At 65.0% G+C, this 57,671-nt stretch carries 45 protein-coding genes and 1 pseudogene (1 of these 46 running past the window's edge); 26 read left to right on the top strand and 20 right to left on the bottom strand.

Translation table 11 applies throughout. From position 1 onward, the window contains the following. Together CIC12_RS25265 and CIC12_RS25260 are read right to left on the bottom strand one after the other, a co-directional pair. On the bottom strand, positions 1–2,071 hold the 5' portion of the coding sequence (locus CIC12_RS25265) for a mechanosensitive ion channel family protein (RefSeq protein ID WP_168668095.1). 611 nt of this gene lie to the left of the window's left edge; only the first 2,071 of its 2,682 coding nucleotides appear in the window; the start codon lies at positions 2,069–2,071; its stop codon lies beyond the left edge, outside the window. A 496-nt stretch (positions 2,072–2,567) separates the two neighbouring features. Then, positions 2,568–4,004: a sigma 54-interacting transcriptional regulator gene (locus CIC12_RS25260; RefSeq protein ID WP_168668093.1), complete on the bottom strand. Its 1,437-nt coding sequence runs from the start codon at positions 4,002–4,004 to the stop codon at positions 2,568–2,570. A gap of 1,306 nt (positions 4,005–5,310) precedes the next feature. Between CIC12_RS25260 and CIC12_RS25255 the strand changes: the two genes are divergently transcribed. The 3 genes from CIC12_RS25255 (at position 5,311) to CIC12_RS25245 (ending at position 8,425) form a co-directional block, all read left to right on the top strand. Further along, positions 5,311–5,607 (top strand): hypothetical protein, encoded by a 297-nt coding sequence (locus CIC12_RS25255; RefSeq protein WP_168668091.1) that lies wholly within the window; start codon positions 5,311–5,313, stop codon positions 5,605–5,607. 99 nt (positions 5,608–5,706) lie between these two features. Next, entirely contained in the window at positions 5,707–6,909 is a 1,203-nt protein-coding gene (locus CIC12_RS25250) for an AAA family ATPase (protein WP_168668089.1), read from the top strand. Between the two features lie 88 nt (positions 6,910–6,997). Further along, entirely contained in the window at positions 6,998–8,425 is a 1,428-nt protein-coding gene (locus CIC12_RS25245) for a nicotinate phosphoribosyltransferase (protein WP_168668087.1), read from the top strand. On the opposite strand, the gene CIC12_RS25240 is transcribed toward CIC12_RS25245, so the two are convergent. Together CIC12_RS25240 and CIC12_RS25235 are read right to left on the bottom strand one after the other, a co-directional pair. Further along, the gene (locus CIC12_RS25240) at positions 8,407–10,272 is read right to left on the bottom strand and encodes an ATP-binding cassette domain-containing protein (protein WP_168668085.1); all 1,866 of its coding nucleotides are present in this window, start codon (positions 10,270–10,272) and stop codon (positions 8,407–8,409) included. The two genes, CIC12_RS25245 and CIC12_RS25240, sit on opposite strands and share 19 nt — an antisense overlap. A gap of 4 nt (positions 10,273–10,276) precedes the next feature. Further along, positions 10,277–11,164 carry an extracellular solute-binding protein gene (locus CIC12_RS25235; RefSeq protein WP_168668083.1) on the bottom strand — a complete coding sequence of 296 codons (888 nt, stop codon included), beginning with the start codon at positions 11,162–11,164 and terminating at the stop codon, positions 10,277–10,279. Positions 11,165–11,460: 296 nt separating this feature from the next. Here CIC12_RS25235 and CIC12_RS25230 point away from each other — a divergent pair, with 296 nt between their 5' ends. The 3 genes from CIC12_RS25230 to CIC12_RS25220 all read left to right on the top strand — a co-directional run bounded on the left by CIC12_RS25230 (position 11,461) and on the right by CIC12_RS25220 (position 13,131). Next, positions 11,461–11,940 carry a molybdopterin-dependent oxidoreductase gene (locus CIC12_RS25230; protein ID WP_168668081.1) on the top strand — a complete coding sequence of 160 codons (480 nt, stop codon included), beginning with the start codon at positions 11,461–11,463 and terminating at the stop codon, positions 11,938–11,940. 182 nt (positions 11,941–12,122) lie between these two features. Next, positions 12,123–12,668, top strand: coding sequence for a nitrogen fixation protein NifQ (locus CIC12_RS25225; protein ID WP_168668103.1), 546 nt, complete (start codon positions 12,123–12,125; stop codon positions 12,666–12,668). Positions 12,669–12,720: 52 nt separating this feature from the next. Beyond that, positions 12,721–13,131: a winged helix-turn-helix domain-containing protein gene (locus CIC12_RS25220; protein WP_238812885.1), complete on the top strand. Its 411-nt coding sequence runs from the start codon at positions 12,721–12,723 to the stop codon at positions 13,129–13,131. 47 nt (positions 13,132–13,178) lie between these two features. Here the strand turns inward: CIC12_RS25220 and CIC12_RS25215 are convergent, their stop codons facing one another. Together CIC12_RS25215 and CIC12_RS25210 are read right to left on the bottom strand one after the other, a co-directional pair. After that, positions 13,179–14,528 (bottom strand): DUF2325 domain-containing protein, encoded by a 1,350-nt coding sequence (locus CIC12_RS25215; protein ID WP_168668079.1) that lies wholly within the window; start codon positions 14,526–14,528, stop codon positions 13,179–13,181. Between the two features lie 153 nt (positions 14,529–14,681). Then, positions 14,682–15,257, bottom strand: coding sequence for a hypothetical protein (locus CIC12_RS25210; protein WP_174772187.1), 576 nt, complete (start codon positions 15,255–15,257; stop codon positions 14,682–14,684). A 158-nt stretch (positions 15,258–15,415) separates the two neighbouring features. Here CIC12_RS25210 and CIC12_RS25205 point away from each other — a divergent pair. From CIC12_RS25205 to CIC12_RS25195, 3 genes and pseudogenes are all read left to right on the top strand, one after another. After that, a pseudogene (locus CIC12_RS25205) lies at positions 15,416–15,853 on the top strand (MFS transporter); the annotation flags it as partial. A 104-nt stretch (positions 15,854–15,957) separates the two neighbouring features. After that, positions 15,958–16,437 carry a nuclear transport factor 2 family protein gene (locus tag CIC12_RS25200; protein WP_168668075.1) on the top strand — a complete coding sequence of 160 codons (480 nt, stop codon included), beginning with the start codon at positions 15,958–15,960 and terminating at the stop codon, positions 16,435–16,437. A 98-nt stretch (positions 16,438–16,535) separates the two neighbouring features. Further along, entirely contained in the window at positions 16,536–17,414 is an 879-nt protein-coding gene (locus CIC12_RS25195) for a 2OG-Fe(II) oxygenase (RefSeq protein ID WP_168668073.1), read from the top strand. A gap of 39 nt (positions 17,415–17,453) precedes the next feature. Here CIC12_RS25195 and CIC12_RS25190 read toward each other — a convergent pair whose 3' ends face one another. From CIC12_RS25190 to CIC12_RS25170, 5 genes are all read right to left on the bottom strand, one after another. Further along, the gene (locus CIC12_RS25190; protein ID WP_168668071.1) at positions 17,454–18,122 is read right to left on the bottom strand and encodes a cation diffusion facilitator family transporter; all 669 of its coding nucleotides are present in this window, start codon (positions 18,120–18,122) and stop codon (positions 17,454–17,456) included. 259 nt (positions 18,123–18,381) lie between these two features. After that, positions 18,382–18,819, bottom strand: coding sequence for a GNAT family N-acetyltransferase (locus tag CIC12_RS25185; RefSeq protein ID WP_168668069.1), 438 nt, complete (start codon positions 18,817–18,819; stop codon positions 18,382–18,384). Between the two features lie 69 nt (positions 18,820–18,888). Further along, positions 18,889–20,328 carry an MFS transporter gene (locus CIC12_RS25180; protein WP_168668067.1) on the bottom strand — a complete coding sequence of 480 codons (1,440 nt, stop codon included), beginning with the start codon at positions 20,326–20,328 and terminating at the stop codon, positions 18,889–18,891. 435 nt (positions 20,329–20,763) lie between these two features. Further along, positions 20,764–21,645 (bottom strand): isocitrate lyase/PEP mutase family protein, encoded by an 882-nt coding sequence (locus CIC12_RS25175; RefSeq protein ID WP_168668065.1) that lies wholly within the window; start codon positions 21,643–21,645, stop codon positions 20,764–20,766. A gap of 44 nt (positions 21,646–21,689) precedes the next feature. Next, positions 21,690–21,878 (bottom strand): hypothetical protein, encoded by a 189-nt coding sequence (locus CIC12_RS25170; protein WP_168668063.1) that lies wholly within the window; start codon positions 21,876–21,878, stop codon positions 21,690–21,692. On the opposite strand from CIC12_RS25170, the gene prpR reads away from it, so the two are divergent. The 3 genes from prpR to ahpF all read left to right on the top strand — a co-directional run bounded on the left by prpR (position 21,865) and on the right by ahpF (position 26,394). Further along, positions 21,865–23,934, top strand: coding sequence for a propionate catabolism operon regulatory protein PrpR (prpR, locus tag CIC12_RS25165; RefSeq protein ID WP_168668061.1), 2,070 nt, complete (start codon positions 21,865–21,867; stop codon positions 23,932–23,934). The two genes, CIC12_RS25170 and prpR, sit on opposite strands and share 14 nt — an antisense overlap. 131 nt (positions 23,935–24,065) lie before the next feature. After that, a complete protein-coding gene (gene ahpC, locus CIC12_RS25160) occupies positions 24,066–24,629 on the top strand; it encodes an alkyl hydroperoxide reductase subunit C (protein ID WP_168668059.1) in 564 nt (187 codons plus the stop codon). 172 nt (positions 24,630–24,801) lie between these two features. Then, positions 24,802–26,394, top strand: coding sequence for an alkyl hydroperoxide reductase subunit F (ahpF, locus tag CIC12_RS25155; RefSeq protein ID WP_168668057.1), 1,593 nt, complete (start codon positions 24,802–24,804; stop codon positions 26,392–26,394). Positions 26,395–26,559: 165 nt separating this feature from the next. Here ahpF and CIC12_RS25150 read toward each other — a convergent pair whose 3' ends face one another. Beyond that, complete coding sequence (locus CIC12_RS25150; protein ID WP_168668055.1) at positions 26,560–26,973, bottom strand: DoxX family protein; 414 nt, start codon at positions 26,971–26,973, stop codon at positions 26,560–26,562. 85 nt (positions 26,974–27,058) lie between these two features. Continuing rightward, positions 27,059–27,784 (bottom strand): pirin family protein, encoded by a 726-nt coding sequence (locus CIC12_RS25145; RefSeq protein ID WP_168668053.1) that lies wholly within the window; start codon positions 27,782–27,784, stop codon positions 27,059–27,061. 130 nt (positions 27,785–27,914) lie between these two features. Between CIC12_RS25145 and CIC12_RS25140 the strand changes: the two genes are divergently transcribed. Next, positions 27,915–28,805, top strand: a complete 891-nt coding sequence (locus CIC12_RS25140; protein WP_168668051.1) for a LysR family transcriptional regulator — start codon at positions 27,915–27,917, stop codon at positions 28,803–28,805. A 77-nt stretch (positions 28,806–28,882) separates the two neighbouring features. On the opposite strand, the gene CIC12_RS25135 is transcribed toward CIC12_RS25140, so the two are convergent. Next, positions 28,883–29,899: a 1-aminocyclopropane-1-carboxylate deaminase gene (locus tag CIC12_RS25135; protein WP_168668049.1), complete on the bottom strand. Its 1,017-nt coding sequence runs from the start codon at positions 29,897–29,899 to the stop codon at positions 28,883–28,885. Positions 29,900–30,062: 163 nt separating this feature from the next. Between CIC12_RS25135 and CIC12_RS25130 the strand changes: the two genes are divergently transcribed. The 3 genes from CIC12_RS25130 to katE all read left to right on the top strand — a co-directional run bounded on the left by CIC12_RS25130 (position 30,063) and on the right by katE (position 34,168). Beyond that, positions 30,063–30,590 carry an Lrp/AsnC family transcriptional regulator gene (locus tag CIC12_RS25130; RefSeq protein WP_446728037.1) on the top strand — a complete coding sequence of 176 codons (528 nt, stop codon included), beginning with the start codon at positions 30,063–30,065 and terminating at the stop codon, positions 30,588–30,590. A gap of 394 nt (positions 30,591–30,984) precedes the next feature. Further along, positions 30,985–31,881 (top strand): MipA/OmpV family protein, encoded by an 897-nt coding sequence (locus CIC12_RS25125; RefSeq protein WP_168668047.1) that lies wholly within the window; start codon positions 30,985–30,987, stop codon positions 31,879–31,881. A gap of 175 nt (positions 31,882–32,056) precedes the next feature. Beyond that, the gene (gene katE, locus CIC12_RS25120; RefSeq protein WP_168668045.1) at positions 32,057–34,168 is read left to right on the top strand and encodes a catalase HPII; all 2,112 of its coding nucleotides are present in this window, start codon (positions 32,057–32,059) and stop codon (positions 34,166–34,168) included. Positions 34,169–34,316: 148 nt separating this feature from the next. Here katE and treF read toward each other — a convergent pair whose 3' ends face one another. Beyond that, positions 34,317–36,128, bottom strand: a complete 1,812-nt coding sequence (gene treF, locus CIC12_RS25115) for an alpha,alpha-trehalase TreF (protein WP_168668043.1) — start codon at positions 36,126–36,128, stop codon at positions 34,317–34,319. Positions 36,129–36,387: 259 nt separating this feature from the next. Between treF and CIC12_RS25110 the strand changes: the two genes are divergently transcribed. From CIC12_RS25110 to CIC12_RS25090, 5 genes are all read left to right on the top strand, one after another. Continuing rightward, complete coding sequence (locus CIC12_RS25110; RefSeq protein ID WP_168668040.1) at positions 36,388–39,966, top strand: response regulator; 3,579 nt, start codon at positions 36,388–36,390, stop codon at positions 39,964–39,966. Positions 39,967–39,997: 31 nt separating this feature from the next. Beyond that, positions 39,998–40,846 (top strand): CheR family methyltransferase, encoded by an 849-nt coding sequence (locus CIC12_RS25105; RefSeq protein ID WP_168668097.1) that lies wholly within the window; start codon positions 39,998–40,000, stop codon positions 40,844–40,846. Positions 40,847–40,856: 10 nt separating this feature from the next. Continuing rightward, complete coding sequence (locus tag CIC12_RS25100; RefSeq protein ID WP_168668038.1) at positions 40,857–41,483, top strand: chemotaxis protein CheB; 627 nt, start codon at positions 40,857–40,859, stop codon at positions 41,481–41,483. 9 nt (positions 41,484–41,492) lie between these two features. Then, the gene (locus tag CIC12_RS25095; RefSeq protein WP_168668036.1) at positions 41,493–42,617 is read left to right on the top strand and encodes a hybrid sensor histidine kinase/response regulator; all 1,125 of its coding nucleotides are present in this window, start codon (positions 41,493–41,495) and stop codon (positions 42,615–42,617) included. Between the two features lie 107 nt (positions 42,618–42,724). After that, positions 42,725–43,543, top strand: coding sequence for a helix-turn-helix transcriptional regulator (locus tag CIC12_RS25090; RefSeq protein WP_168668034.1), 819 nt, complete (start codon positions 42,725–42,727; stop codon positions 43,541–43,543). A gap of 57 nt (positions 43,544–43,600) precedes the next feature. On the opposite strand, the gene CIC12_RS25085 is transcribed toward CIC12_RS25090, so the two are convergent. After that, the gene (locus tag CIC12_RS25085) at positions 43,601–44,548 is read right to left on the bottom strand and encodes a LysR family transcriptional regulator (RefSeq protein ID WP_168668032.1); all 948 of its coding nucleotides are present in this window, start codon (positions 44,546–44,548) and stop codon (positions 43,601–43,603) included. Between the two features lie 215 nt (positions 44,549–44,763). Here CIC12_RS25085 and CIC12_RS25080 point away from each other — a divergent pair, with 215 nt between their 5' ends. The 3 genes from CIC12_RS25080 (at position 44,764) to CIC12_RS25070 (ending at position 47,862) form a co-directional block, all read left to right on the top strand. Then, on the top strand, positions 44,764–45,963 hold the full coding sequence (locus CIC12_RS25080; protein WP_168668030.1) for an amino acid aminotransferase: 1,200 nt from the start codon (positions 44,764–44,766) through the stop codon (positions 45,961–45,963). Between the two features lie 74 nt (positions 45,964–46,037). Beyond that, positions 46,038–46,829: a class II aldolase/adducin family protein gene (locus CIC12_RS25075; protein WP_168668028.1), complete on the top strand. Its 792-nt coding sequence runs from the start codon at positions 46,038–46,040 to the stop codon at positions 46,827–46,829. Positions 46,830–46,878: 49 nt separating this feature from the next. Further along, the gene (locus CIC12_RS25070; RefSeq protein WP_168668026.1) at positions 46,879–47,862 is read left to right on the top strand and encodes a 2-dehydropantoate 2-reductase; all 984 of its coding nucleotides are present in this window, start codon (positions 46,879–46,881) and stop codon (positions 47,860–47,862) included. 70 nt (positions 47,863–47,932) lie between these two features. Here the strand turns inward: CIC12_RS25070 and CIC12_RS25065 are convergent, their stop codons facing one another. The 4 genes from CIC12_RS25065 to CIC12_RS25050 form a co-directional block, all read right to left on the bottom strand. Next, the gene (locus tag CIC12_RS25065) at positions 47,933–48,124 is read right to left on the bottom strand and encodes a hypothetical protein (protein ID WP_168668024.1); all 192 of its coding nucleotides are present in this window, start codon (positions 48,122–48,124) and stop codon (positions 47,933–47,935) included. A gap of 21 nt (positions 48,125–48,145) precedes the next feature. Further along, positions 48,146–49,894 (bottom strand): FAD-dependent oxidoreductase, encoded by a 1,749-nt coding sequence (locus CIC12_RS25060; RefSeq protein WP_168668022.1) that lies wholly within the window; start codon positions 49,892–49,894, stop codon positions 48,146–48,148. Positions 49,895–50,193: 299 nt separating this feature from the next. Continuing rightward, positions 50,194–52,146 carry an AI-2E family transporter gene (locus CIC12_RS25055; protein WP_168668021.1) on the bottom strand — a complete coding sequence of 651 codons (1,953 nt, stop codon included), beginning with the start codon at positions 52,144–52,146 and terminating at the stop codon, positions 50,194–50,196. A gap of 157 nt (positions 52,147–52,303) precedes the next feature. Further along, a complete protein-coding gene (locus CIC12_RS25050; RefSeq protein WP_168668019.1) occupies positions 52,304–53,584 on the bottom strand; it encodes a DUF445 domain-containing protein in 1,281 nt (426 codons plus the stop codon). Between the two features lie 243 nt (positions 53,585–53,827). Between CIC12_RS25050 and CIC12_RS25045 the strand changes: the two genes are divergently transcribed. Both CIC12_RS25045 and CIC12_RS25040 read left to right on the top strand, forming a co-directional pair. Continuing rightward, complete coding sequence (locus tag CIC12_RS25045; RefSeq protein ID WP_168668017.1) at positions 53,828–54,970, top strand: metallophosphoesterase family protein; 1,143 nt, start codon at positions 53,828–53,830, stop codon at positions 54,968–54,970. Beyond that, positions 54,967–57,591 (top strand): AAA family ATPase, encoded by a 2,625-nt coding sequence (locus tag CIC12_RS25040; RefSeq protein ID WP_168668015.1) that lies wholly within the window; start codon positions 54,967–54,969, stop codon positions 57,589–57,591. Before CIC12_RS25045 ends, CIC12_RS25040 begins: the two co-directional genes overlap by 4 nt. The last annotated feature ends 80 nt before the right edge of the window (positions 57,592–57,671 follow it).

Here is a 57,671-nt window from a genome sequence, read left to right as displayed (position 1 = left end):
CGACCGTGCCGGACACGCCCGCGAGCGTGACCCAGTCGCCGACCTGCATGGCGTTTTCCATCAACAGGAAAATGCCGGTGATGAAATCCTGCACCAGCTTTTGCGAGCCGAAGCCGAGCGCGACGCCGAAAATGCTTGCGCCCGCGAGCAGCGGCCCGATGTTCACGCCGAGTTCGCTCAGGCCGGTCAGCACCACCACAAGCGCGATCACGCAGAAGAGCGCGCTGCGCAACATCGGCAGCAGCGTGCGCAAGCGCGCGGCGCGCACGAGGTCGCCGCTGGTGGTCCAGCGGTCCAGCCGCCGTTCGACCGAGACGTTGACGATTTCCCACACGATCAGCGCAATGATCGCGGCCACGCCGATGGTGGCGAGCGCCGACGCGAACCGATGGCCGATCGTGCCGGCGCGGAACAGATCGACGACGTCGGCGCCCCATACCTGCAACAGTCCCAGCGCGGTGACGACGCCGATGACCCAGCCGATTACCCGCCGCAGCAGCGGGTAATAGCGGTAAGCATGCTGGTGCACGAGCGATTTCGCCGACTCGTCCTGCGCCTGGAAGAGCCGCGCCAGCGCCCCGAAGATCACGATCGACGCGAGCCGCGCGCCGACCAGAATCGCCACGGTCCAGCCGCCGACGTGAAGCAGCGCGTGATAGCCGTTCTGCACGTCGAATGCCCACACGAACCACAGCGCCATCACGACGGCGGCCGTGAACCACGCCCAGGCGTCCGCGAGCGCATTGGTGAACATTTCCAGCGAGTCGTGCTTCGCGAAGCGCTGGCGGATCAGATCGCCGACCGGTCTTGCGCATCGCAGGATCAGGATCGAGATCATCACGTGGCCGGCGAGCGCCACCACTTTCAAGAGCGCGAGATGCGCGGCGTCGTTCAGGCCGAGCGACTGCCCGATCTCGGCGAGGGCGACGCCCGCGCCCACCACACCGACAATCCGCGCGATCCAGCGTTGCACGAAGACGGCCCAGGCGTCGCCCATGCGCAGCAGCCGCAGACGCGGCGCGGTGGGTTGCAGAAAGAAGTCGCCGATGATCACGATGACGCGGCACAGCGCGTAGATGTCGATCAGCGAATCGAGCGCGCGGTCCTGCGGGGTGCCATTGGTGGTGAACACCGAGATCAGCGCGCTCGCCGCGCCGACGAACACCGCGAGCGGCAGCAGGCGCAGCGCGGTGATCAACAGCGCGCGCGGCAGACGCTGCAGTAGCGTCCAGTGATGAGTGGCTTTGCGCTTGCCCTGGGCTTCGATCACGCGGTCTTCGGCGGACGCCGGATCGGCCACCGCAGCAGTACTGACGGCTTGCACTTCGGCTTCGAGCACCGGCGGCACCGGTCCCGTGGGCAGCGGCAAAGGCAAGGTTGGCGCGGCGCCGGGCGTGTGTGCCGCAGGCGGCGCCGTGTCGACGGGCGTCGTGGCTTGCGTGGCTTGTGCGTCGTCGCCGTTGAATTCGTCCTGCTCGTTGTTGCGTTCGCGGCGCGCGGCGATCGCCAGGTATGCGCGGCGCAGCAAACGTCGCGCGAGCCATTCGACCACAAGTGCGGGCACGAGCGCGGCCAGCAGGGTCCACAGGACGTTGACCAGCAAGGCGCGCGCGTGCGGGCTCGTCAACTGCCAGTTCCACCACGCGCGTACCGACGTGACGTCGAGCAGCGCGGCGAGCGAGCCGCGCAGGGACTTGGTGAGGTGCATCGCCCAATGGGCGCCCTGACGGGCCATTTGCGACGCGAGTCCGTTGGATTTGAACGCGTCGGGCACCAGCGCGGCGGGACCGCTCGCCGCTGCCGGGGCGGACGCGGCAGCCGGCGCGGAGGCGGCCACGGGCGGGGCGTTCAGCGCGCCGGCGGCGGCGATCGCTTGCAGCGTATCGGCGACTTGCGCGCGGCGTTTCGGGTCGTTGAGCACGGCGAGGGCGTCGCGTGCCTGCTGGGGCGTCAGGCTTACCGCGCTGCCGGAGACCGGCGTCGCGGGTGCGGCTTGCGCGGCGGCCGCGACGGCCGGCGCCGCGCCGATGACGAAGAAAAGAAGAAGCCAGACGTGGAATAGTTTGCGCATAGGGTGTAAGGCGGGATACCGGGTGCGGACATTGTGCCGAAACATGGGACGGGTCGGCGGCGTGACCATGAACCGACACCGGCCGGGGCGTACAAGTTCCGCAGGTGAATTGCCGTTGGGTGAAGGCTTTCAGCTGGGCCGGGGACGCGACGCGTGCCTGGGTGGGCTGCATGCCAGGCGTAACCATAGCCGATGACGACATCCATGCCAGGCGGACGGGGGCGAACGGCCCGTCCAGCACGGATAGCACAAAGCTTGCCCGCTGGATCGGTCCGGTGTCTTCAAATCGGGCTTGCGTCGCGATGCGGCGGGCCGAAAGCGGCGCGCTGGAAAGGGTCGATCCGATAGCGGATGAAGCAGGTGATCGCCATAGCGAAGCTCCCGGGGGCGGCGGGATGAAACCGCTTGGAGATCAATATGGGGTGCGCCGGCCCGAGATGTTTCACGGCCAGATGAGGTGCGAGCGGGAAAGGTCCAGCGCCGCAACCGCCCCGGCTCAAGCCACCGAGGACGTTTGCCGCTGCGCCTCGTCGTCGGCGTCCGGGCCGCCGGTCGCGTTCGACGCGCGGGTCCCCGCGGGTTCCTGATGCAACCGGTTTGCATGCATCAGCCGATACAGTGTCGCGCGCGAAATGCCCAGCTCGGCCGCCGCTTCGGACAGCTTGTAGCCATGCCGCTGCAGCGCGTGTTCGACCGCGTCCTTTTCCGCCTTGCTGCGGATTTCCGCAAGCGTCACCGCCGGGCCGTTGTCCGCTTCCGGCAGACCAAGGTCGCTCGCGGTGATGAAGCGGCCCTCGCTCATCACCACCGCGCGCCGCACGCAATTGATCAGCTCGCGCACATTGCCCGGCCACGGATAGTTCGACATCGCGACGATCGCGTCGCTCGACAGCCCGCGCACTTTGCGCGCCCCGTCCCGCCGGTACATGCTGAGCGCGTAGTTGGCGAGCAGCTTGATGTCGCCGCCGCGCTCGCGCAACGGCGGCTCGACGAGGCGCAGCACGCACAGCCGGTGATACAGGTCGGAGCGGAAGCGTCCGTCTTCGACCGCCTTGTCCAGATCGACGTGGGTCGCCGAAATGACCCGCGCGTCGACCTTGATCGGCCCATTGCCGCCGAGCCGCTCGATCGTGCCTTCCTGCAGAAAGCGCAGCAGGACTGCCTGGCATTCGTGCGGCATGTCGCCGATTTCGTCGAGAAAGAGCGTGCCCTCGTGCGCGCTTTCGATCCGGCCGATCTTGCGTTGCAGCGCGCCGGTGAACGCGCCGCGCTCGTGGCCGAACAGTTCGGCTTGCAGCAGGCTCGGCGGAATCGCGGCGCAGTTGATTGCGACGAACGCGCGGCCGGCGCGCGGCGAGCGCTCGTGAATCGCACGAGCGGTCAGTTCCTTGCCAGTGCCCGATTCGCCGGCGACGAACACCGGCGCGTCGGTCACGCCGCATTTGTCGATGCGCCGGTACAGCTGCTGCATGGCCTCGCATTGTCCGACCATGCCGTGCCGCCCGAGCGAAGGCTCGGGCGCATCGGGCGCGTGACGCAGGCTCGACAGCCCGTGCGCATGGCCGAGCGCGAACACGAGCCGGTCGTTCAGCCACGGCCGCGTGACGAAGTCGAAGCAGTAATCGAGGATGAAGCGGCTGACCAGTTCGTCTTCCGCCTGGCCGGGGACGATCTGCGCGACCCAGTTGGTCTCGACGCGCCGCATGCAGGACGCGAGCGCGGACAGATGCTGCGACGTGCACTCGTCGGGCAGTTGTACGAGGCCGACTTTGATATTGCCGCGCTCGATCATGCGTTCGGCGATTGCCGTGCTTTTGGCGTGCACGGCTTGCCAGCCAGACGTCGCCAGAAAATCGACGAGTTTCTGATCGGGCGAGTTCGACACGTACAGAACGGTGCGTTCCGCGTCGACAGGCGTGCAAGTCGTAGTCATGTTACCCCCGGTTCGATGCTGCTCTCAGGACCGCTGTTCGACACATTGGATACGCCGGCGGGCGGCACCGGCCTTCAGTCAACTGAACCAGCCCGGTCCGCTCGCGCGGATCGGGCTGGTTGGCGTGCAACGTTCAGGGCCGGCTGCAGCAGTCCGGCGACGACGCATACGGCGGTTGCACTGATGGGGCATGGAACGGGCGGCATAAAACCGCGAAAATGCCACAAGGTGAACCGATAGCGTGAGCGTTCATTGCTGAAACCGCCGCACGCCTTCACCGCGAATCACCAAACCGTTTTTTGCCTCGATGACCTGAAAACGGCGCTCTAATTGGCGCATGGCTTAAAGATAAGCGAAAGCGCCTGATAGCGCCATACAAACAAATCGGGATTAAGAAATGATTTTCGTGCAATTGGCGCGCTGTGGACGATTAAAAAGAACCGGTCAAGCCGGGTTATGCGAGGCTTCCCACATAACCATGCAATCGCGCCGCGCTAAATCGCAATGCGAATGGCGCGTCGGCAATGTGGTTCGTCTCATGCCTGCTACATATCGGGCAGGCCCGCGCCAGCGTGACGTGATGCTGGGACGATCAGTATCGCTAACTGGGCGAGTTGCGCAAACCTTGGCCAGTCATGGCCCGCGCAGGATTGGCACGTGGCCGGCGAGCGCCGGGTTGCTTCGCGGCGCCGCCGACCGTGGCGCATCGGCGTTTCACGAACGAATCAACCTGCGGCACGGACGATTTCGGTCACGGCTGCCACGCCGCATGATTCACGGCGGCATAAGGCTTCCGGTCCGCATGGCATAACCATTGCAATAAGCACTGCATGTGAAATCTGAATGCGTTGGCGACCGGTCCGCAGCACGGGGAAAGCTGAGATTGGAAAAAAGCCGGCGGCAACACGGACTTCACAGGCACGGCCGGGGAAGCCGGGCTTGCGTGGCGGCGGGGCCAACTGAACGGACGTCGATTAAAACGGCTGAATGACCGATACACAGATTATCGGCATTCCGAACCGGATGACGTGAAATTGACTCGCGATCAGGTTCCTTTTACCGATGGACTGAAGGGATGTAAATAACGATGAGTGCCGCATTCGCGCAGTTCGGCGAGTAACGCACCCCGAACAAGGGCAGGGGCAGCGCCGGCCAGGACCAGCCGGTGCGAAGAAGCGAGGAGAGGCCACAGTCTCCAGAGAGAGACACATGTTACGAGGTGGACTGGGTGCCGTGTCCGTGCTGTCGCACGGACACGGACATCTGGACAAAAAACGTGGGCAAGGCTCATCTTTCGGGGGCTGTCATGAAAAAACGGATTCGCGAGCCGGACGCTGTCGTGCGCACGGACCCATTCCCTGGCGCGGGCGCAAGCGGGCTTTCCTATCGCAGGCGTGTCGCGGCGCGACGGCGCGCGCTGTTCGCCGAGTCACCCGTCGATGTGATGACGCTGGTGGTTGCCGAGGCGCTCAGGCGCAAGGCCCAGGCCGAGATCCGGCGCGACGCGTTGCGCGACGCGCTCTATGAAATGCCGGTGTCGCCCGAACGGCATACCGATCACGAGCGCGACACGCAGATCCGGCCAACACCGTTCGACGAATAGCGACGCATAACGACGAACAACGACGAATGAGTCCGCACGCCGACGGGGAGCTCGGCGTGGCCTCCCCAACCGGCGGCCTCAGACCGATGGAGACCTGACATGATCGACATCTTCCTGATTGCCGCCAGCATCGACCACGCGCAGCAGATCGTCGCGCGGCTCGAGGGAAGCGGCGTGCGTTACCGGTTGCGCACGGCATACGGCTCGGCCCGGCAACTGCGTGTGCACGCGCGCCTGATCCGCAGTGCCGATCTGCTGATCGTCGACGACGCCAGTCTGAACGCGCGTGAAATGGACGGTATCGAGGAGGCGCTCGCCTGCTGGCCGGCGCTCGATTGCATGCTGGTGGTGCGCTCGCCGGCCACCGCGTTGCCCGGCGCGGCGATGCGCGTCGGCGTGCAGCACGTGCTGTCATGGCCGCTCGATCCGCGGGCCGTCGCCGCCGCGCTCACCCAGATCGACGCGAGGAAAACCGCGGCCGGGCGGCGCGCGGGCCGCGTGGTGTCGCTGGCATCGAGCAAGGGGGGCAGCGGCACGACGCTGATCGCGGTCAATCTCGCCTGTTCGCTAGCCGCGCAGCGCGAGCGGCGCGTGCTGCTGATCGACCTCAGCCAGCAATTCGCCGATGCCAGCCTGCTGATGGCCGACAGGCCCCCGCCGACCACGCTGGCCGATCTATGCTCGCAGATTGATCAGCTCGACGCCGCGCTATTCGACTCGTGCGTGATGCACGTGCAGGCGAACCTCGACGTGCTGGCCGGCGCGGGCGACCCACTCAAGGCCGCCGAGTTGCGGCCCGCGCAGCTGCAGCGGATTCTCACGCTGGTGCGCGAGCGCTACGATGCCGTGCTGATCGACATCGGCCAGAGCCTGAACCCGTTGACGATCCACGCGCTCGATCATAGCGACGCGATCTGCATGGTCGTGCGGCAGACGCCGCTGTACCTGCACGGCGGGCGCCGCATGCTCGACATCTTCCGGGAACTCGGTTATCCGGCCGCGAAGGTGCGAGTGGTGGTCAATCAATACGACAAGAACGCGCAGATCAATCTGTCGACGCTCGAAAAGACCCTCGGCGCGAAAGTCGCGCATCAGCTTCCGCGCGACGACCGCCAGGTCAACGAGGCGCTGTGCCGCGGCGTGCCGCTCGTGACGCTCGCGCGCGACAGCGCGCTCGCCCACGGCATCGGCCTGCTTGCCAACATGCTGCTGCCGGCTATCGCCGAACGCCGGAAGAGCATGATCGGCCGGCTGCTGGCCACGTGGCCGAATCTGCCGCCGCAATTGAAGCCGGGGCTCTGAGCCGGTCCGCTGAGCGGCGCGTTGCACGGGTATTTTGACGGTGTATGGTAAAAGAACCGCATCCGTTCGATTACCTTGGGGAACTCACGTGAGCGCTGGCGACATCGCGTCGATCCTGTCCAATCCGATCCTCAACACGGATTCGTACAAGGCCTCGCACTATCTGCAATATCCGCCCCAGGCGTCGGCGATGTTCTCGTACATCGAGTCGCGTGGCGGGCGCTATGAGCGCACGCTGTTCTTCGGTCTGCAAATGCTGCTGAAGGAATACCTGTGCCGGCCGGTCACCCGGGCCATGATCGAGCAGGCCAAAGCGTTTTTCAGTACGCATGGCGAGCCGTTCAACGAAGCGGGTTGGCGCTATGTGGTCGAGCAGTGCGGCGGCTATCTGCCGGTGCGGATTCGCGCGGTGCCGGAAGGCTCGGTGGTGCCGACGCACAACGTGCTGGTGACGGTCGAATGCGACGACCCGCGGGTGTTCTGGCTCGCTTCGTATCTGGAAACGATGCTGCTGCGCGTGTGGTATCCGATCACGGTGGCGACGCAAAGCTGGCATCTGCGCAAAACGATCCGCGCCTACCTGCAAAGGAGCAGCGACGACCTCGCGCAATTGCCGTTCAAGCTGCACGATTTCGGCGCGCGCGGGGTGTCGAGCGCGGAATCGGCGGCGATCGGCGGCGCGGCGCATCTGGTCAGTTTCATGGGTTCGGACACGGTGCTCGGCGTGGCGGCGGCGAACCACTACTACCACGAAACGATGGCGGCGTTTTCCGTGCCGGCCGCCGAACACAGCACCATCACGTCATGGGGCCGCGAGCGCGAGACCGACGCGTTCCGCAACATGATCGCGCGCTTCGGCAAGCCGGGCGCGATCGTTTCGGTGGTGTCCGATTCCTACGATCTGTTTGCCGCGCTCGACGTATGGGGCACGCAACTGAAACAGGCCGTGCTCGATTCACGCGCCACCCTCGTGATCCGGCCCGACTCCGGCGATCCGCGCACGATCGTATTGCAGACGCTGCGCGCGCTCGACGCGTCGTTCGGCTCGGTGGTGAATGGCAAGGGCCGGCGCGTGCTCAATAACGTGCGCGTGATTCAAGGCGACGGCGTGAACCCCGATTCGATCGCGACGATCCTCGCCGCGATGGACGAGGCCGGCTTCGCGGCCGATAACATCGTATTCGGCATGGGCGGCGCGCTGTTGCAGCAGATCAACCGCGACACGCAGCGCTTCGCGATGAAGTGTTCCGCGATCCGCCTTGGCGACGAGTGGCACGACGTGCGCAAGGACCCGGTCACGGATGCCGCGAAGCGTTCGATGAAAGGGCGTCTGACGTTGCTGAAGCATCGCCGCACCGGTGAGTACCGGACCGTCACGCTGCCCGTCACGTGGGACGAACACACCGTCGCGGGCGACTGGGACGAAGCGCTCGTGACGGTGTTCGAGTCCGGCGAGCTACGGGTCGATGCATCGCTCGCCGAAATCAGGAGGCGGGCTCACGCGGACGAAGCCTGACGCGAGCCGCACGCCGCGGCCCAGATGTTGACGCCCGCCGCGCGGAGGTCGAGCCGGCACGGCGCACCCTCGCGCAAACCGGCGTCTTCGCTGGCAAGGTCGAAGCCCACCCCGGCGATATTCACGCGAACATAGCGCTCGCCGCGCCGCAATTCGACCGACTCGACGACCCCGGCATGCGCGCCCTGTGGCGTCACGGCCAACGCATGCGAGGACACGCGCCACATGACGCGTTGACCCGCGGCTGGAAGGGAGACACCGTTGGCCGTTGACACCGTCAAGCCCGGAGCGATCTGCAGCTGACCCGCCGCGCTCATCGAACCTTCGCCGACGTTGTGCAAGCCGAGCAAGGCGGCCACCCGTATCGAAGCGGGCCGCTCGAACACGTCGGCGACCGCGCCGGCCTGCAACACGCGCCCCTGTTCAACCACCAGCACCTCGTCTGCGAGCAGCGCGGCTTCATCCGGATCGTGTGTGACGATGATCGTCACCGCGGCGATCTCCCGCTGCAATGCCCGCAGCGATTGCTGCAAGCGGCGCCGCCGCGGCGTATCGAGCGCAGCGAACGGCTCGTCGAACAGCAGTAGCCCGGTATGGCGCGTGAGCGCGCGCGCGAGCGCCACCCGTTGCCGCTGACCGAACGACAACTGATGCGGCAAGCGTCCGACTAGCGGCGCGAGGCCCAGATGATCGAGCCAGTAACGTGCGCTGGCGGCGTCGGCGTCAAGGGGAAAGCTGAGCTGGCGCGCCACGCTCATGTGCGGAAACAGGCCGTAATCCTGCGGCATGTAGCCGATCTGGCGGTGCTCGGGCGGCAGCATGTGCAACTCGGTCGCGCCTAGCCGCACCGTGCTCGACGCGTTCGATTCGAGCCCCGCGATCAGACGCAGCGCTAGCGATTTGCCCGAACCCGACGGCCCGATTATCGCGAGACGCCGCGTGGCCGGCGCCCACGCGATGTCGAGATCGAAGGCGCCCACCTGACGTTGCAGATGGAACGTGAGGCGGCGATTGTCGGCGTCGCCGCGGCTCGCGGTGAGATCTGTGCCGGGTTCGAGCGTGTCATCGCCGTTTTCGGTTGGGTCGGGCGTGGTTTTTTGCCGAAGACTGTAGATGGACAGCGCGGCGCAGAGTATCGCGATCGCGAGCGTGGGCAGCAGCAACGGCATCATCGCCGGCAGCCCCTGGCCGCCGAATACGACGTACGTGTAGACCGGCAACGAATACGGGTGATAGGCGAGCATCACGGTCGCGCCGAATTCGCCGAATGCACGCAGCCACGCGAGCGCGAGTCCTGCGCGAATTGCCGGCCACGCCACCGGCAGCATCACGCGGAAAAAGCGGCTGCTGGCATGATGGCCGAGCGTGGCGGCGACGTCGTCGAGCATTGGATCGACCGCGGCGAATGCGGACTTCGCGGCGATGATCAGAAACGGCGCGGCCACGAAGATTTCCGCGAGGACGATGCCGGCGAACGAATCCGTCAGGCCGCCGCCGGTGAGGCGGCCGATTCCGCTATAGGGCCCAAGCAGAAACAGCAGCAGCACGCCGCTCGTCAGCGGCGGCAGCGCGAGCGGCAACTGCACGACGAAGCCCAGCAGCGCCATCTTGCGCGTATTCGACCGCGCGAGGAAATAGCCGAGCGGCACGCCGCCCAGCAGGATCATGAACGAGGCCACCGTGGCGCTCGCCGCCGATACGCCGACCGCCGACCACGTCGCGCGCCAGTCCACGTTTGCCCAATCCGCGGCGCCGAGTTGCGGCACGCTCGCGACGAACGGAGCGCACAGATAGACAGCCAGCAGCGCCGCCAATAACAGCAGCGGTCGCGCAGCGGCGCGCTTCACCGCGTCAGTGCGTGGCGGCGTCGATGACGGCTTGCACCGAAGGCGGCATCGACTGCACGGCGCCGCTCACGACGGGTTTGACAACGTCCACGCCATGCTGCTTGAGCAGGGCGCGGCCTTGCTCGCTCAGCAGGAAGTCGACGAAGCTGACCGCTCCGGGGCGATTCGCCGCGTCGTTGAGGATCGTCAGTGTGTAGCTGGCCTTGGCTTGCAATTCAGGCGCCGGGTGGATCGCCGGAATCTTCAGGTCGGACGTCTCGGTCGAGTAGAAGAAGCCTGCATCGAGCTGGCCTGATTGCAGGCGGCCCACCAGCGTTTCCTCGGGCAGCACCTGCGCGGGATTTTCCGGCGCGCCGAGCGTCTTCTCGACCAGGTCCGGCTGATGGTAGAGCCCGGCCGCTTTCGTCATCATTTCGACGGTGAATGCGCCTTTCGGATCGAGCTTCGGATCGGTGCGGCCGATGCGAATACCCGGCTGCTGCAACACCTCGTCCCAGCGCTTGCTCTTGAATTGCGACGCGAATTTGCTCTGCGGGTTATAGCCGATCATCAACGGCGACTCGGCGAAATTCACATACCACGTGACGTGATCGCCGTTCGCCTCGCCCATCAGGCTGGCGTTCACCTTCGGGCTCGCGCTGATGAACACGTCGCCGCGCCGAAGCTTGCCCTTGATCTCGTTGGCGATCTTGTTGGAACCCGCCGCATAGCCGCGGAACTGCTGGCCGGTGGCCTTTTCGAACGCGGGGCCGATGCTGCGCTCCATCAGGTTGACGAGCGACCCGGCGTACAGCACGTTGACCGTGTTGTTCCCCGAGTCCTGCGCGAAGGTGGGCGCGGCCGTTACGATGCCGGTGACGACCACGAGAGAAGCGAGCAGCTTGCGGATCATGCGATAACCCCGATGCGTTATGTGTGAGCGTCGCATTACGACGCCATTACGTTGGCTTGCGTTGCCCTGCGTTGCCTTTGCGTTGTGCGGCGACATGGCCGGTTTAGCGAACCGCGCGCCGTCGTTGCCACGAATGCGAGGCGTCACTCCGACGGCGGCGTAATGGCCGATATGCGTGGCGGTATACCGCGTATTGACACGTTGATGCACACGCCTGCCACCATCGCAGCGTAATATACACACGGACATAGCGAATGAACAGATCACCAGGGCGTCGATGCTGGAGATAACCGCGTATGGATAGTGTGAATACGATTGCCGCGCCCGCCGTCGACGGTGCGCTCGTGCTGGGCGGACGGTTTCAGCGTCCGCTGTCGCTCAGCCTCGAAGCGCTTCGGCGTTACGACAGCGTGACGGCCGCGCCTTTCGATCTGTGTTGCTATACGACGAATCGCTTCATTCGCAGCGTCGATGCGTACCGTGGCGTGCGCCTGACGACCTTGATCGCGGAAGCTGGGTTGCCGAACGAGGTGCCGGGCGAATTCAAGCGTACGGTGTTCGTCGCGCGCGGGCTGGACGGGTATAGCGTGACGTTCTCGTGGCACGAGCTGTTCAATACGCCGATCGGAGAGAACGTGCTGATCGCTTACGAATGCGGCGGTCGCATGCTCGATGCCGAAGACGGCGCGCCGATTCTGTTCTCCGGCTCGGACATCCTGCCCGCACCGCGTCACGTTAAACGGCTCGCGCGAATCGAAGCGTGGGTTTTGAGTTGATACGTTGGACCTGATGCGTGGGTTGGGAGGGCTGACATAATAGGTTGGCTCTTCATCATCGCTTTGCCGCCATGTCTGACGATCCGCTTGCACGCGCTGTTCCTGCCGTATCTGCTGCCGGGGTTGGCGCATGCGACGTCGAGCCGCTGTCGTTGCCGCCCGACCCGCAAGTCGCCGCATGCATGAGTCAATGGCTGCATGCAACGACGAACGCGGCCAGCGCCGACACGCGGCTTTTCGCCAAGCTGATCGCCGCGCGCGACGTGCATGACGAACTCGCCTTACTCGGACTCCGGCCGCGCGAGTGGCATGCGCTGCTGGCGCGGCATTTCACGCATGCGGCCGAAGTGGCATTGGCGCGCAACGTCGACATGAACGCCAACATCGACGAACACACCTCCTTCGTCCGCTCGCTCCACGCGCTCCTGCTCACCCACACAAGCCCCGTCGTCCACGCCGACGATGCGCACTGCCTCGCCACGATCATTGCCCACGCATGCCTGCGGCCCGACCACCTGTGGCGCGACCTTGGCCTCGCCGGCCGCACCGAAGTCACGTGGATGCTGACGCGCTATTTCCCCACACTTGTCGCGCTGAATGTCGCCAACCTGCGCTGGAAAAAATTCCTCGCCGCACAGCGCGCGCTTTCGTTGGGCTTGCCGCCTAGCCCCGCGCCGGGTTGCCCTGGCTGCGAAGACTACGGATATTGTTTCCCGCCACAACGTTGAAAGCCGTTCGGCCAGGATGGCAGCGCGAAGCGGTTCGTGTATGCTTTTGCGCATGGCTGACACCGCAAAAACCAAACCCGCAGCGGCGAAGAAATCCGCGCAGAAATCCGTAAAGCCGCGCCCCGAAGTGCGCTTCCGGATGCGCATTCGTAGTGCGGATGCCGTCGCGCTCGGGCCGGGCAAAGTCGATCTGCTCGAAGCGGTGCGCGAGTACGGTTCGATCTCGGCGGCGGCGCGCAGCCTCGACATGTCGTACCGGCGCGCCTGGCTGCTGATCGACGAATTGAACCGGTCGCTCAAGTCGCCGGCCACGCATTCGGAGCAGGGCGGTCAAAGCGGCGGCGGCTGCACGCTCACCCCGGTTGGCGAATCCATCATTCGCCTGTATCGCGACGTCGAAGAAGAGGCGCAGCGCAGTTGTGCGAAGCAGATCGCCGAGCTGACGCGGCTGATCCGTTCCTGAGCGGTCCCCGGCGGCCCTCGCGATCCCTGGCTCAGCGAGCCTCGCGCTCAGCCGTGCCGCAGGCAAAACGCCGACGGCGACAGGTTGCCGAGTTGGGCGAGATGGTCGGGATGCAGCCGAGCCATCAATTCGACGAAGCTCGCCACGCTCGCGGTACGCACCGGGTGATAGTCGATCCGATGGCGCTCGCAGACCCGTTTGAGCGTATTCATCGAATCGTGGTCGATGCAGTCGACCGGGAACACGACGATATCCGCACCGGGCAGCGCGGCGGCAAGCAGTCCCTTGCGATCCTCCACGCCGCCGTCGTGCACCACCAGATCGCCGCCGGCCGCTTCCACCAGCCGCTTGAGTGCGGCATTCGAGCCGGGCCGGCCGCCCACATAGATGATCCGCTTGCCGTGCACGCTGTCGAGGCTCGCGCGGCGCGTCACGGCCCCGCTCGCGGCGTCGGCGGCGTCGACCGTGGCGCGCTCGAGCGCATCACATTCGCTTTGCGCCAGCTTGAGCTGCGCCAGCGCCTTGTCGCGGCTTTTGCGCAGTGCGAGCGCGGCATCCTGTTCCAGAAGCGCGCGCTGTTCCGCGGCTTCGCGGCGGCTGGTGTGCAACGCGACGCGTCGATCGGCGTCGGCCAGCCTGTCGCGCAGTTGCTGGACTTCGGCTTCCAGCCCGGCGGCATCGGCGGGCATCGGGCGGCAGGCCTGCGCGGTGAGTTGCGCGATCCGCGCGTTCAGTGCGGCAATCGATGCATCGCGCTCCATGCCGAGTTCGTGCAGACGGCTCTGTTGCCGCTCGATTCTTTCCTTCAGTGCGGCGTTTTCCTCCTCCAGCGCAACCAGCCGGCGAATATCCGCGCGGTTGGCCGCGCCTACCAGGTGCGACAGCATGTGCAAGTCGCCGAACGCTTTCTGGCGCACCGGCATGGTCGTCAGGGGATGCGTCATTAGCGCCCAGTAAGCAGGCGGGATGTCGCCGCATTTCAGCGCTTCGTTCCAGAGTTCGAGCAGATCGGCATCGTCGGTGGCTTTGTCGAAGCGGCGGATCGCACCCGCATAGCGCTCGTCGAGCAACTTGTGCAGCGCCTTCGCAGCGGGGCCGCCTTCGATCGCGAGTTCCACTGCCGAGTGATGAATCTCGAGATCGCTCGCGTCGCGCCGGTCGAGAGCGGTGAATTTAGGCACCAGCTTGCGCAACTCGTGCGTGCTCAAACAGGTGCCGATGATCGAACAATGCAGATGACCGTCGAGTTCGGCGAGGCGCGCGCGCCGTTTCGTGTTCGAAGGCGAGACGTTGGCAGGCTTGCAGCAAGGATCGACGGCGCGGATGCCGGTGCCGGCAAGCTCGTCGGACAGTTTCAGACGCGAGGGCTGGGCGAGGCGAAACGGCGGTGTGTGCATGGGCAGTTCGAATCCGGTTCGGTGTCAGGCAGGCTCGACGCGCACAGACGGCGCGTGGCGCACGGCTGCGTTGCCTGCGCGAGCGCCCGTCGCGATATATCCAGGCAGATATAACGGTCGGCAAAAAAAGCACTCATGGGCGGCACCGGCGAATCAGCCGTTCGCACGCGTGACGCGAGGCTCCGCGTTCACTTTGCGTGGCGTGGAGGCAGTCGTCGTGTTTCGCGCTGTACGGCGCTTGCCGGCGATGGCCGGGCCCGCACCGCTGTCCGCACGTGCGTGCTGTTCCAGCACATGGCCCACGCATAGACCGATGAAGGCTGCGTCGAGCCGTTCGAGTTCCGCCACTACCTTGCGCAACGCGGCCACGTCGTTGCTGAACGCGTCGGAGAAAATCGCGTCGCGCAACTGTTCCGCCGGGCGGGCGTCCTCGATGGTCGCCTTCAGTTCGCGCAGACGGGCGAAGCCTGCGGCGAGTGCCTGCTCGGCGAGGATCGACAGCAACTGGTTCAGCGAGTGCGAACCTGACGTGCCGACCGACGCGAAATTCAGGCGGTCGTCGGTAAGCATCAGAACGAAGCGCTGCACGCTGCCATACAGACGCCGATAGGCATCGACCACGTCACGGATCGATTCGGCTCGGCCCCGCTCGGACGCCGAGCGCACGGCAACGAGGGTCGACGAAATCTCGTTCGCAAAGGGTTGAGCACGCTCCGCGAGCTCTGACAAAGGGAATCGGCTGCGCACCGCTACTGGCTCCTGCTGGTTCGTTGTGCTTCGTCGCGTGCGGATGGAAGACCCGAAAGATGCTTCTCACGCATGCACAAAGCCTACCGTGATATTCGACAGGATATAACGAAAAAAGGCCAGCGTGTTGGAACCATAACGGCATGCTGAACGGCGACACGCAGAAGGCCATCATGGCGTGCGTGCCGCCGGAGCGCACCGGCATGGCGTCGGGTATCAGCACGACCACGCGTTTTACGGCGATCGCCATCTCGGTCGGCGTGCTCGGCGCGCTGCTCGCGGCGCGCACGCACGCGGCTTTCGTCGCGGCCGCGCCGCTGACGCCGGGCGTGAAAGCCGCGCTCGGCGCGGGTTTCATGGCGCGTGTGCTGACCGGCGACACCGCACCAGCCACCGCGGATCTGCGACCCGGCCTGCGGGTCGCGCTGATTTCGGCCGCGCACGCGAGCTTCGCCGACGGTTTCGCGGCCGCGCTGTGTGTGGCGGGTCGGTTTGCCGCGGCGGTCGCGTCGGGCGTCTGGCTGCTGGCGGCCAGGGCGGAATCGGTGCGGCCAAGCGAGGTGGCGTCGAACGGCTAGGGAAATGCCGTCGCCCCATTCGCGCTGTTTTCCGCTATCGTGTGCGGCACGCTCGCCGAGGCATTCCTCGCGGGCGCTTCTTCGAACGCACGACACGTCAAACAATGAGCCATCCGAACACCGAACTGATCGAACGTTTCTACACCGCGTTTCAGCGACGCGACGCCGAAACGATGATCGCCTGCTATGCCGATGACGTCGTCTTCAGCGATCCCGCCTTCGGCGAGCTGTATGGCGACGAGGTCCGCGACATGTGGCGCATGCTGGTGGCGGGCGCGCAGGAGTTCTCGCTGACGTTCGGCAGCATCGAGGCGGACGATCATCAGGGCAGCGCGCATTGGGAAGCCGGCTATCTGTTCAGTCAGACTGGCCGCCCGGTAGTCAACCGGATCGAAGCGCGCTTCGTGTTCCGCGACGGGCTCATCACCGAACACCGCGACAGTTTCGATCTGTGGCTATGGATGCGTCAGGCGATGGGCGTGCGGGGCACGCTGCTCGGCTGGTCGCCGCTCGTGCGGCGCATGCTCAGGGCACAGGCGCGCCGTGGCCTCACCGCCTATCGAAACCATCATAGCCGCTCCTGAAGCCCGCTCGGGTGCAATGCGCCGCAAGGCGCGCTTGCTATGATCTGGCCGGTTGAATCCCTATTTAGTCAGGCCGAAGAACAGTGAGAGGGCGTGTTATGCCAGTAGTGGATGCCGCATGGGAAGAGTGGCTGAGCAGCAATGTGGCGCGCGGTTGCAGTCTCGATGCGATGATCGACGCGATGGTACGGGCCGGGTTCGCCGGCGAAGCGGCGCACGTTGCCGTGCATCAGGCGTTTGGGCGGAAGCTGACGGATTTCACTTCCATCGCCGCAGCCGCGACCGAAGCCGCGCCCGCCAAATCCGAACCGCACACGTACCTGTATGACGCGTCGCCGGTCGCGCGCGGCAACGTGATCCGCGCGTACGATCGCGACGTTCGCGTGCTGATGCGCTGTGAACGGCCGCAGGTGATCGTGTTCGCCGATGTGCTCTCGCCCGATGAGTGCGGCGAGATGATCGAACGCTCGCGTCATCGGTTGAAACGCTCCACGACCGTCAATCCCGACACCGGCAAGGAAGACGTGATCCGCAACCGCACCAGCGAAGGCTTCTGGTATCAGCGGGCCGAAGATCCGTTCATCGAAAGGCTCGACCGGCGCATCGCAAGCCTGATGAACTGGCCGGTCGAAAACGGCGAGGGTCTGCAGATCCTGCACTACGGCATGACCGGCGAATATCGCGCCCATTTCGACTACTTCCCGCCCGACCAACCGGGCAGCGCGGTGCATACCGCACAGGGCGGCCAACGCGTCGCGACGCTGGTGGTCTATCTGAATGACGTCCCCGATGGCGGCGAGACGACGTTCCCCGAAGCGGGCCTGTCGGTCGCGGCAAGGCAAGGTGGTGCGGTGTATTTCCGTTATATGAACGCTCAGCGGCAACTCGATCCGCTCACGCTGCACGCCGGTGCGCCAGTGCTCGATGGCGACAAATGGATCATGACGAAATGGATGCGCGAGCGGGCTTACGGCTGACGCCGCATCAGCATCAGCAGGCGAGTCCGGTCGATCAATTCAGTCGGGCGCCTGACGGGCGGGCGCATTGCCGGTCGAGCCGGCGAACAGTTGCCGGAACGCGTCGCGGCCGGATGCGTAACCCATGCGCAGGATCATCAGGCCGATCGCCGCGCCGGCGATGTGATCCAGCATCGGCAGACCGGCCAGGCTGCCTGCAAGACCCAGCGTCGCGACGAGCGCCGACACCGCGTCGACGCGAGCATGCCATGCGCTCGCCTGCAGAAGCGCCGAGCCGGTGCGCCGGCTTTGCGCGCGCAGGTACCGGAACAGCGTTTCCTTGGCGACCATCACGAAGCCGCTGACGGCGAGCGCGCCGACATTCATCGCATCGTTGCTGCTCAGTGTCGAGGTCTGTGCAACGCTGCACCAGAGCATTTGCGCCGCGGTGAAAACCAGAATGACGGCGATGAAAAGCGAGGCCAGCGCCTGCTCGGGCCTGCTGTCGGCGTTGTGGGCGTGCGCGTGACCTGCGCGGCGCGCCCGGGCGCCGAGGTGTTTCGCACCGAGATACAGCACCAGCAGCACGACGGCGTCGGCGGCCAGGTCACTCAGTGTGTGGATGCCGTCGGCGAACAGACCGTCCGAATGCGCGGTGATGCCGAGGGTGATCTGCATCGTCGAGAGGAACGCATTGAGCAGCGCGCTGACGGAGGCGGCCTTAAACAAGACGACCGCCGTTCAGGATGGAATCGCGATCGTGGCTGTTGCGCTCGAGGGGGTGCATGGGCTGTGACGGTTTCTGTTTGTCGCAGCAAGGTAACCGGCGAGCGTGGCACCCACATGACAGTGTGCGTCATCGTGGGATGAAGACGCGAGGTGAGCGAGTGTGGGGTGGGGTTACGTTGCGCATCGCCAATGCGATGGGGCGCCGAGGCGTGCTTGCCTGCACCGTGCTCGAGCGGCCTTCAGCCCCGCTCATCTTGTCTCAAGCGCTCGTCTTGTAGACATCCGGGTTATGCAACTCCATGTAGCGCTCCGGATTCGCCAGTGGCGTGAAGCCGTGGGGCTCGTAGACACGATGCGCGTCAGACGTCACCAGCACGATTCTTCGCAGACCCTTCAGCGACGGACTCGCGAACACGTGTTCCATCAACGCGCACGCGTAGCCGTTGCCGCGATACGCGGGCAGGACGAACACATCGCACAGGTACGCGAACGTCGCTTCGTCGGTGATCAGGCGCGCGAACGCGACCTGCTTGCCGTCGATATAGCCGCCGAAACATAGCGAGCCCGCGACGGCCCGCTCGAACGTCTCGCGCGGCATCCCCTGGGCCCACGCTGTTTGCTGCGAGAGGAACGCATAGACCATCTCGATGTCGAGCTCGGCCTTGTTGCTGGAAATCGTCAGTTCGTCTGCTTGCACAGGATGTCTCCTTGCAGGAATGCGCGAGAGGTCAAACAAAGTGGCCTGAACCCGCCATTAGCCAGGCCGTCAGCCTTTCGCCGGCCCCTCGCTGCCGCGCGAGCCGCCGCCGATGCTCTGCCCGGCGTCACGTGCCAAGCCCATATAACCGAGCACGGACACCAGCGTCAGCACACCCGCAAACAGAAACGCGAGCCTGAAATCGTCGAGCGTGAAGACGTGACCGCTCGTCTCGCCGCTCAAGTGCGCCGCCACCCGCAGCGAGACCGCGCCGAACGCGATGCCAAGACCGATGGTCATCTGCGCCGCCGCGCTCCAGAGTGTGCTTGCCGCGCTCATCTGCGGCTGCGCAACGTCGGCGTAGGCCAGCGTGGCGAGCGTCGAGAATTGCATCGAGCGCGCGACGCCGTACACGAACACGACGAACAGCACCAGCGCGAGCGGCACGTCCGGCGTCAACAGTCCGCACGCAATGATGAACACGCCGGCCACGGTGACGTCGACGATCGACACCATGCGGAAACCGTAACGCCGCAAGATCCGCGTGGTGAGCGCCTTCATGCCAAGGTTGCCGAGCGCGCTCGCGAGCAGCAGGAGCCCCGATCTGAACGCGGACAAGCCGAAGCCCACCTGGAACAGCAGCGGCATCAGATACGGCACCGCGCCGATGCCGATGCGCGTGAACGAGCCTGTCACCACCGTCACGGAGAAGGTCGGGATTTTCAGCGTCGATACGTCGATCAGCGGGTAGGGGTGGCGCTTCGCATGCTGGAACGCGACCACGCCCATCAGCAAGCCGCCAAGCACCACCGCCGCGGCGAGCCACGGATTGGTGTCGGGCTGGCTCGCCAGTTCCGCGCCGTACAGAACCGCCGTCAGCGTGAGGCCGCTCAGCAGCAGACCGACCACGTCGAGCGGTTTGCGTTCGGCGCCGCGCAGGTTGGGCACCAGCGCGAGCGCGACGGCCATCGCCGCCAGACCGAACGGCACGTTCAGCAGGAAGATCCAGCGCCACGACGCGTAGGTCGTGATGAAGCCGCCCACCGGCGGCCCGACCACCGGCGCGGCGATCGCAGGCCACGTGATGGTGGAGATGGCCTGCATCATGCGGCTTTTCTCGGTGCTGCGGACCACGATCAGGCGGCCCACCGGCACCATCATCGCGCCGCCCATGCCTTGCAACACGCGCGCCGCGGTGAACTCGACGACGTTCTGCGACAGCCCGCACAACACCGAGGCCCCCGTGAACACGGCGATCGCGCTGAAGAACACCGTGCGCGCGCCGCAGCGATCGGCGACCCAGCCGCTCGCCGGGATGAAGATCGCCAGCGCGAGCATGTACGCCGTCATGCCGAGACTGAGGCTGTTCGGACCGACGCCGAACGAGTGCGCCATCTGCGGCAGCGCGGTGGCGATCACCGTGGTGTCGAGATACTCCATGAAGAAGGTGGCCGCGACGAGGTACGGCAGCCAGCCGACGTGCGCATTGCGCGTGCTGGCGCCGCTCATTGCGCGGCCCTCGCGGCAAGGTGTGGGCGGGCATCGATGCCGCGGGCGGGCTGGCGCATGGCGCGCGAGGGTATGGCCTTCATGGTTGTTGCGACTACCTTTCGATTGCGTGTTTCCGACGGCAGGGGATGTCCGGGCGTCGGGGGCTGGCCGTCTGCAAGAGGCGGACGAGCGGCCGGATAGCGAGGGTCGGCGGCACGCGCGAAGCCGTGATGGGATCGCGCGCGCCGCCAGCCCTGAATCCTAACGCAATAAATGGCGCCATACCGTCGCGGTGCGCAGCGGGCGGCGCATCCGGCGCGCGGTTTTGCCGGCTGCCGGTCTGCGAGCGTGGGGCGCATGCGCCGGTGTCGCGCAAGACCGGCGCGGGCGCCACCAGTCCGCCAATCAGCGGCGCTGGGCGCTCCATTGGCGCGGCGCCCGGGCGCTCGCCGTTCAGTCTTTCGCGGCGTACTCGCGATCGAGCTTGTCGTACAGCGGCTTGTTGACGAGCCGCTGGCGCTCGCTGAACGGCGCCACGAGCGTCGCGTCCTCATCGAGACGGCCGTTGCTCTTCAGGCTGCCGAGCGCTCGCTGCATGCCGAGCACCGCCCCCTGCAGCGCCGCGTTCGCATACAGCACGATGCCATAGCCGAGTGTCGCGAGCGCCTCGCGCGATTGCACCGGCGTCTTGCCGCCGATCACGATGTTGATCAGTTGCGGCTTGTCGAACAGCCCCGGCAGACGTTCGATGTCGGCGAGCGATTCGGTCGCTTCGATAAAGAGAATGTCGGCGCCCGCTTCGATGAAACGATGGCCGCGCTCGATCGCATCCTCGATGCCATGGACCGCTGCCGAGTCGGTGCGCGCCATGATCTGCAGATTGCCGTCTTCGCGAGCATCGACGGCCGCGCGGATCTTGCCCACCATCTCGCTCGTCGCGACCACTTCCTTGCCCGAAAAGTGGCCGCATTTCTTCGGCATCACCTGGTCTTCGAACTGGATCACGTCAGCGCCGCTGCGCTCCAGCACTCGCACGGTCTGGCGTACGTTCAGCGCGTTGCCGAAGCCGGTGTCGGCGTCGACGATCAGCGGCAGCGCGACCGCGTCGCGAATCCGCGCCGTGTGTTCGGCGACTTCGGCAAGGCCGATGAAGCCCAGGTCGGGCAGCCCGAGCGACATATTGGTGACACCCGCGCCGGTGATGTAGAGCGCTTCGAAGCCCGCGTCCTCGATCACGCGGGCACTCATGGCGTTGAAGGCGCCGGGCACGAGCAGGCCCTGGCGCTGGTTGACTTTGGCGCGGAAGGCGGCGCGGCGGGTGGCGGAAGTGGTCATGTGAGTGTCTCCGGAAGAAATGCGTGGCGGGAAGGATGTTGGCGCTATTTTGCAGGAAGCGTGCCATTGGCGGCGCCATGCCGGTTGTCTCGAATAATCAACGGGTTAGGCCGGGGCGGCGAGTTGGGTTGTTCGTGGCAGAATACCGTGGTCGTTTCCTGAAACGTTTCATGGAACGTTTCAGGAACTGGAATTCCAACATCGAGCAGGAGCGCCGCCGTGTCCACTTTCACCTCGTCCCTCGTGAATGCCAATTCCGGGCGCCCCGGCGTCGCACTCGTCAGTATCAGCCGTCTGCAATCGCTTTGCGACGCCGTCGTGCCGCGCTACGCCGAACGTGCGCGATTCTTCCCGGTTCGCGAAGGCTACGGCGAGGCAGTCACCGCGTTGCAGACGTACGTGGAAGCCGGCTCGGTCGACGTCGTGCTGGCCGCCGGATCGAACGGCGCGTATCTGCGCGAACATCTGAGCGTGCCGGTCGTGATGGTCAAGGTGAACGGTTTCGACGTGCTCAGTGCGATCACCCGTGCCGCCACCACGTGGCCTCGCGCGCAGATCGGGCTCGTGCTGCATGAAACGATCTCGCACGAACTCGCCGACCTGAGCCCGTGGCTGAACGTCGGCCTGAAACAGCGAGCGTACCGCTCGGTCGATGAAGTGCGGTTCGCCGTCGACACGCTCGTCGCTGAAGGTTGCAGCGTGATCATCGGCCCCGGCATGGCTTGCGATCTGGCGCAGCAGGCCGGGATGGAAAGCGTTTTCCTGTACTCGCTCGGCGCGGTCGAAGAGGCGTTCGAGCGCTCGGTCGAGCTGGCGCGCGTGAGCCGTCAGAAGGAGTCGAAGCGCGTGCGGCTGAACACGATCGTCGCGCATCTGCGCGACGGCGTGGCCGCCTTCGACGAAGCCGGCCAGCTCGAAGCCGTCAACCCCGCGATGCTCGAACTGCTCGGCCTTGATGCCACGAAGGACGTCTCCGTGGGGGACGCCTTGAAGCAGGTTTCGCGGGCGGGCGCCCCGACCGCCGCGAGAGGCCTCCGCAGCGAAGACATCCTCGCGGGCGCCCATGTCCACGACCTTCCCGTGCAGATCACCCGCGCCGTGGGCCCGCTGCTGCGCGAAACGTTCGCGCACGGCCGGCCGATTGAAGAACGTATCGAGCAGATCGGCGGCCGCGCGCTGATCGTCAACTGCGTGCCGATCGTCGAGCACGGTATGCGCTCCGGCTCCGTGGTGACTGTACAGGACGCGCTGGTCGCGCAGCGGATCGATCGTTCGCTGCGCACCAGCCAGCGGCCGAGCCATCTGGTCGCGCGGCATCAGCTGGACGATCTGATCGGCCGCTCGCCGGCGCTCGCGCGGGTGCGCCGGCTCGCCCGCGCCGGCGCGGCGCACGACGCGACTGTACTGCTCACGGGCGCAAGCGGCACCGGCAAGGAGCTGGTCGCCCAAGGCATCCACAATGCCAGCCGGCGGCGCGGCAATCCGTTCGTCGCGTTCAATTGCGCGGCGCTGCCCGAAGGGCTGATAGAGAGCGAACTGTTCGGCCACGAGGAGGGCGCGTTCACTGGCGCGCGCCGCGGCGGCAAACCGGGCCTATTCGAAATCGCCCACACCGGCACGATCTTCCTCGACGAGATCGGCGAAATGCCGGCGGCGCTGCAGAGCAGGCTGCTGCGCGTGCTGCAGGAGCGCGAGGTGATGAAGCTCGGCTCGGGCCGCGCCACGCCGGTAGACGTGCGGGTCATTGCCGCGACTCACCGCGACCTGCACGCGCTGGTGGAGCAGGGTCTGTTTCGGGCCGACTTGTATTTTCGGCTGAACCTGCTTCAGATAGAATTGCCGCCGCTGCGCGAACGGCGCGCCGACATCGCAGAACTGGCGCGGCACTTGTTGAGCCGCAGCGCGCTTCACTATGGTTTGCCGGAGGCGGCGCAGGAGCGGGTGCTGGCGTTTCTCGCCCCGCTTTTCGAACACTACGCATGGCCCGGCAATGTGCGGGAGCTGGAGAACCTGCTGGCGCGTGCGGCAATCTTTTCCGGCGAGGCAACTGCGGGCGCGTCCCAGGATTGGCGGGCAGTATTCCCCGAGTTTGGTAGGATGAAGCCGATGGTGACCGTCGACGCTACCCTGGCGGCGCCCAATGTCACCGTCAAAAACCATTCGCCCCGTGTCACGCCCACACGCGAGGACGCTCTGAACGCCCTCGAACAGTCCGGCGGCAATCGCGCCGCGGCAAGCCGGGCGCTTGGAATCGGCCGGACCACCCTCTGGCGACTACTGAAAAATTAGCTCGATAGTCGGTGGTAGAAAAATAAATAGTGTAAGACTATTAACATCATTAAAACAATCCGCTTTACCTATTAAGCGTCGTCTGACATACTGACTCCACTTTCCAACCACTCAGAAAGAGGACTCAGCAAATGCCGATCATCAACAGTCAAGTCAAACCGTTCAAGGCTCAGGCTTATCACAACGGCGATTTCAAGACCGTCACTGAAGAAAGCCTGAAGGGCAAGTGGTCGGTTTTCGTTTTCTATCCGGCCGATTTCACGTTTGTTTGCCCGACCGAACTGGGTGACCTGGCCGATCGCTACGCCGATTTCCAGAAGCTCGGCGTCGAAATCTACAGCGTGTCGACCGATACGCACTTCACGCACAAGGCATGGCACGACACGTCGGACACGATCCAGAAGATCAAGTATCCGATGCTCGCTGACCCGACCCTGGCTATCTCGCGTAACTTCGACGTGTTGATCGAAGAAGAAGGTCTGGCACTGCGTGGTACGTTCGTGGTCAATCCGGAAGGCGAGATCAAACTGTGCGAAATCCACGACAACGGTATCGGCCGCGACGCAGGCGAACTGCTGCGCAAGGTGCAGGCTGCACAATACATCGCGGCTCACCCGGGTGAAGTTTGCCCCGCGAAGTGGACGCCGGGCGCGGAAACGCTGACCCCGTCGCTCGACCTGATCGGCAAGATCTAAGAAGGTCGCGAGACTTTCGCAGTCGGCGCCTCGCGGCGCCCAGGCAGCTGTTCAGCAGTACCGTGCGGGCCGTTTCATACAGCGGCTCGCGCGTCCCCGGTCCGCACCGATCCTATCCGGACGGCGTGCGGCGCCGGGACAACAACACCCCTCGTCACGGAATCGAATCGCCATGCTTGACGCCAATCTCAAGACTCAGTTGAAAACGTACCTCGAAAAGGTTAGCAGGCCTATCGAGATCGTCGCCTCTCTGGACGACAGCGCAAAATCGCAAGAGCTGCTGGCATTGCTGAACGATATCGCGACGTTGTCGGAACGCGTGAGCGTGGTCGAGCGCCGCGGCGACAGCGAACGCAAGCCGTCGTTTTCGATCGGCGAACCGGGCAAGGAAACGGGTATCCGTTTCGCCGGTATTCCGATGGGGCATGAATTCACGTCGCTCGTCCTTGCACTGCTGCAGGTGGGCGGCCATCCGGTCAAACTCGACGACGCGGTGATCGAACAGATCCGCAACCTCGACGGCGACTATCAATTTGAAACGTATTTCTCGCTGTCATGCCAGAACTGCCCGGAAGTCGTCCAGGCGCTGAACGTGATGGCGCTGATCAACCCGCGCATTCGCCACGTGGCGATCGACGGCGCGTTGTTCCGGAACGAAGTCGAAGCGCGCCAGATCATGGCGGTACCGACGATGTTCATGAACGGTGAAGTGTTCGGCCAGGGCCGTAGCGGCGTAAAGGAAATCCTCGCGAAGCTCGACACCAACGCTGGCGCCCGCGCCGCGAAGGAACTGGAAAAGAAGCCGGTGTTCGACACGCTGATTGTCGGCGGCGGCCCGGCGGGTGCGGCGGCGGCGATTTACTCGGCGCGCAAGGGCATTGCAACCGGTGTCGTGGCGGAACGCTTCGGCGGCCAGGTGCTCGACACGCTCGCGATCGAAAACTTCGTCTCGGTGACGGAAACCGAGGGACCGAAGTTCGCGATGGCGCTCGAACAGCACGTGAAAGCGTATGAAGTGGACATCATGGACGTGCAGCGCGCCGAAGCGCTGATTCCGGGGCGTATCAACGAAGTGCGTCTGGCCAATGGCGCGGTGCTGAAGGCGAGGACCATCATTCTGGCGACCGGTGCGCGCTGGCGCGAAATCAACGTGCCGGGCGAGCGCGAGTATCGCAATCACGGCGTGGCGTACTGCCCGCACTGCGATGGCCCGCTGTTCAAGGGCAAGCGCGTCGCGGTGATCGGCGGCGGCAATTCGGGCGTCGAAGCGGCAATCGACCTCGCGGGCATTGTGCGCGAAGTGACGCTGTTCGAATTCGGTGCGACGCTGCGTGCCGATGAAGTGCTGCAACGCAAGCTGCGCAGCCTCGCCAACGTGACCATCGTCACGCAGGCGCAGACGACCGAGATCACCGGCGACGGCAAGAAGGTCAACGGTCTGGTCTACAAGGACCTGAAATCGGGCGAAGTGAAGACGGTCGAACTGGAAGGCGTGTTCGTGCAAATCGGCCTCGTGCCGAACACGGAGTGGCTCAAGGGCACGGTCGAGTTGTCGAAGCACGGCGAGATTGTTGTCGATGCACGCGGTGCGACGTCGGTGCCGGGCGTGTTCGCCGCGGGCGACGTGACCACGGTGCCGTTCAAGCAGATCGTGATCGCGGTAGGCGAGGGCGCGAAGGCATCGCTGTCCGCATTCGATCACCTGATCCGCAACAGCGAAGAAGTCGAAGCGGTCAGCGAGACGGAAGCCGAAGCAGCAGTTTGAAGCACTCAGTGTGAGTAATGAACGGCGGCCCGCGGGCCGCCGTTTTGTTTGTGCAAGCGGCGTGGCTCGCGCAACACGCGGCCTGCTTCGAAAGAGTTGCAAAGACAAGCCGCCCGGCATTTCGTCGGGCGGTTTTTTTTGTGGCGTACAGGAAGTGTTGCGTGGCTATCGCCGGTCGACCGAATACTTGCCGGCGCCGGTCACGCACAGCAAAAGCAGCCCGCCGATGATGCTGATGTTCTTATAGAAGTGGATCATGTTGTCGTACTGCACCGCGCCGGTCATGTTCCAGTAGTGGTGGCCGATGATCGCGGTGCCCAGGGTATAAACCGCGAGCAGTAGAGCGAGCGGCCGCGTAAAAAATCCGACTAGCAGCGCGATGCCAACGCCAAGCTCCATCACCACCGCGATGATCGCCGACAACTCGGGCACGGGCGCGCCGCTCGACGTCATATAAGCGACGGTGCCGGAGAAGCCCGTAAGCTTCGACCAGCCGAACATCACGAACAGCACCATCAACACGATGCGGGCGACGAGAATGATCGCGTCTTTCTGATTTTCAAACAGGGTATAGCGCATGATTTTCCCGATAGGGTAAAGCCGTGTGGTTCGCCGCCCATCGCCGTGCGGCGAACCACGTTCAAACGGCGAAGCAGCCGATGCTTCAGGCCCACAACGCCGATGTTTCGATATTGCGCAGATCGAACACCAGCACTTCCGCGTCATGACCTTGCGCGAAGCTCAGCGCTTCTTCGCCGCGCACTCGCGCGCCATCCCCTTCGCCGAGTTCGACTCCGTTCACCGTGACACTGCCGCGTGCCACATGAATGTACGCATAACGATCGTTGGCCAGCTCGAGCCGCGCCGTTTCCGCGCCGTCGAACAGTCCGGCGTACACCCGCGCATCCTGCTGCAGCGCCAGAGAACCGTCTGCGCCGTCCGGCGACATCACGAGGCGCAACACACCGCGCTTCTCGTCCGCACTGAAATGCCGCTGCTGATAACGCGGCGCCGTGCCCTTTTCGGCGGGGGCGATCCAGATCTGCAGGAAGTGCACGGGCTCGCTCTTCGAATGGTTGTATTCGCTGTGCGCCACCCCGGTTCCCGCGCTCATCAACTGGATGTCGCCAGGGACGATCACCGAGCCGGTACCCATCGTGTCCTTATGCTCGAGCGCTCCTTCCAGTACGTACGAAAAGATTTCCATGTCGCGGTGCGGATGCTTGCCGAACCCTTGCGCCGGGGCGACACGGTCATCGTTGATCACGAGCAGGTCGGAGAAGCCGTTCTGCTTCGGGTCGTGATAGTGCGCAAAGGAAAACGTATGACGCGAGCTGAGCCAGCCATGTTCTGCACGGCCACGTTGATTGGCTTGTCTGATTTCGAGCATTTTTTTTCTCCTTTGGGTGGGGTCGACCGGCCAGTTATTGGTCGCGATCCATGAATGAGAGTGTAGGTCAATCTGGATGGTTATAATCGACGCAAAATTGGAAACACTGTCACTACGGAGTGGACAATAAATGCAACTCGACGACATGCGGATCTTCGTCGCCACGGTCGACGCGCGTAACTTCACCGCCGCTGCCCGTCGGCTGTCGCTCTCGAAGCAGTTCGTGAGCCGCCGGGTGATGGCGCTGGAAGAGGCGCTCGGCGTGCCCTTGCTGATCCGCAATACGCGCAAGCTGGCCGTGACGGAACTAGGTCAGGAGTTTTACGAGCGCGCCAGACGCATCCTCAGTGAGGTTGAAGACGCCGAGCAGGCGATGTCGCTGCGCCGCGCCGGGCCGCGCGGCCTGTTGCGCGTCAGCGCACCGATGTCGTTCGGCATGATGCATCTGTCGCCGCTGGTGGCAATGTTCCTGCGCGAGCACGGCGAGGTACGCTTCGACATGGAACTGAGCGACCGCACCGTCGACGTGGTGGGCGAGGGCTTCGACATGGCGATCCGCATTGGCACGCTGGCCGATTCCACGCTGGTCGCGCAAAAGCTTGTCGACGTCAGGCTGGTCGCGTGTTGTAGTCCGGGGTACGTGCGCCGGCGCGGCGCACCCGCCGTGCCGGCCGATCTGCAACGTCATTCATGCCTGTTATACGGTCATGGCGGCGTGGTCAGCTGGGACTTCGTAGTCGACGGCGTGGTGAAGGGCGTCGAAGTGCGGGGTCCCTTGCGGGCCAACAATGGCGATCTGATTCGCGATGCGGCCGTGGCCGGTCTGGGAATTGTTCGGCTTCCTGATTTTATTGTTGCCGATGCGCTCAGGAGCGGTCAGCTCGTGCCCGTTCTCGACGCGTTTCTGCCTGGCGCGACCAGCGTGTACGCGGTGTATCCGCACCATCGGCAAAGCTCAGTCACGATTCGGGCTTTTGTGGACTTCCTGCGCAAGCATTTGCAGAAGACGCTGGTGGCGTGACGGGGCGAGGGCTCGCGTGCCCCCGTGTGCGTCGAGTCGGTGGGCGGGACCGCCTGCCGCCTCGCGCGCCAACCCGCTCACCCATTGCGGAAAATAAAGCTGTACCCATTCAACGCAGGCACACCGCCCAAATGCGCGTACAACACGCGCGAGCCTTCCGGAAACTCGCCATTGCGCACCATGTCGATCATGCCGTGCATCGATTTGCCCTCATACACCGGGTCGGTCAGCACGCCTTCGAGCCGTGCGCACATGCGGATCGCCTCCAGCGTGCCTTCGTTAGGCAGACCATATTCCGGACCGCCGAAGCGCTCGTCGAGCACCACGTCTTTCGCGGTGATGTCCCGGCCGAGATCGACCTGTTCCGCTGTCTGTTTCGCGATCCGCGTGATCTGTTCGCGGGTCTGAGCGGGTTTCGCCGACGCATCGATGCCGATCACGCGCTCGGCGCGGCCGTCGGCGGCAAAGCCCACCACCATGCCGGCCTGCGTGCTGCCCGTGACGGAGCATACGACGATGTAGTCGAACCTGAAGCCCAGTTCGGCTTCCTGTTGGCGCACTTCTTCCGCGAAGCCGACGAACCCGAGGCCGCCCAGCGGATGATCGGAGCAGCCGGCCGGAATCGCGTACGGCTTGCCGCCGGCGGCACGCACACTTTCCAGCGCATCCTCCCAGCTTTTGCGAAAGCCGATGTCGAAGCCGTCGCTCACCAGCCGGACGTCGGCGCCCAGAATGCGCGACATCTGGATGTTGCCGACGCGGTCATAGACAGCATCCGAGTAGTTGACCCAGTTCTCCTGCACGAGTACGCACTTCATGCCCAGATGCGCGGCGACCGCGGCCACCTGGCGGGTCTGGTTCGACTGGATGCCGCCGATCGACACCAGCGTGTCGCAACCTTGTGCCAGCGCTTCGGGAATCAGGTACTCGAGCTTGCGCGTCTTGTTGCCGCCGAACGCAAATCCGCTGTTGCAGTCCTCGCGCTTCGCATACAGATGCACCTTGCCGCCGAGGTGCTCGCTCAGGCGCTTGAGCGGCTGGATCGGCGTCGGTCCAAAAGTGAGCGGGTAGCGGGGGAATCGTTGCAGGTTCATGGCAGCTCCGTGGTCATTGGGTTGTCGACGCGACTGGTAAGCCGTCGCGTTGAATCAATGGTAGGGAAAAGCGCCTGAAATGAGCTTGCGAAAAAATTCACTTCGGCATACTTTTAAAACTGTCGATCCAGAAACCCATTAATAAAAATTCGTCAGGAAAACCGTGAGCGCAACAAAAATTCGCACGGCAGAGAAGCCGGCCCCTGCCTTCGCCGTCAACACCGACCCGCTTCACGCGCTCGACCGGATCGATCGGGCGATCCTGCGGCAATTGCAAACCGACGCATCCATTTCCAACGTCGCGCTGGCCGCGAAGGTCAAGCTGAGTGCGCCGGCCTGCTTGCGGCGCGTCGAACGGCTGAAGGAGTCGGGACTGATTCGCGGAGTAGTCGCGTTGATCGACCCGAAGGCCGCCGGTGCGGGGATGCTGGTGATCATCGGCGTGGTGCTGGACCGTTCCACGCCGGAGTCGTTTGCCGAATTCGAGAAAGCTGCGCAGAAGGTGCCCGGCTGCATGGAGTGCCACGTCGTGACCGGCGAGTTCGACTATTTCATGACGGTCCGCACGCGCGACAGCGACAGCTTCAATCGCCTGCACGCGGAGCAATTGCTTTATCTGCCGGGCGTGAGGCAAATCCGCTCTTTCATGGTGCTCAAGGAAATTCTCTCGACAACGCGATTTCCGCTGTGACGCGAGCCGTTGCGTCCGCGCCGGGTGCTTCGAGCCGGAGGCGCGGCCGTTGCGGGAACGCTTCCGTTGGGGAAGCGTCCCCGGTCGGCGGGCCGGCGCGATTTCCCTTTCGCCCAGATCTTCAGCCGATTCGAGCCCGCTCTCCACCGATGTGGCGCGTATTTTGCACATCTGCGTCAGTCGGCATATCTTTCTCATGAACCGGTTCATACACAAGCCCGCGTGGGCGGCCTTTTGGCCGCATGGGCAGTGAAGCCCGTGGGGGAGCGCATGTCGATTGCTGAAAAAATTACATGCCGTAAAGTAACTGCGCGGCAGTCGCCCGATTTTTAGCCGATGTGGACCTCGGGCAGAACATAACCCCTTTCGCTACAAGCGAGATCGGAGGCTTCTGGTGTTGAACAGCCGTAGAAAGCGGAGCGGCGAGCTTCGCAATAAACACATAAGCATCGCGGCAACGTCTGTGGTCGCCGTGACTCTTGGCGGCATTGCCTTCCTGCCGGGCTCGGCGTCGGCGCAGACGCCCTCACCGCTGGGCGAGTGGCAATACTCGGTCGGCATTCCATTGCAGAAGATGTACCAGCCGGAGGTTCCCGACTGGCAGGTGCGAGTCGGTGTGGCGACATCGTTCCAGCCGCGCTTCGAGGGCTCGGCCCGCTATCACGTCGTGGCCGGACCGAGTATCGACGTGCGCTACAAGGACCTGTTCTTCCTGTCGAGCGGTGAAGGGTTCGGGGTCAACGTCGCGCAAGGCGAGAACTGGCGCGTGAGTCTGGCCGCCGTCTACGACCTCGGACGCCGCGGGCGCGACGATCCCCAGGAGCTGGACGGACTCGGCAACATCAACTTCGCGCCCGGCGTCAAACTGGCGGGCGAATACGTGGTGTCGAAGGACTTCCCGCTGGTGTTGCGCGCGGACATCCGGCGTTACTTCGGCGGCTCGAATGGCTGGATCGGCGACTTGGGCGCGTATATGCCGATGCCGGGCAGTTCGAAGACGTTCTTCTGGTTCGCCGGTCCGAACGTCTCGATCGCGGACTCCACGTACATGAACAGCTGGTTCGGGGTCAACCAGCAGCAGGCGGCGAACTCGCAATTTTCGCAGTACCACGCGAGCGCGGGAGTCAAGTCGGTGGGATTCGGCGTAAGCGCGGTGTGGCTGTTCAACAAGCACTGGTTCGCGACGGCCGACGGCGCATTCCAGCAACTGGTCGGCAGCGCCGGCAACAGCCCGGTCACGCGCAGCAGGGCCAATGGCGTGGCCGACATTTCGCTTAACTACCGTTTCTGACGAAACGTAATCGACACTCGCAGGAAAGGGGCGGCGGCGTAGAGTCGCCGTCCCCCGGTTCTTTCCCTCGCCGCGAAAGCGTGCCGGCGCTCGCGGGTACGCTGATTGCTGCTTGCATCTTTGCGCGTGAGACCGGCCTTCCACCGGCGCGCCCGAATACAAGGAGCCCATCCCCATGGCAGGTACGAAGAGTACGCGCACGCCCGCGGCGGCTAGCGCACACGCAAATGATCCGAAATCGAAAGACCTCGAACAGTTTCGAGTGAGTCCAGATGGCCAGGCCCTGCGAACCAATCAGGGCGTCAAGATCTCCGACAATCAGAACACGCTGCGAGCCGGCCCGCGCGGCCCCTCGCTGCTCGAAGACTTCATCATGCGTGAGAAGATCACGCACTTCGACCATGAACGCATTCCCGAGCGTATCGTGCATGCGCGCGGCTCGGCCGCGCATGGCGTATTTCAGGTGTACGAGTCGCTGAGCGAGTACACCAAGGCCGCATTCCTTCAGGACCCGTCCGTGCAAACGCCGGTCTATGTGCGTTTTTCGACGGTGCAGGGCCCGCGCGGCTCGGCCGACACCGTGCGGGACGTGCGCGGCTTCGCGGTGAAGTTCTACACGCAGGAAGGTAATTACGATCTGGTCGGCAATAACATGCCGGTATTCTTTATTCAGGACGCGATCAAGTTTCCGGACTTCGTGCATGCGGTGAAACCGGAAGCGCCGAACGAAATGCCGACCGGCGGTTCCGCGCACGATACTTTCTGGGACTTCGTGTCGCTCGTGCCAGAGTCCGCGCACATGGTGCTGTGGACCATGTCGGATCGCGCGATTCCGCGCAGCCTGCGCACGATGGAGGGCTTCGGCATCCACACGTTCCGCTTCGTCAACGCGCAAGGCAAGGGCCGCTTCGTCAAATTCCACTGGCGCCCGGTGCTGGGCTCGTATTCGCTGCTATGGGACGAGGCGCAGAAGCTCGCGGGCAAGGACCCGGATTTTCATCGGCGTGATTTGTGGGAGGCGATCGAACGGGGCGACTTCCCCGAGTTCGAGCTTGGGGTGCAGATCATCGAGGAAGAGGACGAGCACAAGTTCGACTTCGACCTGCTCGATCCGACCAAGCTGATTCCGGAAGAACTGGTGCCGGTGAAGATCGTCGGCAAGATGACGCTCAATCGCAATCCCGACAACTTCTTCGCCGAGACCGAACAGGTGGCGTTCCATCCGGGCCACGTCGTGCCGGGTATCGATTTCTCCAACGATCCGCTGCTGCAAGGCCGCCTGTTCTCGTACACGGACACGCAGATCAGCCGCCTCGGCGGCCCGAACTTTCACGAGATTCCGATCAACCGGCCGGTATGCCCGTTCAACAACAATCAGCGCGATGCGATGCACCGCCAGGCGATCAACGTGGGACAGGCCTCGTACGAGCCGAACTCGGTGAGCGGCGGCTGGCCGAAGGAAACGGACCCGGCGCCGTCGGACGGCGGCTTCGAAAGCTATCAGGAGCGCGTGGAAGGCACCAAGATCCGCGTGCGCAGCGAATCGTTCTCCGATCATTTCTCGCAGGCCGCGCTGTTTTACAACAGCATGTCTCAGCCCGAGAAAGACCACATCGCCGCCGCGTATCAGTTCGAACTCGGCAAGGTGACGAAGCCGGAGATTCGCGCGCGCGTAGTCAACGAGATTCTTGCCAATTTCGACGCGGGACTGGCTGCGACCGTCGCCGAAGGGCTGGGTCTGCCCGCGCCGAAGAAGGGCACGGCGAAGCTTTCCGGTCCTAAGGAATCGCCGGCGCTGAGTCTGCTCAATCGCGTGAAGCCGGGCATCAAGACCCGCAAGATCGCGTTGCTGGCCGCGCCGGGTTCCGATGGCGGCGCGATCAGGACGCTTCAGCAGGCGTTGCAGGGCGAGGGCGCGGCGCCGATGTTGATCGCGCCGACGCTGGCCGCCATAGACGGTCTCGCGCCGGACGCGACGATTGCCGGTTTGCCGTCGATCATGTTCGATGCGGTGATCGTCGCGGGGGGCGACGCGGGCGCGAAGGCGCTGGCGCAATCGGGCGACGCGCGGCATTTCGTACTCGAAGCGTTCAAACACCTGAAGGCGATCGCGGCGCTCGGCGCGGGGCGTGACGTGCTGGCCGCGGCGCATTTGCCGGACCACGCGGACGGTGTCGCGACCGGCGAGGACCCGCAGCTCGCCGACGTGCTGAAGGCTTTCATCAAGGCGGCCGAACAGCATCGCGTGTGGTCGCGTGCGGCGCAGGCGGAGACGGTGCCTGCGTAGGGGCTGCGCCAAGCGCTCATCCGAGACCCGTGTGAGGGGCCTGCTCATCGAGGTACAAGCAGAACTGGCCGGTGAACACCGGCCAGTTTTTTTGCGCGTGTCGCAACGCGCTTGCAGTAAGCGCAGCGCAGGAACAGCGGCCCGAAGTCTACGGATTCACCCGCGTGCCATGCAACCGATGCGTATTCTTCGGCGCCGCTGCAGCGGAGGCGGCCGCCGCGGACACCCCCGCCGGTCCTTCTGGAATATCGCTCGGCCGCGACGCCTGAACGGTCTGCGGATAGAGCACGAGCAACGCGCGCAACACACCGTTGGTCCAGCCGAAACCATCCTGCAGCGGATATTCGCCACCACCCGCGGCGACGCCCGGCGTGGCCGTATCGACATCGTATTTCTCGACGAGCTTGCCGGTGTGCTGGTAATACGCCACGTTGGTTCTGATCCAGCGCGTCGCGATGGTCTGCGCGAGCGCCGGTTCGCTATAGCGCCGCAAGCCGATCACCGCCAGATACTGCAACGGCGCCCAGCCATTGGGTGCGTCCCATTGCTGGCCGCTGTTCACCTGGGTGGTCGCGAGGCCACCCGGTCGCAGCAGTTCGCGCTGCACGGTCGCGGCGACCGTCTTCGCCTGCTGGCGGCTGGCTACGCCCGTATACAACGGATACACCGTCGCGGCGGTGAGCCTGTGGGTCAGCGTGCGATGCTCGAAGTCGTAATCGCCGAAGGCCTGCAACTGCGGGTCCCACAGCACGCGGCGAATCGTGTCGGCGCGTGTCGCGGCGCGCCGCTCCATATTTTCCGCATGCGTGACGTCGCCGCGCAGCCGGTATGCCTTCGCGAGCGTGCGCTCAAGATCGACCAGCAGACAGTTCAGATCGACCGGCACGAGCGACGTCACGTCCACGGTGGCGAGCGTCTTGCCGTCGGCGAACCAGCGCGAGCTGAAATCCCAGCCTGTTTCGCCGCCCGCGCGCAGATTGCGCCACAACTGCGCAGAGTCGCGCTGCGGCGTCTGCTGCGCGGTGAGCACGTCTTCACGATACGATTCGTCGCGCGGCGCCGCACGTTCGTCCCAATAGCGGTTGAGCAGCGTGCCATCCGCCAGTCGCACCACGTGCCGGTTAGCCTCACCCGCGGGCAGGCCGTCACTGCCGTTCATCCAGTACGCGTATTCGCGCTGCAACTCGGGCAGGTATTGCGCATAGACGCCGTCGCCGTCCTTGTCCGCGACGAGCCGCACCATCTGCGCGAAGAACGGCGGTTGCGAGCGGCTCAGGTAATACGTGCGGTTGCCGTTCGGGATATGCCCATACCGGTCGATCAGGGTGGCGAAATTCTTCAGTTCGTCGACAACCAGTTCATGCTGCCCGCTCTGTTCGAGCCCGAGCATGATGAAGTACGAGTCCCAGTAATAGATCTCGTCGAAGCGGTCGCCCGGCACGATGTACGCATGCGGCAGCGGCAGCAGCGACGACCACGGACTCGCGGTCGCATCGGGTTCGCGGCGCAACACGTTCCACAGCGTATCGATATGGCCCACCACATCCTGATTCGGATCGGAGACGTACGTCTTCGCGGTGCGCGAGGGCAGCGTGAAGTTGCGCTTCACGAAGTCGGCGAGACTGAAGTTGGGCTGCTGCCTCGCGGTGTCGTAAGCGGCGGCGATCTGCGCGGGCGCCACGAGCGGCACCATGTCCGCGAAAGTCTTGCTGTCGGGAAAGAGATGCGCGAGTTGCACGTCGCGATACAACGCGGCGTATTGCTCGGAGGGCGGCACAGGAACGACGGGCGACGCCTGGGTAGGCGGCTCGACATGCACGGCGACCGTGGCCACGCTCACGGGCGCTTGCGCGGAAGTCGCGGTGGGAGCCGCCGCGGCGAGCGACGCATGCCACACGAGCGACGCGGCCAAAGCGCAACGCAGCGCAGCGAGGGGAAGAACGCGGGGGGAAGAGGGCATCGGCGAATGAATGGAAGAGTGGCAGGCCTTGAACAATCGGGATGAAACGGCATTCATCGCACGATGGACCCGCGTGCGTCACGCAAAGTTGCGTTCGTCGTCAGGAGGCCCGTCCAGCAGGCCTGAGCGAGACTATGAGCATCTCAAAAACAGCTGTCATCCTGTATGATGACTGCCGTTGTAGCGCGACGAAACCACCGCGCGAAAAACCCGAAAAATATTCCGGATCACGTCGATTCGTATGCCGACAACAGAAAAAATGACCGCATCACAGGCCGTCGACCAGCACCGTTTTCGCAGCATCATCCGCCGCAATATCGCACTGCCTCTGGGTGTCGGCCTCGTCACGATGGCGGTCTTCGTCGGGCTGATCGCATATCTGGTCTCGACGATGAACTGGGCCGAGCACTCCGAGCGCGTGATCGGCCAGGCCAACGACATGTTGCGCCTCGCGGTCGATCGCGAATCGTCGATGCGCGGCTTTCTGATCACGGGCGACGAGAGCTTTCTGTCGCCCTACGAAACCGGCGGCCCCAGGTTCAAGACGCAGGTCGAGGCGCTGCAGGCACTGGTCGCCGACAATCCCGCGCAAGTCCAAAGACTCAAGCAGATCGAGGCGATCCAGCAGCGCTGGGCGCGCTTCGCGGAAGAGATGATCGATGCGCGCCGGCGCAATCAGGATTACGAAGCCGCGGTGGCGAGTGGGCGCGGCAAGATCGAGTTCGACGAAACGCGCCGTGAATTCAGCGATTTTCTCGACGTCGAATTGCGCCTGCGCCAGGAGCGCGCTGACGCGACGCGCCGCGTCACGACCACCCTGGTGAGCGTGTTCCTTCTGTTCAGCCTGAGCGTGAGCGCGCTGCTCGCCTGGATGGGCCGACGCGAACTGATGGGTCTGTCCGCCACTTACGACGGCGCGTTGCGTCAGCAGGCCGAGCAGACGGAAGCGTTGCAGGAACAGGTGTGGCTGCGCTCGGGACAGCGTCTGCTGGCGGAAAAAGTGGTCGGTCAGACGAGCCCGCCGCTGGTGGGCCGCGCGATGCTCGATTTCCTCGCGCAGTATCTGGACGCCGTGATCGGTGCGCTCTACGTGCGCGACAAACAGCATGGCACGCTGCGCCGCATCGCCGCCTACGGCTTTAGCCGCGAAAGCGAGCAGGGCGCCGCGCGTCATTTCGAGGAAGGCGAAACACTGGTCGGCCAGGCGTCGCTCGCGCGCCGCACGCTCATTTTGCGCGACGTGCCTGCGAATTATGTACAGGTGGTGTCCGCCACCGGCAAGAGCGCGCCGAAGAACCTGCTGATCATGCCGGTCGTCAACGACGGCCAGGTCAACGGCGTCATCGAACTCGGCTTCATCCGCGAACTGACCCAGCGCGACGAAACCTTCATGGAACTGGTCGGCAACAGCATCGGCGACTTCGTCGAAGCCGCGTTATATCGCGAGCGGCTGCAGGATGCACTCGTCGAAACGCAGCAGTTGAATGAAGAGTTGCAGGTGCAGCAGGAAGAACTGCGCGTCTCCAACGAAGGACTCGAAGAGCGCGGCCGCGCGTTGATGGAATCGCAAACCCGCCTCGAAGCGCAGCAGGCCGAACTCGAGCAGACCAATGTGCAGCTCGAGGAATATGCGCAGCGTCTGGAGCGGCAGAAATCTGATCTGCTGCGCGCGCAGGACGATCTCGCGGCCAATGCGGAGCGCCTCGAACAGTCGAGCCGCTACAAGTCCGAGTTTCTCGCCAACATGTCGCACGAACTGCGCACGCCGCTGAACAGTTCGCTGATTCTCGCCAAGCTGCTGCAGCAGAACCGCACCGGCAACCTGACCGAGGAGCAGGTGCGCTACGCGGAGACGATTCATGCGTCCAACAGTGATCTGCTGGTGCTGATCAATGACATCCTCGATCTGTCGAAGGTCGAAGCGGGCCAGGTGACGGTCGAACTCGAAACGGTCTCGATCGATGCGACGCTGCAGGCGCTCGAGGAAATGTTCAAGCCGCTCGCCGGCGCGAAGCATCTGCACCTCGTGTTCGACCGCTTGCCGGGCACACCGGACACGTTCATCACGGACGGCCAGCGCGTCACGCAGATTCTGCGCAACCTGCTGTCGAACGCGGTGAAATTCACTGAGCGCGGCGAGGTGGCGCTGTCGGTGGCGCCGGCCGAAGGCGAGCAGTTGCGCATCGACGTGCGCGATTCCGGCATCGGCGTTGCGGGCGACAAGCTCGACATGATCTTCGAAGCGTTCCAGCAGGCCGACGGGTCAACCAGCCGTCAATACGGGGGCAGCGGTCTGGGCCTGTCGATCTCGCGCGAGTTTGCGCAGTTGCTCGGCGGCCGGATCTCCGTCGCGAGCGAAGTGGGCAAGGGCAGTGTGTTTACGCTGTGGCTGCCGCTCGATGCCCAGGCGGCGTTGGCGCAAAGCCACGGCGCAGGGACGTTCGCTTCGGCCCAGACACAGGCACATGCATCCACGCGTGCGGCCGAACCGGTAAGCGCCACAGCCACGGCAGCCACCACAGCGGAGCCGCCACTCGTGCGCACGCCGTCGAGCAGCGTTCAAACCGCGGTGATTTCGCCGGCCAACGGCCTGCTCGCAGGCAATACGCCGGAGACCGCCGGCGGCTCGATCGCCGACGATCGTGATAATCGCACGCGCCCCGGCCGTCTGATCGTCGGCGTCGAGGACGATCTCGCGTTCGCCGAAATCCTGCGCGATCTCACGCATGAACTCGATTTCGATTTCGTCCACGCGAGTGACGCGGCCAGCGGCCTCACGGTGGTGCGCGACATGCTCCCGGCGGCGGTGCTGCTCGACGTCGGCTTGCCGGACCGTTCCGGCCTGACCGTGCTGGAGTGGCTCAAGAACGATCCGCTCACGCGCCATATTCCGATTCACATCGTCTCCGCCACCGACCACGCCGACAAGGCGTTGCACCTGGGCGCGATCGGCTACACGCTCAAGCCGACCGCGCGCACCACGATGGAAGCCGCCATCCGCCGTCTCGAAGCGCGTTTGCAGCAGCGCCTCAAACGCGTGCTGGTGATCGAGGACGACGCGCCGATGCGCGAGAGCATCCGCGCGCTGCTGCAAAGCGAGAACACCGAAATCGTGGCGGTTGCGACGCTCGCGGAGGCGCTCGACGATCTGGCGAAGTTCACGTTCGACTGCGTCGTGACCGATCTCGCGCTGCCCGACGGCACCGGCTACGACCTGCTCGAACGGCTCGCCGCGAACACCGCGCATGCGACGCTGCCGGTCATCGTCTACACGGGCCGCATGCTGTCCGACGACGAAGAGCACCGTCTGCGCCGCTATTCGAAGTCGATCATCATCAAGGGCGCGAAGTCGCCCGAACGTTTGCTCGATGAAGTCACGCTGTTCCTGCACAGTGTGGAGTCCTCGCTCGCGCCCGAGCAGCAGCGCATGCTGCGTACGGTGCGTCAGCGCGATAACGCGTTCGAAGGCCGCACGATCCTGCTGGCCGAAGACGACGTGCGCAATATCTTCGCGCTGTCGCACGTGCTGGAGCCGCTCGGCGCGAAGCTGCAGATCGCGCGCAACGGACGCGAAGCGCTCGACGCGCTTGAAAACGGCCCCGAAGTGCATCTGATCCTGATGGATGTCATGATGCCCGAGATGGATGGCTTGACCGCGATGGGGGAAATTCGCCGCAATGCGCGTTTCGCGCATCTGCCGATCATCGCGCTGACCGCCAAGGCGATGGCCAACGATCGCACGCGCTGCCTCGAAGCCGGCGCCGACGACTACGTGTCCAAGCCGATCGACGTCGACAAGCTGGTCGCGCTATGCCGCGTCTGGTTGCGGCAACGCTAGTGAAGGAGAGTCAGTGGAGAGCAGGATCACGATGAGCAGCCAGTCGGAACTCGACGCGTCGCACCGCATGAGCGACTTCGACATCGAGTTGAAGCTGCTGCTGGAGGCGATTTATCTGAAGTATCAGCATGACTTCCGGCACTATGCGATCTCGTCGCTGCGGCGCCGTCTGTCGCAGGCGCTGGAGGAGTTCGGCCTGAAATCGCTCTCGCAGTTGCAGGACCGCATCATGCGTGACGGCGACGAATTCTCGCGGCTATTCCAGTATCTGACGGTGCAGGTCAGCGACATGTTTCGCGATCCTGCTTATTTTCTCGCGCTGCGCGAGCACGTGCTGCCGCGGCTGCGCACGTATCCGTCGATCAAGGTGTGGGTGGCGGGTTGCAGCACGGGCGAGGAACTCTGGTCGCTGAAAATCCTGTTCGACGAGGAAGGCCTGACCGAGCGCACGCTGTTCTACGCGACCGACATCAACCCGGATGCGCTCGCGCGCGCCGAGTCCGGCATCTACGCGCTCGACCGGATTCAGGGCTTCACGCAGAACTACCTGGCAGCGGGCGGTAAGCGTTCGCTGTCGGACTACTATCATGCCGCGTACAACGGCGCGCGCTTCGCCGGTTCGCTCAAGGAGCGCGTAGTGTTCGCCGACCACAGCCTGTCCACCGACGAGGTCTTTCTCGAAGCGCACCTGGTCTCGTGCCGCAACGTGCTGATCTATTTCGACCGCGGCCTGCAGGATCGCGCACTGGGCCTGTTCGAGAACGCGCTGGTGCGGCGCGGATTTCTCGGTCTGGGCAGCAAGGAAAGCCTGCGCTTTTCCCGTCACTACGAAGCGTTCGACGAATTCCGTCCCGGCGAACGCATTTATCAGAAGCGCTAGCACGCTCATCATGCCACGCTCAACTGTCACGCCAGCCGTCGATTCTCAAGCCGATGCCGCGACCGCGCGCGGCTACGATCTCGTCGTGATAGGCGGCTCGGCCGGCGGCATCGAAGTGCTGAACATCCTGCTCGGCGCACTGCCTGCGGGCTTTGCGCCGGCCGTGATGATCGTCACGCATCTGCCACCCGGTTCGCCGAGCTATCTGGTGCACGCGTTTGCGCATCGGTGCGCGTTGCCGGTGCTGGAACCCGATGCGGGCGAGCGGATCATGCCGGGGCGCGTGCATGTCGCGCCGCCCGGTTATCACATGCTGGTGGAAGTGGACCGCACCGTTGCCTTGTCGACCGATGCAGCCGTGCGCTTTTCGCGCCCTTCGATCGACGTGCTGTTCGAGTCGGCGGCCGCGGTGTACGGCGAGCGTTTGCTGGCGATCCTGCTCTCCGGCGCCAACGACGACGGCGCGCAAGGACTCGCGCAGGTGCGTGCGCAGGGCGGCACCGCCTGGGTGCAGGCGCCCGACACCGCTGTCTCGCCCGAAATGCCGCGCGCCGCGATCCAACGCGGCGCCGCCGACTCCATCTACAACCCTGCAACAATGGCCCGGCGGCTTGCCGCATTGCCGGCCTCTCTCTGATTCGATGCCATGACGAACTCACCCGTGAACATCCTGATCGTCGACGACATCGTCCACAACATCACCGCGCTCCAAGCGTTGCTCGTGCGGCCGGACATTGCCGTGCTGGTGGCCGATTCGGGGACCGCGGCGCTCGACCTGCTGCTCAAGCACGAAGTCGCGCTGGCGATTCTCGACGTCAACATGCCCGGCATGAACGGCTTCGAACTCGCCGCGCTGATGCGTGGCAGCCCGCGCACGTCGCACGTGCCGATCATCTTCCTGACGGCGACCGCGCAGGACGCCTCACGCACGTTCCGCGGCTACGAGGCGGGTGCGGTCGACTTCCTGTACAAGCCGTTCGATCCGCGCATTCTGCAATCGAAGGTCGACGTGTTCGTTCAGCTCGAACAGCAGAAGCGCCAGCTCGCCGCGCAACTCGTGACCACGCGGCAGATGCTGGAAGCCAACGAAATGCTGATGGCGGTACTGAGTCACGATTTGCGCACGCCGCTCGGCGCGGTGCTGGCGTCGGCGGAATATCTGATGCGTACGGCGGCCGACGAACAGTCGGTCACGGTGGCGGCGCGTGTGAAAAACAGCTCGCTGCGCATGGCGCGCATGGTCGATCAGCTGCTCAACCTCGCGCGACTGCAGGGTGGCCGTCTGCCGTTGCAGCCGCGCTCGATCGAACTGGCGACGCTGTGCCGCTCGGTGATCGATGAATTCGCCTCGCAAAAGAGCGGCAAGCGGATCGTGTTCGAAAGCCGTGGCAACACGGCCGGTGCGTGGGATACGGATCTGGTCTGGCAAGCCGTGTCGAATCTGGTCAGCAACGCGCTGCACCACGGCACGCCGGATGGCGACATCAGCGTCGAGGTGGACGGCGACGCGGTCGAGTCAGTACGCCTGAAGGTCTCCAATCGCGGCACGATTCCGGCTGAGGTGTTTCCGCATCTGTTCAAGGCGTTCGGGTCGAATGGCAGCGGGCGTTCGCGCGAAGGCCTGGGGCTCGGGCTGCATATCGTGCAGGAGATCGCGCGGATGCATGGCGGCAACGTCAGCGTCGATTCCAACGAAGCGAACGGGACCACGTTCACGATCGAATTGCCGAGGATGGTGACGTTGCAGCGCGGCTCGTTCACGCGTAAATAGAGGCGTGCTGCGGCGCGAATCGCTGTGCCGCGCGAACGGGCGGCTCCGGGTTCCGGTGTGCTACGCTTGCCGGACCCGAATCCACGCAGCGCGACCTGAATCCCATCATGCGTTCCTGGCGCATCGCTTCACCTCTGCAAAGCGGACAGATCAGCACCGCGCGCGCGACCGACCTCGTCATGTCGATCTCGCACCCGGACGCGGATGCGCTCGCCGCGAGCCTGCTGAAAACGGTGGGCGATGCGCTGCCGGTTTCGCAGTGCACGATCTTTGCATACGAATTCGACGCGCGTCCGCGCACCGTGTCGGCCGCGGATCATCGCGGCGGCCGCTTTCTGCGCGATGTGGCCGACCGCTACGCGACGCATTTCTACGCGCTCGACGGCAATCGCGCGATTATCGGCCGCGCCCCGCGTGCGCAGGCTCGCGACGCGTTGGTGCTGCATCAGCAGCGCAGCGAAGAGATCGAAAACGAAGCCTACCGCGCGGCTTGCTATGCGCAGCCCAACGTGTCCGATCGCCTGTCGTTGCTGATGCGGCCGGTGGACAACGTGTGGCTCTCGATCAATCTGTATCGCGACAGCGCGTACGGCAGTTTTGCGGCGGGCGAGCTGGAGTACGTCGAGAGCGTCGCGCATCTGTTTGCCCATGCGGCGAAAAGCCATTACGCGCTGAACGGGCAGCATCAGCAAGGCCCGGCTGCCGCGATGCTGGCGCGCGTTCGGCGCGCATGTCCGCAACTCACCCCGCGCGAACTCGACGCGCTGCGCGGCACGCTCGAAGGCGCGAGCGCCGTGGAAATCGCCGCGCGCATGGGCGTCAAGCCCGCGAGCGTGGTCACGTATCAGAAGCGCGCTTATGCACGGCTCGGCATCTCCAGCCAGCGGCAGTTGTTCGCGTTGTGCATGCAGCCGGAACGGGGCTGAGCCGCCCTCGGTCCATCTTGCGTCGGCGCATGTCGACGATCACATCCCTGGCCATGCTCAGCGCGCTGCGCGCTTTGCCCGGGCATCGGCCTGAGTCTCGCGGTCCCAGCGTTTGAGCCAGGACATGAGGAAGTCCGCGAAACCGTCGGCGGGCGGTGACAGCGCGCGTTCCGTCGAACGGTACACGCAAACCTCGCGAATCGTTTCCGGATCGACGATGCGCTTCATCACGAGCCCGAAGGTGCGCGCGAGCGGCGCGACGTAGGCCGGCGCGAGCGTGATGGCTAGCCTTTGCGAAGCGAGGCCGAACGCGGTGGTGACGTTGTCCACCACGTCCACCGGAATGATGCGGGCTTCGACCGGCAGGTTGGCGAGCATCTGCCCGACGGCACGCTCGTGGTCGCGGCCAGTGGCGACAATCGGCACGTCACGCAGATGCTGCCACTGCACACGGCGCCGCGAGTTCAGCGGATGACTCGGCGCGCACCACATCACCCACGGGCTCGCGAACGCGGGCTCGCAGCGCACGCGCGTGCCGCTTTGCCGGTCCGGGCCGATTGCGAGGTCCACGTCGCCGCTCTCGACGCGCTCCACCAGTTGCTCGACCACGGTGTCGCAAATCCGCACGACCACCTTCGGCTTGTCGCGCGCATAGTGGGCGATGGCCGCGGGCAACGCGGTGGCCGCCAGCACCAGCGGCGCGCCGACTCTGACGATGCCGGCGGCGCGGTTGCGGATGTCGTCGGCAGATTGCGCGGCCGCGCGCACGTGGCGCAGCACCGATTCGGCCGACGACAGAAAATCCTGCCCCGCGCTCGACAGATTGACGCGCCGCGTGGTCCGGTCGAACAGCCGGAAGCCGAGTTCCGTTTCGAGTTCGGCGAGCAACTGGCTGACCGCGGACGACGTGAGCCCGAGCCGTTCCGCCGCTGCGCCGATGCTATGCAGATCGACGATGGCGAGAAACGCTTCGAATTGCCGGAGAGTGACGCGTGTGAGTGGCATCTGGCGATTCTAAAGAAAAACTTAAGAATCGTGAAAAATCGATTGATTGTGTGCGGCGGGCCCGTGGCCGACACTTGCCGGATCGACGCATGAAGCGAAACCCGCTTAGACTTCCGCTTGACGCTGTCGTGCGCCACGCGGCGCATCATCTGCATCGGATCAGGCCACATCGAGGCCATTCAAGCGACCTTCGAGGCCGCCTTCAAGGACTTGCCATGTTCGACCACATTCCCGCCTACCCAGGCGACCCGATTCTGAGCCTGAACGAAGATTTTCAGCTGGACCCTCGCCCCAACAAGGTCAACCTGAGCATCGGCATCTATTTCGACGATGCCGGCAAGCTACCGGTCATGGACGCCGTGCGCCGCGCCGAAACCGCGCTGCTCGACTCGGTCGGCCCGCGCTCCTATTTGCCGATGGCAGGCCTGCCGCAGTATCGCGAGGCGGCGCAGGCGCTGGTGTTCGGCGCGCGGAGCGAGGCGCGCGCGGCGGGCCGGATCGCGACGTTGCAGACCATCGGCGGATCGGGCGCGCTGAAGGTCGGCGCCGATTTTCTGAGGCGCTATTTCCCCGGCTCGCAGATCTGGATCAGCGACCCCAGTTGGGAAAACCATCGCGTGGTGTTCGAGGGCGCGGGGCTGACCGTCAACACCTATCCGTACTACGACGGGCAAACGGGCGGCTTGCGTTTCGCCGACATGATCGACACGCTTGGGCGCCTGCCTGAGCGCAGCGTCGTGCTGCTGCATGCGTGCTGCCACAATCCGACCGGCGTCGATCTGAACCCTGCGCAATGGGCCGAACTGGTGCCGGTGTTGCAGCGCCGCAAGCTGATCGCGTTCGTCGACATGGCCTATCAGGGTTTCGGCACGGGTCTCGAAGAAGACGCCGCGTGCGTGCGTTTGCTGGCCGACGCGGGCGTGCCGTTGATCGCCGCGAATTCGTTCTCGAAGAATTTCTCGCTGTATGGCGAGCGCTGCGGCGCGTTGAGCGTGGTGTGCCAAAGCGTGGAAGAGGCGACGCGCGTGCTCGGGCAACTGATGTCGGCGGTGCGCGCGAACTACAGCAATCCGCCCACGCATGGCGCGCGGCTGGTAGCCAATGTGCTCGCCGATGCGTCGTTGCGCGCGTCGTGGGAAGCCGAACTCTCCACCATGCGCGAGCGGATTCTCGCGATGCGCGGCACGATCCACGCGGGACTCGCGGGCCGTGTCGATGAAGTGATGCGCGCGCGTTATGTCGCGCAGCGCGGCATGTTCACATATACGGGCTTGAGCGAAAGCCAGGTCGAGCGTCTGCGCGGCGAATTCGCGGTCTATGTGCTGCGCTCGGGACGCATGTGCGTGGCGGGCCTGAATGAACGCAACGCCGGTCATGTGGCGTCGTCGATCGCGGCGGTGGTGGCGGGCGCATAACGGCGGCCGCATCACGGCAATTACATCACGGTGTGACCGTACGCACCGGCGAAACGATAATCATGGAGACCCTGATGACGACCGTTGAACAGCAGCCGGCCAGTCCCTCGAAGACCCCCGTCATGCATCCGGACGAATGGCACGCGCGCGTGCAACTCGCCGCTTGCTACCGGATCTTCGACATGCTCGGCTGGACCGAGATGATCTACAACCACATCACGCTGCGCGTACCCGAGAGCGTGAGCGGCGGCGAGCGGCAGTTCCTGATCAATCCGTTCGGGCTGCACTACAGCGAAGTGACGGCAAGCAATCTCGTGAAGATCGATGCGCAGGGCCGCGTGCTCGACCGCTCGCCGTATCCCGTGAACCCGGCCGGGTTCGTCGTGCATGCGGCGATTCACGAGGGCTTGCCCGGCGCGCACTGCGTGATGCACACGCACACCACGGCGGGCGTCGCGGTGGCGTGTCTGGAAGACGGCTTGCAGCAAACCAACTTCTACAGCGCGCAGTTGCATGAGCGCATTGCGTATCACGACTTCGAGGGCATCACGGTGCACGCGGAAGAAGGTCCGCGCCTCGTCGAACATATCGGCGACAAACAGGCGGTGATCCTGCGCAATCACGGCCTGCTTGCGTGGGGCCACACCTTGCCGCAAACTTTCGCGATTCTGTGGACGCTCAATCGCGCGTGCGAAATCCAGATGGCGACGTTTGCGATGGGCCGCGCGCGGCCGGTGCCGGAAGCGGTGGCGATCCGCTGCTCGCGCGACGCGTTGCAGTTCGATCCGAAGCACGGCGCGGGGCAGGATGTGTTCGACGCGCTGGTGCGGCGGGTGGATCGCATCGACGCGAGCTACAAGGATTGACGCGGGACCGGCCCACGAACTCATGCACGACTAACCAGGAATCGAAGCGATGAAAGTTGTTATCTACGGCGCAGGGGCGATCGGCGGGTGGATGGGCGTCAAGCTCGCGCGGGCCGGCCACGACGTCGGCGTGGTGGCGCGAGGCGCGACGCTCGCTGCGTTGCGCGAACACGGCTTGCGTCTGATCGAAGGGGGCGTCACGCAGACGGTGAAGGTCGCCGCGAGCGACATGCCGGCTGACCTCGGCGCACAGGATCTCGTCGTGGTCGCCGTGAAAGGACCGGCGATGGCGTCGGTCGCCGCGCAGATCGCGCCGTTGCTGGGCCCGCAAACAATCGTGCTGACGGCGATGAACGGCGTGCCGTGGTGGTTCTGCGAAGGCCTCGGCGGCGAGTTCGCCGGGCGGCGGCTCGAGTCGATCGATCCGGACGGCGCGATCGCCGCCGCGATTCCGGCCGCGCAGACCTTGGGTTGCGTGGTGCATGCGAGCTGCCTCGTCGAGGCGCCGGGATTGATCCGGCATCACCAGGGCAATGGTTTGATCGTCGGCGAGGCGAGTGGCGAGGCGAGCGAGCGGGTCGCGGCGCTGACCGAAACGCTGGTCGCAGCAGGCTTCAACGCGTCGATGTCGGCTCAGATCCAGCGCGACGTCTGGTACAAGTTGTGGGGCAACATGACGATGAATCCGGTCAGCGCGATCACCGGCGCGACGACCGACCGAATTCTCAGTGACGAACTGGTGCGCGGTTTCGTGACGAGCATCATGCTGGAGGCGAAGGAGATCGGCGCGCGTTTTGGAATTCCGATCGATCAGGCGCCCGTGGACCGCCATGAAGTCACCCTGAAGCTGGGCGCGATGAAAACGTCGATGTTGCAGGACGTGCAAGCGGGGAAGGCGGTCGAACTCGACGCGCTGGTGGGGGCCGTGCGCGAACTGGGGCAACTGACGCAGGTGCCGACGCCCTACACGGATGCGCTGCTCGGTCTTGCGCGCCTGCACGCGAGCACGTTGGGGCTGTATCCGCGAAAGTGACGCGGCGCGCTTGAAAATCAGGCCGCGGCGCGTTTGGCGCACGGCGGCTTTTTTTGCGTCTCGTCGTGCGCTATGCGGCGATCGTAGAAGAGACCGGCAGGCGCGCGGCTTCGATCAGCGACAGCGCGCGCTGCGGATCGTCGAGGTCGGTCATGCACAGCAGCACGAGCCGAGCCAGATAAAGCGGCGTCTGCGCTTCGCCTTCGGCCGTGAGGGTTTTGCAGAGCGTCGTGTAGACGAGGTCGAGATCGCTATCGGTCATGGTGATGTCGTTCCTGCTTCGTTAGATCGTCAGCACTGCGGCCAACGCGCGCTGCGTAGCAGCCGCGCTGCCGTCGCGCCAGCGCGCCAGCACGTGGCCGTCGGGGCGGATCAGATAGACGGTGCCCGGCCGCGCGTCGAGCATGTCGTGCAGATGGCCGGTTGGATCGATTGCGCACGGCGTGCCTGAAAACGGCGCGTCGCTCCTGCTCAGCGTGATCGTGCCGAACGGAATACGCCGTTCAGCGAGCATGCGTTGCAACTGCTGCCACGCGTCGTCTCGCGCCGGGTCCGCGCCGAAGCGCAACGCGGTGAAGCGGGGTTCCAGCAGATCGGTCAGATGGATCGCCGCGCTTGCGCCGTCGCCGGTGCGCTTGAGCAAGCGGCATTCGGGTAGCACCGCGCCGGGTGCAGGACCACGGCTGAACGAGTCGGACGCGGCGTTGCCTGCGGCGTCATTGAGCGGTGAGCGCTGATACGCAATCGCGTGCGTCTGCCGTGGATTGATCAAGGGTCGCACGGCCGCGTGCTGATCCGCGAGACTAAGCACGGCGGTACGCATCAGATCGAAGGCGAACGACGGCGGCGCCATGAATTCGGTGCTTTTCATCCCATAGCTGAGATTCTCGCGCGCGGCGAAGACCCGTTCATCGCTATAGCTCTCGAGCAGATCCGGCGACGCAATACCGTTCACCACGCAGCCGAGTTTCCAGCCCAGATTATCGGCGTCGTCGATGCCGGAATTGGCGCCACGCACGCCGAAGATCGGCACGAGATGCGCGGCGTCGCCTGCGAACAGCACCGAGCCGTGCCGATAGCGTTCGAGCGTCAGTGCGTTGGCCTTGTACACGGTGATCCAGATCGGCGACCACGCGCCCGTCTCCCCCATCGCGTCGAGCACACTCTGCACGCGCGGCATCACGTTCTCGGGCTGCACGGCGGCGTCAGGGTCTTCGTCGTCGCGCAGTTGATAGTCGATGCGCCACACGCTGTCCGGCTGCTTGTGGACCAGCACCGTCGATCCGGGATTGGACGGCGGGTCGAAATAAGCGAGACGCTCGGTGGCGCGCGCGCTGTCCAGTTCGATATCGACGATGACGTAGCGGCCTTCATACGTCGTGCCGGCGAGCTTCAGGCCGAGCGCCTCGCGAATCGTGCTGCGCCCGCCGTCGCAGGCGGCGACCCAGTCGGCGCGCATTTGCCAGGCCGCGCCGGTATCGGCGGAATGGTCGGTCTGGCCGGCCTGGCCGGTGCGCAGCGCGAGCAAGGCGCCGCCGTCGGGCAACTGTTCGATAGCCGTCACGCGGGTTTGCCAGCGAACCTCGATCAGATCGGCGTGCCGTTCGATCTCGTCGAGCAGCAATTGTTCGATCTGATATTGCGCGATGTTGATCATCGGCGGCAGGGACTGTTCGTCGTCCTGGTGCATCGTGAAGCGGAATACTTCGGTGTCGCGGTAGAAGCTGCGTCCGCCGGTCCACGGCAAGCCTTTTTGCAGGAAACCCTCGACGACGCCGAGGCGCTTGAAGATCTCCAGGCTGCGTCGCGAAATGCAGATGGCCCGGCTGCCGGTGCACACGCTGTCGTCGGCTTCGATCAGCACGGAGCGTACGCCCTGTCGCGCGAGAGCCAGCGCCAGCGTCATGCCGACCGGGCCGCCACCGACGATGGCCACGGCTTTCGTTACGGGGTCGCGTCCGTCGATGAGCGCAGGCACTTCGCCCGGGTAGTGGCGGGGGAAGAACGGATAGGGGCTGAAAGGGCGGGTCATGCGTGTCTCCTTGCTCGGGCCCCGTGCAAGCTGGCTGCTGGGGCTTCAATGCCGGCAGATTGCCCGCCGCGGCTGGTTGGCTCTGCAAAGGCGGTGCGTATCGATAGCGAAGTATGCAGGAGGCCGCGCGTGAGGCTGTCCTCATTTTGGGTACAACCTGTGCGGGCTGACGAGCTCGGCCGTGCCGCAAAAAAACGGCGCAACTAAAAAAGCCGCGAGGCACTCACGCGCCCCACGGCTTCATTCATTCGCTCACGTGCTCACGCACCTGTTTCACCCACCACGGTATGCCTCGCCCCTCACTCCGCCCGCGCCACATGCGCCGGCTGACGCGGATGCTGGGTGCTCAACGCGGCCTGGCATTCCTCGATCATCGCGCGAAAGGTCGGCGACGTGTGCGACGCGCCGGTCGCACCGGGCTCCGTGCCACCCTCCGGCAGGCCGCCGACGCCCAGCACCAGCGTCGCCCGCGGCCGCCATTCGCGCGTGCGCCGCAACATATTGCGCAAGTACGGCGGTGACTCGGGCGCGTCGAGCGAGACGATGCAGATGATCGGCGCGTCCTTGAAGCTCGGCTCGTCGGCGCGCGCGCTGCGGTAACCCGAATGGGTCGCCATCATCGGGGCAAAGCCGTGGCGGCCGAGCAATTGCACGGCAATCGCCGTCGTCACTTCGTCGAACGGGCCGCGTCCAGGCACGCACAGCACGGACGTTCGGTCGATCTCCTGGGTCTGCCGTTGACGAGTCGAAACGTGGCTGTCGTGGCGCTCCGAAAGATCCGCCGACGCCGACGCGAGCACCGCGCTCGCGCTGTCGACCGCTTCGGCGCGTGACAGGCGGTCCGGCAGGCCGTCCGCGATTTCGAGGTTTTCGACGATATCGACCAGCGCCTCGTTGACCCGCTGCAATTGCTCCGGCATCAGCACGCCGCGCATCGCATCGTTGCGCGCGAGCTTGAGGCCCTCAAGTGCGACCTTGTCGTAATAGTCGATCAGCGACATCTCGCGCAGCAGGCGCTCCGCCTGCACGATGGCCTCGTGCGGATCGTCCGCGAGCAGGCGCTGATAGAAAGTCTGCGCGGGCGTCAGCGCGGGCTGATCGCCGAGCAGCACGGTCAGGAAGTTCAGCCGGTCGGCGTAGCGTCCGAGCGTGACGACACACAACGTGAGCGGCGTCGACAGCACGAGGCCGACCGGTCCCCACAGCCAGCTCCAGAAGATCGCCGCGACCACCACCGCGAGCGGCGACAGACCCGAGCGATGACCGTACAGCAGCGGCTCGGCGATCTGCCCGGCCACCACGTCGACCACGATGAAGAGGATCAGCGTATAGACCGCCATGGTCCATTGCGGCTGGATCGCGGCGGCGAGGAACACCGCAAGGATCGCGGCGATCCAGATGCCGATGTACGGCACGAAGCGCAGCAACGCCGCGATCACGCCGAACAGGAGGGCGCCCGGCACGCCGATGATCGCGAGCCCGATCGCGATGACGCCGCCCGCGCTGAGATTCACGCCTAGTTGCGCGACGAAATAGCGGCTCAGCCGCACGGCCGCGTCGTTGATCGCGGTGGTGGTGCGGTGCAGATCGCGCGAGCCGAACAGGCTGATCAAACGGTCGCGCAAATCCTCGCGCTGCAAAAGAATGAAGATCGTCACCACCAGCACGATGAAGGTGGTCTCGATCGGCGCGATGGCCGGCGACAGCGCGCGCTGCGCCAGTTGCATCGGCGTGGGAGATGGCTCGTGCACCTCGACCGGTTGCGGCACGGCGGGCGCGTTGCGCGCGGCGCGGCCGGTCGGGCGCGGCGGGTTCGGCTTGGACGGCGCGACCCGCTGCAGCGTCGCGGCAGCGCGGCTCATCAGCGAGTCCGCGCGGCCGATGGTCTTTTGCTGCACCGTTTCGATCTTTTGCTCGATCGCCTCCTGATACTGCGGCAGGTCGCCGGCCAGCTGCACCAGTTGCGCGCCGATCAGCGCGCCGATCGCAAGCAACGAAGCGAGCGCGAACAGCACGGCGATGAAGATCGACGGCAGTTGCCCCATATGCAGCCGCCGCAGCATCTGTACGAGCGGGGCGAGCAGGAAACTCAGCAGCACCGAGAGCGTAATCGGGATCAGCACGGCGCGGCCGAAGTACAACGCGCATACCACCACGACACCGGTAATCACCGAGGCGAGACCATGCAGACTCGGCGTGCCCGGCGGGTAGACGCGGTTCGGCCGCCCAGGCGGCGGTAACGATATTTTCATGAACAGACTTTCCGGGTGAGAAGCGCTGTCTTTTTTTTGCAGGCCGCGAGATGACGCGATCGCGTGGCATGACGTTGGATTGCGTCGACGAGGCACAGCGCTTCAGCAAGACACATGCCCGAATTGTAGGCGGTTTGGCGGGCCGCGACCCGATTCTCTAGCCGATGTGCAATCGCAGCAACTCGAACAGTTGCGAACTCGCATACAACAGCAGGCCGATGAAGCCGCCGACGATCGTCCCGTTGATGCGGATGTACTGGAGGTCCTTGCCGATGTTCAGCTCGATCTGCTGCGACATCTCGCGCGAGTCCCAGTTCTTGACGGTATCGCTGATATGACGGGTGAGGAATCGCGCGAAGTCCGGCGCCATGCTGCGCGCCGCTTCTTCGAGGTGATCGTTTAACGATTGACGCAGCGCCGGGTCGTTCGCGAGCTCGCGGCCCACCCATTGACCCATGGCGGCGACGCGCGCATGCAACGCGGAGTCGGTGCTCTGCAGATCGCGCTTGAGCCACGCGCGCAATTCGCCCCACATGTCCTTCACATAGTGGCTGAACGCGTCGCCTTCGACCAGGTAGCGTTTGAGTTCCTCGCCCTGTTGCAGGAACGCCGGGTCGCTCTTGAGTTTGATGATCAGCTTCTGCGCGGCTTCATCGAACTTGTTGCGCAGCTGATGTGTGGGATTCTCGCTGATCTGTTCGAGCATACGGTTCACCGCGCTGGCGATCGCGTCGGCGCCTTTCTCGCCGAGCCAGGCCGACGGCAGGATCTTCTCCATTTTCGGATACTCGCTCTTCACCCACTCGACGATGCGCTCGGCGATGAATTCGCGCGCGGACGGTTCGCGCAGCAGCGTTACCACCTGATGGATGCTCGCGTCGAGCAACGCCTGATGACGGCCGTCACGTGTGAGGGTGTCGAGAATGGCGCCCAGCGATTGCGACAGGTCTACTTTCGCGAGCACGTCGCGCAGCGCGTCCTTGATGAAGACCTGGATGCGCACGTCGTCGGTCAGTTCGAGAATGCCGCCCGTCAGCCTCACGACATAGTCGCCCAGACGCGCGGTATTGGCCGGCTCGCTGAGCCAGCCGGTGATGCTGCGCGCCGGGTCGTGCTTCTGGATCAGACCGACCAGCGACGCCACGTCGAGGAACTTGTCCTGCACGAATACGGCGAGGTTGTCGGCGATCTTGTGCTTGTTCTTCGGAATGATCGCGGTGTGCGCGGAAACGAGCGGGATCGGCACCCGGCGAAACAGCGCGGCCACCGCGAACCAGTCGGCGAGCGCGCCGACCATCGCGGCCTCGGCGACCGCCTTGATGCCATCGACCCAAGGGCCGCGCGGCATGCACGCGGTGATCACGAAAACACAGGCGGCCGCGAGCAGCAATAGCAAGGGCGTGCGCTTGGCCTTCTTCAGTTCGACGGTCTTGTTCATCGGGGCAGGCGATGGGTCCGGTTCGATTGAAACGATGCGGTGCGCTTAAGACGCTTTGAGCGCGCGATCAGCAACCGCGAGTGTAGCGCCGCTGAGCGGGTGGCGCGCCGTGCAGATGAGGCTCGCTTTAGCGCGCCCGCGCGGTAACATCTACGGTTAGACTGCGAAGCCGCGGCTCGCGCGCGCAGTGGCAATGAACCGCAACGCAATGGTAATGAGCGCAATGAACATAACGGAGGCGCATTGATCAGGTTTCTGCACACAGCGGACTGGCAGATAGGCACGCAATTCGGCCAGTTCGAGCCGGACGAGGCGGCGCATCTCGCGCAGGCGCGCTTCGACACCGTGCGCCGCATCGCCGACGAAGCGGCTGCGCGCAAGGTCGACGCCGTGCTGGTCGCGGGCGACGTATTCGATCTGCAAACCGTTTCCGACACGGTGATCCGCCGTTTGTTCGCCGCGTTGCAGGGGTTCTCCGGGCCGTGGATCCTGTTGCCAGGCAATCACGACGCGGCGCTGGTCGAGAGCGTGTGGACGCGCGCGCAGCGGCTGAACTGCATCGGCCCGAACGTGCGGGTCGTGCTCGAACCCGGCGTCGTGCTGCTCGACGCGTGCCGCACGGCGCTGCTGTGCGCGCCGCTCACGCAACGCATCACCTACGACGACACTACCGGCTTCTTCGACAGCGCCGAAACGCCGCCGGGCTATCACCGCATCGGTCTCGCGCACGGCAGCGTCAGCGGAATTCTGCAGGAAGGCATCGACTCGTCGAATCCGATCGCGCCCACGCGTGCGCTCAGCGCGCGGCTCGACTATCTCGCGCTGGGCGACTGGCACGGCCACCTGCGCGTCGACGAGCGCACGTGGTATGCCGGCACGCACGAGCAGGACCGCTTCCGCGCGAACGATCCGGGTTTCATGCTCGACGTCACGCTCGGTGAGCCGGGCGCGTTGCCGCAGGTCGAAGCGGTGCGGGTTGGTCAATATCAATGGCATCGCTGGGATGAAACGATCTCGGTGCCGACCGATGTGGACGCGCTCAAGGTGCGGCTCGCGGCACTGAACCATCGCGACGTGCTGCGTGTGAGCGTGACCGGTATGGCCGCGTTGGCCGATGCCGAAGCGCTGCACGTCGCGGTCGAGCAAACCCGCGCGCGCGCGCGGGCGCTGCGCGTCGATCTGAGCGGCCTGCAAGTGCTGCCCACCGCCGACGACCTCGCCGAACTCGGCGCGCAGAGCGGCTACCTCGCGAAAGTGGTGGCGCGGCTGCGCGGGCTGCAGGAAGACCCGCAAGCCGACCCGCAACAGGTCAGGCGCGCGGCCGAGGCGCTCTTGCTTCTGGCGCGTTTTCAACGTGAATTGCCGCGCGAAGCGAGGTCCGCATGAAGCTGCAAAGTATTGCAATTCAGGAATTCAAGCAGTTCAGCGGACGGCTCGTCATCGACGATCTGCAGCCCGGGCTCAATCTGTTCACCGGCCCGAACGAGGCGGGCAAGAGCACCGTCGCCGAAGCGGTGCGCGCCGTGTTTCTCGAACGCTACAAGGCCTCGCATCTGAAGGATCTGCTGCCTTGGGGCAAGGCGAGCGGGCAGCCGTCTGTCGAGGTGAGCTTCGAGCTGGACGGCGCTCAATGCAGGTTGTCGAAGCAGTTCGTCACACGCCAGCGCTGCGAATTGCGCATCGGCCAGGCCGTCTTCGGCGAAGATGAAGCCGAGGACAAGCTCGCGGCGCTGCTCGGTTTTTCGCGCGCCGCACGCGGGCCCCTGAAGGCCGAGAACGCGGGCGTACCCGGGCTCTTGTGGGTGCAGCAAGGCGGCACGCACGAGGTGCGCGACTCGACGGGGCACGCGGCGCAATATCTGCGTGATGCCCTCTCGCAATTGTCGGGCGGCAGCGAATCGGCCGGTGAGGATGCGCTGATCGCCGCTGTGCAGCGTGAGTTGCGGCAACTGCTGACGGTGCGCACACAGAAGTCGACCGGACCGCTCGCCGAAGCCGAAACGACGCTGGCCGCGTTGATTGCCGAGCGCGACGAACTCGAGCAGCAGCGCGAGCAGTTCGATGAAAACATCGCGCGGCTCGCCGCGCAGCAGGAGGCCTTCGACGACACGCAGCGCAAGCGTCCCTGGGAACTCCACGAACAGAAGGCCGTGCTCGCGCAGCAACGCGCCGATGCCGCGGCGGAACTCGAACGCAGTCTGCAGGGGCTCGCGCAGTCCTTGCAGGTGAGCGAAGCGGAACTTGCGCTGTCGCTGCAGCAGGAGCAGGGCGCGGCGGAACTGGAAGCGGCCGTCGCGCGCGAACGCCAGCAACTCGATGCGGCGCGCGCCAATGTGTCGGCGGCGCAGACCGAACATGCGCAAGCATCGAGCAGCGTCGCGCAGTTCGAGCAGGCGTCCGCCGAGGCGAGTCGGGCGCTCGAACTGGCGAACGCCGCGGTGACGACCGCCGATTTGCGCAGCCAGATCGACTTCTATCGCATCGAGAGCGAGCGGCTCGAAGCGGCGATCGCCGCCGCGGGCAAGGCGAACGACGCGGTGCTCGAAGCCGCGCGCGACGCGGCCGCGATCGAAATCGACGAGACGAAACGCAAGCGCCTCGCCGCGCTCGATGGCGAGCTGACCCTGTTGCGCGCACGTACCGAAGCGGCGATGACGCGCATAGCGTACCGGTTGAGCGGCGCCTTGACGGTCGGCGGCGAGCAGGTCACGGGCGAGGGCGTGCTGCGCGTCGACGACGAGAAGCTGATCGACCTCGGTGAACTCGGCGAATTGCGCGTGATTCCGGGCGTGTCCGGTCTGTCCGCGCAGCTCGCGGAACTCGCGTCGCTCGAAGCGCAGCATGCGCAGTTGCTGCAGGCGCTGGGCGTCGCGTCGCTCGGCGAAGCCGAAGCGCGCCATGAAAAGTGGAAGACGCTGGTCGCGCAGCAGAAGAGCCAGGCAAAGATTCTCGACGTGCATGCGCCGCAGGGCATCGATGCTTTGCGTGCGGCGTTGGCGTCGGCGGCGGCACGCTTGCAGGCCTCGAATGAACGGCTCGCGGGCTTGCCCGATGTGTCCGCCGCGCCCCCGCTCGACCAGGCGCGCCGCAACGCGGAAATCGCGCGCGACGCGTTGGAGGCCGCGAGAAAAGTGCTAACCCAAGCCGCCGAGAATAGATCGACCGGCATGGCGACCGCCGACTCGCTCGCCGCGCAATTGCAGCGCAAGGAAGCGCAATTGAACGACGAAGCGTACCGCCGCGATCGCGCGCAGTGGCAGACGAAAATCGTCGAACAGCGCGTGCAGGTCGACGCATTGAGAAAGCAGCGCGAAGGGCGCGCGCGCGAACTGGAAGCGGCGCGTCTGGACGATCCTGCGGCGGAGGCGAAGCGTTATCGCGCCTCGGCGGAACTCGCGCGTAGCGAGCAGCACGAGCGGCAGGTGCGGATTGCACAGTTGCGCAGCCAGCTGGAGACGGTCGGCGCCTCAGGGCTCGGCGAACGTCTCGCGGCGCTCGACGCGCGGGTCGAGCAGGCGGCGCGTCGCACGGACGAACTCGGCTTGCGGGCGAGCGCGTTGAGCCTGCTCGCCGACGTGCTGGTCGACGAACGCGACGCGGCGGTGGCGCAATTGCGCGCGCCGCTGACCGAGCGGCTCGGGCACTACCTGAAGCGGATTTTCCCGCAGTCGACGATTGCGCTCGGCGACGACCTGAGTCCCGCGACGCTGGATCGTCATGGCCGCGCGGATACGCTCGACGCGCTGAGTTTCGGTACGCGCGAACAGCTCGGCATTCTGACGCGGCTCGCTTATGCGGACCTGCTGAAGGCGTCGGGGAGGCCGACCTTGCTGATGCTCGACGACGCCGCCGTGCATACCGATGCGGCGCGGCGTGATGCGATCAAGCGCGCGTTGATCGACGCGGCGACGCGGCATCAGATTCTGGTGTTCACGTGTCACCCGGAGTTGTGGGACGACTTGGGGGTGAGGCAGAGGGCGATTGGGGATTTGAAGGTGGGGGGGTAGCGCACGACGCGTTGCGTTGTGGTTGGCTAAAAGTGAGTTGGTGCTTGCCGTCTCACTCATACCACCGCGGCGTATAAACC

The organism is Paraburkholderia sp. SG-MS1 (genome assembly GCF_012275575.1).
Classification (GTDB): Bacteria; Pseudomonadota; Gammaproteobacteria; order Burkholderiales; family Burkholderiaceae; genus Paraburkholderia.
The sequence above is the reverse complement of the archived record's forward strand: the minus strand, read 5'-3'. Positions and strand labels throughout refer to the sequence as shown.

Bases quoted from the DNA above. Each gene is read 5' to 3' on its own strand.
- CIC12_RS25260 (WP_168668093.1), bottom strand. From the start codon at position 4,004: ATGACTACGACTTGCACGCCTGTCGACGCGGAACGCACCGTTCTGTAC.
- CIC12_RS25255 (WP_168668091.1), top strand. From the start codon at position 5,311: ATGAAAAAACGGATTCGCGAGCCGGACGCTGTCGTGCGCACGGACCCA.
- CIC12_RS25250 (WP_168668089.1), top strand. From the start codon at position 5,707: ATGATCGACATCTTCCTGATTGCCGCCAGCATCGACCACGCGCAGCAG.
- CIC12_RS25235 (WP_168668083.1), bottom strand. From the start codon at position 11,164: ATGATCCGCAAGCTGCTCGCTTCTCTCGTGGTCGTCACCGGCATCGTA.
- CIC12_RS25230 (WP_168668081.1), top strand. From the start codon at position 11,461: ATGGATAGTGTGAATACGATTGCCGCGCCCGCCGTCGACGGTGCGCTC.
- CIC12_RS25225 (WP_168668103.1), top strand. From the start codon at position 12,123: ATGAGTCAATGGCTGCATGCAACGACGAACGCGGCCAGCGCCGACACG.
- CIC12_RS25220 (WP_238812885.1), top strand. From the start codon at position 12,721: ATGGCTGACACCGCAAAAACCAAACCCGCAGCGGCGAAGAAATCCGCG.
- CIC12_RS25215 (WP_168668079.1), bottom strand. From the start codon at position 14,528: ATGCACACACCGCCGTTTCGCCTCGCCCAGCCCTCGCGTCTGAAACTG.
- CIC12_RS25200 (WP_168668075.1), top strand. From the start codon at position 15,958: ATGAGCCATCCGAACACCGAACTGATCGAACGTTTCTACACCGCGTTT.
- CIC12_RS25195 (WP_168668073.1), top strand. From the start codon at position 16,536: ATGCCAGTAGTGGATGCCGCATGGGAAGAGTGGCTGAGCAGCAATGTG.
- CIC12_RS25180 (WP_168668067.1), bottom strand. From the start codon at position 20,328: ATGAGCGGCGCCAGCACGCGCAATGCGCACGTCGGCTGGCTGCCGTAC.
- CIC12_RS25175 (WP_168668065.1), bottom strand. From the start codon at position 21,645: ATGACCACTTCCGCCACCCGCCGCGCCGCCTTCCGCGCCAAAGTCAAC.
- ahpC (WP_168668059.1), top strand. From the start codon at position 24,066: ATGCCGATCATCAACAGTCAAGTCAAACCGTTCAAGGCTCAGGCTTAT.
- ahpF (WP_168668057.1), top strand. From the start codon at position 24,802: ATGCTTGACGCCAATCTCAAGACTCAGTTGAAAACGTACCTCGAAAAG.
- CIC12_RS25150 (WP_168668055.1), bottom strand. From the start codon at position 26,973: ATGCGCTATACCCTGTTTGAAAATCAGAAAGACGCGATCATTCTCGTC.
- CIC12_RS25145 (WP_168668053.1), bottom strand. From the start codon at position 27,784: ATGCTCGAAATCAGACAAGCCAATCAACGTGGCCGTGCAGAACATGGC.
- CIC12_RS25140 (WP_168668051.1), top strand. From the start codon at position 27,915: ATGCAACTCGACGACATGCGGATCTTCGTCGCCACGGTCGACGCGCGT.
- CIC12_RS25135 (WP_168668049.1), bottom strand. From the start codon at position 29,899: ATGAACCTGCAACGATTCCCCCGCTACCCGCTCACTTTTGGACCGACG.
- katE (WP_168668045.1), top strand. From the start codon at position 32,057: ATGGCAGGTACGAAGAGTACGCGCACGCCCGCGGCGGCTAGCGCACAC.
- treF (WP_168668043.1), bottom strand. From the start codon at position 36,128: ATGCCCTCTTCCCCCCGCGTTCTTCCCCTCGCTGCGCTGCGTTGCGCT.
- CIC12_RS25110 (WP_168668040.1), top strand. From the start codon at position 36,388: ATGACCGCATCACAGGCCGTCGACCAGCACCGTTTTCGCAGCATCATC.
- CIC12_RS25105 (WP_168668097.1), top strand. From the start codon at position 39,998: ATGAGCAGCCAGTCGGAACTCGACGCGTCGCACCGCATGAGCGACTTC.
- CIC12_RS25100 (WP_168668038.1), top strand. From the start codon at position 40,857: ATGCCACGCTCAACTGTCACGCCAGCCGTCGATTCTCAAGCCGATGCC.
- CIC12_RS25095 (WP_168668036.1), top strand. From the start codon at position 41,493: ATGACGAACTCACCCGTGAACATCCTGATCGTCGACGACATCGTCCAC.
- CIC12_RS25090 (WP_168668034.1), top strand. From the start codon at position 42,725: ATGCGTTCCTGGCGCATCGCTTCACCTCTGCAAAGCGGACAGATCAGC.
- CIC12_RS25085 (WP_168668032.1), bottom strand. From the start codon at position 44,548: ATGCCACTCACACGCGTCACTCTCCGGCAATTCGAAGCGTTTCTCGCC.
- CIC12_RS25080 (WP_168668030.1), top strand. From the start codon at position 44,764: ATGTTCGACCACATTCCCGCCTACCCAGGCGACCCGATTCTGAGCCTG.
- CIC12_RS25075 (WP_168668028.1), top strand. From the start codon at position 46,038: ATGACGACCGTTGAACAGCAGCCGGCCAGTCCCTCGAAGACCCCCGTC.
- CIC12_RS25070 (WP_168668026.1), top strand. From the start codon at position 46,879: ATGAAAGTTGTTATCTACGGCGCAGGGGCGATCGGCGGGTGGATGGGC.
- CIC12_RS25065 (WP_168668024.1), bottom strand. From the start codon at position 48,124: ATGACCGATAGCGATCTCGACCTCGTCTACACGACGCTCTGCAAAACC.
- CIC12_RS25060 (WP_168668022.1), bottom strand. From the start codon at position 49,894: ATGACCCGCCCTTTCAGCCCCTATCCGTTCTTCCCCCGCCACTACCCG.
- CIC12_RS25055 (WP_168668021.1), bottom strand. From the start codon at position 52,146: ATGAAAATATCGTTACCGCCGCCTGGGCGGCCGAACCGCGTCTACCCG.
- CIC12_RS25050 (WP_168668019.1), bottom strand. From the start codon at position 53,584: ATGAACAAGACCGTCGAACTGAAGAAGGCCAAGCGCACGCCCTTGCTA.
- CIC12_RS25040 (WP_168668015.1), top strand. From the start codon at position 54,967: ATGAAGCTGCAAAGTATTGCAATTCAGGAATTCAAGCAGTTCAGCGGA.